The sequence below is a fragment of the Pacificispira sp. genome (assembly GCF_965228185.1).
Classification (GTDB): domain Bacteria; phylum Pseudomonadota; class Alphaproteobacteria; order UBA8366; family Aestuariispiraceae; genus Pacificispira.
Genome location: NZ_CBDDHE010000006.1, coordinates 420001 through 475484, shown reverse-complemented (window position 1 = coordinate 475484; position 55484 = coordinate 420001). Strand labels below are relative to the sequence as shown.

Sequence of the window (55484 nt, the reverse complement as noted above, 5' to 3'; positions counted from 1 at the left end):
CGGCGTCGACAGGCTGCGCCGGGCGATGGTGCGCAGCGGCAGGATCGGCAATTGCGATAGAAGATTGACCGACACGACATAGTCGGCCTCGTCAAATTCCCTCAACGGGTTGTCCGGCCGTACCCACAGGGATGTGCCGAGATACAGTTTCTCCGCCACGCCATGGACATCCATCAGCCGGTAGTCGGCGTTCTCCGGCAGATGCAATCCGCGCAGCCTCACGGCGTCGACCAGAATGACCCGTTTGCAACGCGCCGCGAGGTCCGGCAGCGGGACGTCCAGGCATTGGCCCGCCCCCAGGATTACGGCTGTCCCACAGTCTTTGGGCACATGATCGAGGATCGCCGCCTTGGTGTGGCGTTGATGGTCCGCCCAGGCACCGGCGCAGCGGCGTGCGCGGTGGCGAATTGCGATGGCTTCCGAAAGATACCCCAGCCGCCGCGCCCAAGGCGGGCAGGGCGTCGTCAGATATTCCAGGGCTTCAAGGATCATGGCCGCCCTATTGCGGCGGTCCGGGTGACAGGAATTCGATCGCGGCGATATACAGGAAGAAAATGGTCAGCATCACATACATGACGCGCTTCTGGAGCTCGATGAAGACCAGCCCCTCTTCGGTGTAGTATTCCGCCTTCTTCTTGAACAGGGAATCCTTGTGGCCGAATCTCGGGATGCCCGGCTTCAGATGCCGCCAGGCGAAGAATTGCAGGGCGATGCCGGCGAAGCAGCACAGGGCCAGAAGCCCCCAGGCCACGATATGCAGGATTTCGAGCAGCGACCCGTCCATGATCAGCGATTGGCCCCTGGGACCCAGAGAATATCGGCCTTGCCGCCGTCATTCACATGGCGTCCGAGTACGAAGAACAGATCGGACAGACGGTTCAGGTATTTGACCGATTCCGGATTGACCGGTTCCGCCTCCGCCAGGGCGACGACCAGGCGTTCCGCGCGGCGGGTCACCGTCCGTGCCAGGTGCAGATAGGCCGCGGCCGGCGTGCCGCCCGGCAGGATGAAGCTTTTCAACGGTTCCAGCGACGCATTGTAGCGATCGATCTCGTCTTCCAGGGTCTTTACCTGACTGGCTTCGACCCGCAGGGCGCTGGACCGTCGTTCGGTTCCTTCCGGAGTACACAGATCGGCGCCCAGATCGAACAGATCGTTCTGGATTCGGGACAGCAGCGCGTCGATCTCGCCCGTCGTGTGCTGACGCACCAGGCCGATCGCGGCATTGGCCTCGTCGACCGTGCCATAGGCCTCGACCCGCAGGTCGTGCTTGGCGCGCCGGGACCCGTCGCCCAGCGACGTCTGCCCCGCGTCACCGCCGCGGGTATAGATCTTCGACAGCGTGACCAAGGTCAGCCCCCGCTGCGCAACAGGCCGAGGGCGATCGCGAACAACACCAGGGCGGCCAGTTGCGCCAGGATGCGGTAGCGCATCAGGCGGTTGCCCCATTTGTTGTTGAACTCGCCGCCGCGCGCCATGGCGATGATCCCGGTGAACAGGATCCCCACCGTTGCCAGCATGGCGATGACCATCAGGATGATTGCAAATATCGTCATACCGAAACACTTAGCGTGACGCCGGGCCTTCGGAAAGGCCTAGTTCGGGCCGCGACACCCCGCCGCTGTACCGCCTACCACCACCGGATACGCGCGTCGGTCAGCTTTTCGATACCGTCCTCCGTGACGACCACGGTTTCCTCGAAATCGCCCAGATAGCCGTCTCGGGTCAGGGTCTTCTCGAAATTCAGAACCATGCCGGGCTGAATCTCCGTCTCGTCCCCAGGGGCGATCCAGGGCGAATCCCATCCCATGCCGATCCCGTGACCCAGGCCGGAGAAGACGCCGGTCAGCGGGAAGCCCAGTTCCTGCTGCTTCGCCTTGCCGGCGGCGGCCAGATCGGACGCCTTGGCGCCGGGCCGGATGGCCGCGATCCCCGCTTCGACCACATCGATCGCGGCTTCGAAGGCGGCGATCTGCGCATTGGTGGCATTGCCGATGGCGCGCGACCGGGAGACGTCGAAGACATAGCCGTCGACCACGCCGGATATGCCGAGCCGCAGCCAATGCCCTTCCGCCAGCGGGCGTGTCGAACCCCAGGTCGGGAAGTTCGACTTGATCAGAACCGGTTCGGGGCCGCCGGTGCCGGAGGCCATGAAGGAATTGTACAGGGCGCCGCCCGCCGCGTTCAGCACCGCCTGGCCGGCGGCGACGACTTCGCCATGGGTCGCGCCCGGTTTGGCCGCTTCCATCATGGCCTCGATGGTCCGCGAGCCGACCTGTGCGGCGCGGCGCAGCATGGCGATCTCGCCCGGGCTCTTGATCTTGCGCAGATCCGACAGGACCGTCTGGGCGTCCGGCCATTCCACATCCGGCAGTTCGGCGCACAGGGCCCGGAAGGTTGTGACCGGCAGGACGTCACCGCCGACGAGACCGACCTTACCCTTGTCCAATCCCGCCTGGCGCAGCGCCGCGACCGTCTCTTCCAGGACCAGATCGGTATACACCTGCTGGTCTTCCGGCATTTGGATGCGGCCGTCATCGGGAACGTCCCGGATCAGCATCGGCGCCCCGTCGGCGGGCAGCACCACGAAAGTATGGGCCCGCGCCGTCCATTGTCCCGGAAGGTCGGGAATGTAGGGGAACTGCGTATAATGGTTCGTCAGATAGAGGACATCGCCATAACGGTCCAAGGTACCGCCGCCCCGCGCGCAGATCAGCAACCCATCCAGCCCCGCCGCCTTGGCGGCTTCCGCCGCGCGGACCCTCCGCTCGGCGAATTCTTCCGGTCCCACCGTCATTCCAGATCCCCCCGGGGCTTGCGGATGTCGAAATTCGGTTGATACGCCCTATGCCGTTCGCTGAAGACGGTCGGCATTGCCGGTATCCATCTTCAGCCCGTCCGCCGACCAGGCGCCGGGCCAGACTTCCGGCTGGTTCTCGCGGAGCTTGCGGACCTTGCCGACGGGAATGTCGCGGGCATGCAGGCGCGGGCCCAGCGGATCGTCGGCGGGCGCTTCGCTGAACGGGCCGATTTCGGCGAACCGGCCATCGTATCCCAGATCCGCCTCGCAAGGCAGATAGACGGCGGCGCCGGACACGTTGGGGCGCGGCGTTTTCAGCGGCGTCGCCCCGATCACCCCGACCACCGCGACGGTCGTCATCAGTTCCACCGCCCGGGCCTTGGCGCAGCCGAAGACGCGGCTGTAGCCGGACTTCTTCTCGGTCATGGACGGGCACAGGATCAGATCGAGATCGGGCGCGGTCTGGGCCAGTTTGACCGACAGGGCGGGCAGTTCGATATCCAAGCAGGTCACGATGGCGCAGCGCAGGCCGTTCCAGTCGAAGACGCGCATGCCGCCACCCGGCCGGATACCCCAGGATTCCGGATCCTTTTCCGGCGGGGTCATGCACAGTTTGCGCTGGATCAGGGGCGCTGTCCCGCCGGCGGTGAACAAATGGGCGCCGTTGTTAAAGCCGCCATTTCCGTCCGGCACGGGCCAGGTGCCTGCCATGATGTCGATGCCGTGCTTGTCCGCGATCTTCTGAATGCCGTCGACGATGTCTTTCGCGGCCTCGGCCATACGGGCCGGTTCTTCGCGCACATCGATATCCGGCCCGGCATAGGTCAGCCAGATCTCGGAGACATATTCCGGCGCGACGATCAGGTCGCTGCCTGCCTGTTTCGATTCCTTGGCGACCGCATCCAGGCTGTCCAGCCAGTCTTCGGGGCCGGAAAGGTCCCGGCCCATATTCGTCGCCCAAAGCGTGATCGATACGGTCTCGGTCATGGTCATGATCCCCTGTTTGTGATCACAAATACCCTAGACCGGTATCGGGAAGCGGGCAAATATCAATCCGACGCGGCGTCCCGTGACAGGGATCTCAGCGCCGCCAACGCCGCCTCGGCATCCTGGATCGGGACAAATATGTGGTCGTGATAGAAGCCGGCGACGACATTCGCGGAGATGTCGTGCGCGGTCAGCTTCTCGGCGAAGGCGGCGGTCAGGCCAACCGCTTCCAGGCACGAATGCACGTTCAGGGTAATTCTTTTGAAGCGGCGATCGTCCGACAAACCGGCCCGATTTGCGGCAGACACGCTCAATATTACCGTATCGCCCTCATCCTCCCGGAACCGCATCAGCGGTGTCTCGGCAAACGAAAAGTCGGCAGGCACGGACGCGAACACATAAGCCTCCGCATCCAAGGTCGGTTCCATCGATACGATCAGTTTCTGAAGGTCTCTCTCGCCCGTCATTCCCAGAATTCCATTGTGTTTTGGAATTATGGCTACAATCCGGGGCAGACAGGGCCAAGCAAAAACTGACCGAACCGAAGTTTAGGGCCTAGTTGTCGCAGATCAGGACCTTCTGCCGCGCGCAGGCCGCCGTGCGGTGCGGAAATGCGGCTTGGTAATCCGGGTCATCGAGCAGACGCAGCAGTGCCGCCGCGTCGGGATAACGGCCGATCGCAACCAGATCCCAATCCTCGTCCTCCCCCAGAAATGCGCCCGTGCAGGGGGCGATCATCAGGAAGGTACCGCCGGCCTTCTGCATGGCCGGGATGCTGACCTCCGCATAGCGGTCGAAAGCCGCCTGGTCGCGGATCTTGAACAGGTTCAACAGTGTGATCGGTTGATCCGCCGGGCGATCAAGCAGGCGTTGCCACTGGGTCGAGGTGGGCGTCGCGCCGTCCGCCCCGTCGCCGTAAGCGGCGCTTAGGGCGATGGCCCGGTCTTGCACGGATGAGGTTGCATTCATGGCCTGGGCTCCATAGGATTTTTTGACACGCGTAAAATAATGAAAAATTGACAGATGTCAAAAAAATCAAAGTCGGACCGTACGAAAGAAGAAATTCTGGACGCCGCCTGGACACTGGTCTCGGACCGGGGGGATGCTGTGTCGATGGCGGATATCGCGGCGGCGGCGGGGCTGACCCGACAGGCCGTCTACACGCATTTCCCATCGCGCGGCGCGCTGTTGGTAGAACTGGTCCGGCATGCGGATAGCCGGTTCGAGATCTGGCAGGCTTTCCAGACCGCTATGGCGCGGCCCGATGCCGACGGCCGCTTCGACGGGTGCCTGGATGCTTGGTTCGACTTCGTGCCGCGCATTCATCCGGTCGCCACGGTCCTGATCCGGACGCGCATGCAGGACGCGGATGCTGCTGCGGCCTGGACGGACCGAATGGAGGCGTTGCGCGCCTTCCTCGCCAAAATGATGGAATCGGTGCGGGACGAGGGCCGGTTAGACCCGGCCTGGCAGGTCGCGGAGGCGTCGGACTACCTCTGGACAGTGATTTCGGTGCAGAGCTGGGACCTATTGGTCGGCGATTGCGGCTGGCCGCCGGAACGGGCGACGGCGACGTTGAAACAGGCTGCGCGCAAGCTCTTGCTGGCCGATCCGGCGGCCTGACAAACGAAACGCCCCGCCGATTGGGCGGGGCGTTCCGAAACCGATTAGGATCGTTGCGGTCAGCGCTCGATGCACATCGCGACGCCCATGCCGCCGCCGATGCACAGCGTGGCCAGACCTTTTTTCGCGTCCTGCTTGATCATTTCATGCAACAGCGTGACGAAGACACGGTTGCCGGACGCGCCGACCGGGTGGCCCAGAGCAATGGCACCGCCATTGACGTTCACCTTGGCCGGATCCCAGCCCATATCCTTGTTGACCGCCAGGGCCTGGGCCGCGAAGGCCTCATTGGCTTCGATCAGGTCCAGGTCGTCGACGGACCAGCCGGCTTTCTCCAGCGCCTTGCGGGACGCCGGGATCGGGCCGGTGCCCATGATCGCCGGATCGACGCCGGCGGTGGCCCAGGACACGATCCGCGCCAGCGGGGTGATGCCGCGCTTGGACGCCTCGTCCGCCGTCATCAGCACCACCGTCGACGCACCGTCGTTGATGCCCGATGCGTTACCCGCCGTGACCGTGCCTTCCTTGTCGAAGGCCGGGCGCAGCTTGGCCAGATTGTCGATCGTCGTCCCGTGCTTGGGATATTCGTCATCGGACACTGTCACTTCGCCCTTGCGGGTCTTGATCGTGACCGGCGCGATCTCGTCCTTGAACTTGCCGGCCTTCTGGGCGGCCTCGGCCTTGTTCTGGGAGGCGACGGCGAATTCGTCCTGCTCTTCGCGGGTCAACTGCCACTGGCGGGCGACATTCTCGGCCGTGTTGCCCATGTGATAGCCATTGAAAGCGCACCACAGGCCGTCCTTGATCATCGTGTCGACGAAGCTCAGGTCGCCCATCTTCTGACCGTTGCGCAGATGCGCGCAATGGGGCGCCTGGCTCATGCTTTCCTGGCCGCCCGCGACGACGATGCTGGCGTCGCCGGTCAGGATCGACTGCATGCCCAGCGCGACGGCGCGCAGGCCCGAACCGCAGAGCTGGTTCATCTGATAGGCGGTTTTTTCGTACGGGATACCGGCGTCGATCGCCGCCTGGCGGGCCGGGTTCTGGCCGGTGCCGGCGGTCAGGATCTGACCCAGGATCACCTCGTCGACTTCTTCCGGCGCGACGCCCGCGCGGTTCAACGCTTCCTTGATGGCCACCGTGCCCAGATAGGAGGCCGCAACGCCGCTGAGCGCGCCATTGAAGCTGCCGACGGGGGTGCGGGCCGCACCGGCGATAACGATATCGGTCATTTGGGGTTCCTCCTGTCAGACGTTGTTACGCCGCAAGCGCGCGGCCATCGAAGGCGTTGCCGCCTCCTTCGTCAACCATTGTTGCGCCGCACAATAAACCTGTGCATTGCGCTGGATCAACCATCCAGTCAGGCCAACCAAGCACTAGGCCTGTGCCGCCGCGTCCGGATCGTCCAGAAACTGTGCCAAGGGTGCCCAAACCCTATCCGGGGCGCTGCGGGCCGTGACCATGCCGATATGGCCGGCCTTCGGGGTCAGGACCGAACCGCGCGGCAAGGCGTCGGCCAGGGCGCGGGCGGAAGCGGGCGGCACGATCCGGTCACCTGCCGGGATGATCGACAATGCCGGCTTGGCCCAGTCTTGTGGCAGAACCGCCAGGCCGTCCACACGCCACAGGCCTTTTGCCGGGCTGTTCTGGCCGTACCAGCGGCCGATACATTCCCGTGCGACCGGGGCGGCAAGGGCGACCCCGTCATTCAGCCAATCCTCCAAGGCGACGAAAGCGGTCGCACTCTCGTCACCCGGTGCCATCGACGCGAAGGCCCCGAATTTGCGCAGCGCCAGGGTCGGGTCCAGGGCGGCGAACAGGGTCTGCAAGACATCGACCGGCAACTCGCCGAAGGCGGCTAGGCTCGGCTCCAATCCGGGCAGCAGCGCGGCCAGGCCCTTGGCCTGGTCCGGCCTGTCGGCGTGAAAGTCCCAGGGCGTCGCCATGAAGACCAAGGCGTCGATGCGGGAGTCGACCCCTTGGGCCGCGGCGAGGGTCAACAATCCCCCCATGCAATAGCCGATGGCGGCGACGGGCATGGCCTCCGCGTCCGAGGCCGTTACCATGGCGCGGCGCAGGCGGGCGATATAGTCGCCCAGGGTGAAGTCCCGTTCCATTTCCCCAGGCGCGTCCCAATCGACCAGAAATACGGAATGGCCCTGTGCCGCCAGCCATCGCGCCAGGCTGCGCTCCGGGCGCAGGTCTAGGATATAGGCGCGGTTGACCAGGGAGGGGACGAGCATCACCGGGATGCGGGTGTTCTTCCTACCCGTACGGAAGCGGCGATAGTCCAGCAGCCGCGTCGTTCCCTCGCGCCACAATACGTCCGGTTCTTCGACCGAACGCCGGTAGGGATGGACGCGATAGGCTTGAATGCCGTCCAGCATCCGGCGCAGCCGTTCCCGCGCTTCCGCCTCTACGGCGATCGCGAAATCAGGTGCCGGGGCCGCCGGCTCCCCGCTTTGCGGTCCCCCGTTTTGCTGCCGATCGTTTGCCGGCCGGCTTTTTCGTGCCACCGCCGCGCTTAGAGCCGCCGCCGTCTCCTCCAGCGCCGGATTCCAGGCGATTGAGCCGTTGTTCAAGGCGAGCGAGGCGGCGATCGAGCTCGCGTAGAAGCCGCTCGCCGCTGTCAGATGAACCGGCAGCGGCCGTGGACCCGTGCGATGGGTCGGTGGTGGAGGGCTCATCGGAGGTTCCATCCGTGTTAGGGCGTTGGGCGGGCTGCATCATGCCGGTCCAGACGTCGGCGGCCTGACGAAATGCCGCCATCGGGTCCTTCGCCGGATCGCCGCCGCCGGCCACGCCCGGGGTGAGCTGCTGCCAGACGGCCATGGAATCCTGGACGGATTTCGCCAGTGCCGGATCCGCCGCCATGGCGGAAAGCTGGTCCTGCCAAAGGTCGGCGAAACGCCGCGCAAGGTCGGCGAAATCCTCTGCCGCGTCCCCATCCTGCTTGTTGTTTTGGTTCCGTGTCATGACCCGGCGACTATAGACGCAAAGCGGCGGCGGCGAAAACCGACATGCGCCTATTGCACCGCAGCGCGGACGGGTGCAAACTTTCCGCATAAGTAAGTCCGGCGCGTTCCGATCTGGGAAGAAGCGCACGGTCAAGCGGGGTTTGGTGAGATGAACCAGGATAAGCCGACTAGCGGCAAGGCGTCTTCCGGCACGGAAGGCGATCCGATTACGATCAAGAAATACGCGAACCGGCGCCTCTACAACACGGCGACCAGCAGCTATGTGACCCTGGATCATCTGTCGCAGATGGTGCGCGAAGGCATCGAATTCGCGGTCTATGATGCGAAGTCCGGCGAAGACATCACGCGCGCCGTCCTGACCCAGATCATCGTGGAAGAGGAAAGCAAGAACGGCCAAAATCTGCTGCCGATCAGCTTCCTGCGCAGTTTGATCGGGTATTACGGCGACAACATGCATCGCATGATGTTGCCGCAGTATCTCGATTTCTCGATCCGGTCCTTCTCGCAGAACCAGGAGAAGATGCAGGATTACATGCAGGAGACCTTCGGTTCGGTCTTCCCGTTCGGCTCGTTCGAGGAAATCGGCAAGCAGAACATGGCGATGTTGGAACGCACCATGCAGATGTTCTCCCCCTTCGGCGGTGAGACCGAGGGCGCGGCCAAGCCCGAAGCCAAGGCCAAGACCGGCGGCGACAAGGTCGAGGCGCTGGAGAAGCAGGTCGAAGAAATGCAGAAGCAGCTTCGCGCCCTGAAAGAAGGCAAGGACTAGGCCCGTCCACGCCTTGACCGGGGCGGTCTAACCCAAAAAATCTAAACGGGGATGAAGCGGTCGGTGGCTGTGCCGCCGGTCAGGACTTTTTGCCCTTGGCGTGCAGCGAGACGACATTGGTGCCGCGTCCGCCGGCTGTGCCGGTTTTCTTCGGCTTCTTGCCGATGCGCCATTCCGGCTCAACCTCGGGCTTGCCGAAAAACCAACCCTGAAGATAATCCGCGCCTTCGCCGGTCAGAATGTCCGCTTCCTCGCCGGTTTCGATACATTCGGCGACGGTCTGCAGTCCGAAACCATCCGCCAACCCAAGCAGGGTGCGGATGAACATCTGGTTTTCCCGGTTCGTGGCGACGTCCGTGACGAAAGCCCCGTCGATCTTCACCACATCGACCGTCAGCGATTTCATGTGGCGGAAGGACGTGTAGCCGGACCCGAAATCGTCCAACGCGACCTTGCAGCCCAGATCCCGAACCGAACTGACGAAGCGCGAGGTGACGTCGAAATCCTCCAGCGCCGCTGTCTCGGTGATTTCTATGGTCAGGCGTTTGGCGATGTCGGGCCGGCCCTTGATCAGGCTGACCAGCGTCCGCAGCCAGGCCGGGTCGGTGACCGTCAGGCTGGAGACGTTGACGGCGAGGCGCACCTGATTGTGGTGCCGCAGATCGGATACCGCCAGTTCCAACGCCCGCAGGTCGAGCGGGCGGATCATGCCCAGCTTCTCGACGATCGGGATGAACTGCCCGGCCGAAACGATCTTGCCTTCCTCGTCGATCATGCGGATCAGCGTTTCGTAATAGGCGATCTCACGCGATTTGGCGTCGACGACGGGCTGATAGGCCAGCACGATCCGGCCCTCGTCGAGGGCCTTCATCACCTTTTCGCCCAGCGCGATATTGGTGCGCTGACGCAGCCGCTGCTCCTCGGTCACCTGATAGGCGATGAAGCAGTTGCGGCCTTGTGCCTTCGCCTCCGACAGGGCGCTTTCCGCACCGGTCATGGCGTCCAGGGCTGTGCGGATGAAGCCGGGGATCTGCGTGCCGCCGACGGACACGGTGATATGAACCGGGCCGCTGGGGGTCTCGATCGGGCTGGACCGGAAGGAATCGAGGATTTTTTCCGCCGTGATCTGCAGGCCCTGCTCGTCGCAATGGGACAGGACGCAGCCGAAACGGTCGCCGCCGATCCGGCCGATCACGTCGGTGACGCGCAGGCAGCGTTCGATACGCTGACCGACGCCGATGATGACGGCATCCGCCGTTTCATGGCCATAGCCGTCATTGATCATCGACAGCTTGTCGATCCCGATCGCCAGATAGCCGCCGGAAACCTTGTAGCGTTCGTTATAGGACAGCGCGTTCTGCAGCGCTTCGCGCAGCCGCACCTTGTTCAGATGGCCGGTCAGATCGTCGTAATTGGCGCGGTGTTCCAGCAGGCTTTCCTGCTGTTTGCGGCCGGTCACGACGCGCAGCGTGCCATACATGCAATCCGGTGCGCCTGACTTGTCGTAAAGCGCGCCGCCCCGGTCATGAACCCAGCAGAAAGCGCCGTCCTTGCGGCGGATGCGGTATTCGCAGTCATAGGCCTTGCCGGTTGCGAAATGACGGTTCAGCACCTGCAGGCGCCGCGCCAGATCTTCCGGATTGATGCGTTCACCGAAATTTTCGCCGGTCAGGATTTCGTCGAAGGAATCGGTCCCGAGCGCGGTTTTGGGATTTCCAAACCAGTCGATCCGGTCATCTTTGAGATTCCAACGGTAGCCGAGATCGCCCGACGCCCCCAGGGCCAGACCAGCCAGGGTATCGGACTCCCGCGATTTCGACCCCTCTTTCGACAACCGGTCACCCTCCTCAAGGACCATGCGGGTTTCCCGCGCACACGTTTAGAGGGCCGAAACCCTCTCACCCCCCAAAGTTTCCCATCCTCAAGAATGACCCGAGCGCACTGTGCCCGCATTCAGATTAAATTTCAAGGCGTTATTGAAATGCCTTAAATTCTGTCTGCACCGATCGGCGGTTCTGCGGAATGCTCTTTATGCGATATTCGGTGTGCGTCTCCGGTACAATCTTTGGTATGGATCATTCTGGTGGTGAGCGGATACTGGCCTGTTATGTTTAACAAATCCTTACCGGCGCCGGTCGCCGTCACTGTCGCATACCGCGCATTGCTGGCTGATCTTATTTCCCTGTTGCGGGCCGGACCATTCCGGCGCACACTTCATATGTATACAAACAATAATTGGCCACAGGGTTTGGGAGTATGGCGGTGACGGGACCTTATATAAGGCCGGCCGACCTCTCGGTCGCGCTGGAGATTCTGACGGCGGAGCCGGACCGCCGAATTGTCGCAGGTGGCACGGATCATTATCCCGCCCGCGTTCAGCCCATGCCGGAAGACCGTATCCTGGATGTCACCGGCATTGCCGGATTGCGTGGCATCTCTGTTAAAGACGGCGTGGTCCGTATCGGCGCGACCACGACGTGGTCGGACATCCGCAATGCGGCAAGTTTGCCCCCGGCCTTCGACGGATTAAAGGCAGCGGCGGCGGAGGTCGGCGGCCGGCAGATTCAGAACCGTGGGACCCTTGCCGGTAATCTGTGCAATGCCTCTCCGGCTGCCGACGGTATCCCGCCGCTGCTCAGCCTGGATGCGCAAGTCGTGCTGAACGGCCTGTCCGGCGCGCGCCGTCTGCCCTTGTCCGACTTCCTGACAGGGTATCGAAAGACCGCCCGCGCCGCCGGGGAACTGCTCACCGCGGTTGAGGTCCCGTTGCCGCAAGCGGCGAATCGTGGCGGCTTTCTGAAACTGGGCGCGCGGCATTACCTGGTGATCTCCATCGCCATGGTCGCGGCGGTATTGAAGCCGGACGCGTCAGGCCGGATCACACAAGCGGCGGTATCGGTCGGGGCCTGCGGTCCGGTCGCCTGCCGCCTATCGGAGCTGGAGGCGGCGCTTGTCGGCGCCGATCTTGCCGACGATCTGGGGGAAAGGGTGACCGACGCCCATCTCGCGGTCCTGTCGCCGATCGACGATCCCCGTGCCAGCGCGGCCTATAGGCGCGACGCGGCGAAAACCCTGGTCCGGCGGCTGCTGACCGAATTGAGCGCGGGCTTTAGCGCGAAGGAGGCTGCATGAGCGAACGTCTTGAAACGCCCCCGCTCTCCCTGACCGTCAATGGCGTTTCGCACCGAATTGACCAGTCCGGCAGCAAGCGGTTGAGCCGCCTGCTTCGGGACGATCTGGGTGTTCAATCGGTCAAGATCGGGTGCGACGCGGGGGATTGCGGCGCCTGCACGGTCCTGATGGATGGCGAGCAGGTCTGCGCCTGCCTGGTCCCTGCCGGACAGGCCGACGGTGCGGAGATCGTCACGGCCGAGGCGTCGAGCCTGCCGGTCCTGGAACGGCTGCGCGACGCGTTCGACCGGCATGGCGCCGCGCAATGCGGAATCTGTACGCCCGGTATGATCATGGCGTCCGCAGCCCTCCTGACGCGCGACCCGAACCCGCCCCGGCAGCAGGTGATGGATGCGCTGGGGGGCGTGCTCTGTCGCTGTACCGGTTATGCGAAGATCGTCGAAGCGGTTCTGGACACTGCCGGGAACGGCCCGGTGCCAGATCACCCCGACGCCGGATGCGCGGTCGGCAGCCGCCTTTCCCGCCTGGATACGACCAACAAACTGACCGGCCGCGAGGCCTATGGGGCCGACAATTGGCCGGAAGATTGTCTGAGTCTGCGGGTTGTGCGGTCGCCGCATGCCCATGCCAAATTCGTCCTGGGGGATTTCGCGGCGCTGCATGCGAAATGGCCGGGTCTCGTCCGTGTCCTGACCGCCAAGGATATTCCCGGCCGCAACGGCTATGGGATCTATCCGCATATCAAGGACCAGCCGGTCCTGGCCGACGGTCGGGTCCTGTACCGGGGGGATGCGGTCCTGGCACTGGTCGGCGACCGGGATACGATCGATCAATTGCCGGATGCCGACATTCCCATTTCCTGGGAAGTCCTGCCCGCCGTGACGACGATGGATCAGGCGACGGCGGATGACGCGCCGGTCCTGCATCCGGGGCAGGCGGAAAAGAACACCCTGATCCGCGGCCGGGTGGTGCGCGGCGATGCGGAAGACGGCATGTCCCAATCGGCCGCGACGGCAACAGGACGGTTCCGCACCGCCTTCGTCGAACACGCCTATATCGAGCCGGAGGCCGGCTACGCCGTGCGCACCGGCGACCGGATCGAGGTCTACGCCTCGACCCAGGCACCCTATATGGACAAGGAGGAAGTGCGGGACGTGCTGGGCATCACGGATGCCGATGTGCGCATCGTCCCGACGACATGCGGCGGCGGCTTCGGGGGCAAGCTGGATGTCGGGGTCCAGCCGATCCTGGCCGTCGCGGCCTGGATCATGGGACGCCCAGTTGGCACGGTCTATTCCCGTCCGGATTCCATGCGCGCCAGCACCAAACGTCATCCCGCCGATGTCGAAGCGAGCCTGGGCGCCGATAAGGATGGCCGGCTGACGTCGATGATCTTCCATGCGGATTTCGACACAGGCTCCTACGCGTCCTGGGGGCCGACGGTTGCGGGGCGGGTGCCTGTGCATGCGACCGGTCCGTACCGGGTGCCTCATGTCCGCGCGACCAGCCGTGCGCTGCACAGTAACAACCCGCCGTCCGGCGCGTTCCGGGGCTTCGGTGTGCCCCAGGCGGCCATTGCCAGCGAAACCCTGATGGACGACCTCGCGCTCAGCCTGGGCATCGATCCGCTGGAATTCCGGCTGATCAACGCGATCCGGCCCGGGGACATGACGGCGACCGGTCAGGTCATGGGCCCGTCGTCGGGGCTCGCGGAATGTCTTGAGGCGGTGCGCCCGCGCTGGCAGGAATGGCGCGCGGCGGCCGAGGCCGCGAATGCAGAAGCCAGCGGACCGATCCGGAAAGGGGTCGGTATCGGCTGCATGTGGTACGGCTGCGGCAACACCTCCATGTCCAATCCGTCGCGCATGCGCGTCACCGTCGACCGCGACGGGGTCTTCACCCTGTATAACGGGGCAGTCGATATCGGTCAGGGCAGCTACACGATCATGCCCCAGATCTGTGCTGACGCGCTGGGCGTCCCGGTGTCCCTGATCCGTCAGGTCACCGGCGATACCGATCTGACCTATGATGCGGGTAAGACTTCGGCGTCGCGCCAGACCCTGGTTTCCGGTCGTGCGGCCCAGGCCGCGGGCGCATCCTTGCGCGCTGAAATCCTGAAACGCGGGAATGCCGGTCCGGACGCGAGGATCGTGTCGGACGGGCCGGTCCTGCGTCTTGAGGATACCGACGGCGTCGTCCGGCATTTGGACCTGCGGGACCTGACAGAGGGCGCTTCCGGCGCGGTCCTGGAAGGGGAAGGCACCTACGATCCGCCGACCACGGCGCTGGATCAGGACGGGCAGGGGATTCCCTATGTCTCCTACGGCTTCGCGGCACAGATCGCCGAGGTCGCGGTCGATATCGAATTGGGCACGGTGAAGACCCGTCGCATGGTCGCGGCCCATGATGTCGGCCGCGCGGTGAACCCGATGCTGGTCGAAGGGCAGATCCATGGCGGCATCGCCCAGGGATTGGGCCTCGCCTTGATGGAAGAATACCTGCCGGGGCGCAGCGAGAATCTGCACGACTATCTGATCCCGACCTTCGGCGACATGCCGGAGATTGAGTGCATTCTGGTCGAGGCCGAGGACCCGGAAGGCCCGTTCGGGGCGAAGGGGATCGGAGAGCCCGCCCTGATCCCGACCGCGCCGGCCATTCTGGGCGGTATCCGGCACGCGACCGGTGCGCGGCTGACCCGGGTGCCGGCATTGCCGCACCGTGTCCTGGAAGCGATCCGGGGGGCCGGATCATGACGGAAACCCGCATCGCGCCCGCAGTCGAGGCGGCGCCGCCAGACCCGAAGGAAAAGGGCGCGGACATCGTCCGGTGCGATGCCTGCCCGGTCCTGTGCCGCATTCGGGAGGGCCGCAGCGGCGCCTGCGACCGCTATGCCAATGAAGGCGGAAAGCTTGTGCGCACCGATCCGCTGGTCCTGATGGGCCGGTCGATCGAAAACGAAACCGGCGAACTTGTACCCTTCCTGAAGGATGGCGAAGGCTGGTCGGGCAAGCTGACCGCCGACGCGCCGGTCTTCGTCTCCGGCATCGGGGCGACGACGACCTATCCCGATTACAAGCCCGCCCCTTTCATCGTCGGCAGCCGCTGGCAGGGTGTGGACACGGTCACCGTCGTGACGGAAGGCATTTTCAGCTATTGCTCCGTCAAGGTGAAGATCGACACCGACCGGCATCTCGGCCCGGAACAGGCCAGTGTGTTGTGCGATGGGGAGCCGGTCGGGCATGTGACCACGGCGGAATACGGATCGCAGATGCTGTCGCTGGGCGGCGTGCGCCATCTGACCGGCGGGTCCAAGAAGGAAGGCGTCGTCACCTGCGCAACAATGCTGTCGCTCTGTAATAAGGAAGCGGTCGAGCTGGAAATCGACGGCGGCGCAAAGGTCGTCGTCCAGGCGGGACAGGCGCCCATCGTCGACGGCGAGGCTGAGGAGCGGATGCGGGTCGGCTGCGGTTCCGCCACGATCGGCATCTTCGCCCAGCAATGGCACGGTCACGCGGATGAGGTGATTGTCGTCGACGACCATATCACCGGCGTCCTGAGCGAACATCAGGCCGGCGCCTATCTGGACATGAAACCGGCCGGCATCCGGGTGCGCGGGCGCAAGTCGACGCCGGGCCGATACTTCCAGGTCGCGGAGCCGGGCTCCGGTTGGGGCGGGACGGATATCACCGATCCCTTGTCGATCATTCAGAAGATCGATCCCAAGACCGCCTGGCCCGGCCTGCGTCTGCTGATGGTCAGCACGACCGGTGAAGACGCGATCTATTGCGAGTTGGACGGCGATCTGGTGCCGGTGCCGAAGGTCATGCCGGACCCGTTGCAGATCGTCGTCGACCGGATCGCCGAGAATTGCGAACCGGCCCTGTGCTCGGTCGCCTTCGTCGCCGGGGCGGGCGGCAGCCTGCGCGCCGGGGTGACGGAAAATCCGGTGCGCCTGACCCGGTCGGTGCGCGATGCGCTGACCCGCGTTACCATGGGCGGCGCCCCCTGCTACCTCTGGCCTGGCGGCGGGATCACGGTTATGGTCGACGTCATGAAGATGCCTGACAACAGTTTCGGCTCCGTCCCGACCCCGGCGCTGGTCGCGCCGCTGGAATTCACCATGCCGCGCCAGGATTTCGCGCGGCTGGGCGGTCATACCGGGTCGATCGTGCCGCTGGAGGATTTGACGGATGGCCGCGTCGCGCTGCGCGCGGAGGCCTGGCCCGCCGGCAATCCCTGGCCGATGGGAGGCGCTTGAGGTTATGACCGGTCCCGCCGTGGCACGGTTAGACGGCAACAGGCTGCATCTGCAACAGGGTCCGATCGATCTGATCGTCGAAGCCGTCGGCGCGGATGGGGCCGTAGAATCCGCCTATGCGGCGGCGCAATCCTGTTTCAACGGTCTGTTGGAAGAACTGGCGGCGGAATTGCCGGTTCTGCGACAGGCCAAGGGGCCGGCGCCTGCCGGCCCGGTCGCGCGGCGCATGCATGCGGCCGTGACGGCCCTGCCGGGCGATGTTTTCGTCACCCCGATGGCGGCAGTCGCCGGGGCGGTTGCCGACCACGTCCTGACCGCAATGACCGATGCTGCCGATCTGGCAAAGGCCTATGTTAATGACGGCGGCGACATCGCCTTTCACCTGACGCCGGGTCAGATCATGGAAATCGGCCTGATCTCGGACTTGGAGCGCGGAATTGCGGGGGGCAGGCTGAAGATCGACGCCGCCAGCCCGGTCCGCGGCGTGGCCACCAGCGGCCGCGCGGGCCGGTCCCATTCCTTGGGTATCGCCGATGCGGTCACGGTCCTGGCGGGCAATGCCGCCGCCGCCGATGCCGCCGCAACCCTGATCGCCAATGCCGTCGATATCGATCATCCGGCGATTGAGCGAAAGCCCGCCAGCGCATTGGATCCAGACAGCGATCTGGGCGACCGGCCGGTCACCGTCTCCGTCGGCCATATGCGCATGGACGCAATCGCCCGGGCGCTGGACGGCGGGGTCAGCCGCGCCGAATCCTACCGCCGCGAAGGCGTCATCGAAGATGCGATCCTGTTCCTGCGCGGCGAGAGCCGCATTGTCGGCGCGATGACGGCGCTGGCGCCGCCCGCCCTGAATTTCCCGGATTGATCCCCCACTGACCGAACCGTCCCAAATTGAGGCCTGAAGGAAACCGCCATGAGCTTCGACGTCGCCATCCGCAAACTGGTCACCCATCGCGAAGAAATCCGCCATGAATTCGGCCCCAAGCCGGACCGCCCCGTCGCCGTCGCCTGGTCCGCCGCGATCATCGCCAACCCCTATGCCGGTGGCTATGTCGAAGACGTGCAGGCCGGAATGGAGGCGCTGAAGCCGTTGGGCGACGAAATGGCGGCGGCCCTGCTGAAGGCGCTGGACTGTCCGGCGGACCGGGTTGAGGCCTATGGCAAGGGCTCGCTGGTCGGGATCGACGGGGAACTGGAACACGGCGCCCTGTGGCATGTGCCCGGCGGCTATGCCATGCGCCGCCTGCTGGGCAACGCCAAGGCCATCGTGCCGTCGTCCAAGAAGGTCGGCGTTGCGGGCACCAGCCTCGACGTGCCGATCCACCACATCAACGCCGCCTATGTCCGCAGCCACTTCTCCACCGTCACCGTCCAGGTCGCCGACGCCCCGCGCGCCCGCGAACTGATGTTCGCCCTCGCCATGACCGACGGCGGCCGCATCCACGCCCGCATGGGCGGCCTGACCCAGGACCAGATCTCGGTCGGCGACGGGCAGCGGTAGGGGCGCATTAAGCGGTCAAACGCGCTGTCGTTAGATGGTGCCGAACCATAGAAGGCCCCTGCATTCGCAGGAGAGCACTGGGGGGCTATTCCTCGCGGCCCGTGGCGCGGCAGAGGAGAATGTAGAGCTTGCCGACATCGGAGGTGAGGAAGGTGGAGTGCAGCAGGTGCTCCGGGTCGGTGATTTCGCTTTCCTCCAGCAGCCGGTCGAACTGGTCGATATAGCGCAGCACGTATTTCCGCGCGTCCGGATCGTGGCGGATCTTGTCCATCACCGTCTTGACGATGGAGGCCTGGCGGGTGCGCAGCAGGGTGCGGGTGAAGACGGTGCGGTCGCCCTTCACATAGCGGCGCCAATCGGCCTCAGGTACCTCGCCCTGCAGCACGCGGGTCAGGTCGATGGTGATGGAGTTCAATTCCTCGACGATATAGCGCGCGGTCTTCAGGAACAGGTCGCGGCGCTGTTCCTCTTCCTGCAGCTTGAGCTGTTCCGACTGTTCCTCGGCCTGTTTCGACGCCTCGGTCAGGCGCTCGATCTGGCCCTGGAATTTCTCGGCCGCGCGGGACGAACGGACTTCCGATTCGTCGACCGCCTTCATCATCTGCTGGGTGCGCTGGGACAGCGTGTCGACCAGGTCCTTGAGCTGCCCCTTCGACGCGCCGGCGGCGCGTTCAAGGGATGAGACCTGCTCGCTCAACGTCCGGCCGACCAGGGCCAATTGCTGGTTCGCCAGATCGCCCGCCGCGGCGATATCCCCGGATTGGGTGCGCAGCATCTCGATCAGCGCACGGACCCGTTCGGCGGTCAGTTCGGTGCGTTCCTCCACGCCTTCGGCCTGCTGTGCGAAGGCGTCGGAAATCAGTTGCAGCGACCGGGACGCCGCCTCCGCCGCGCCGGTCAGGGCGTCGGCCTGCCGTTTCAGCGCCTCGCGGTTGTCGGCGATCTGCATGCCGGCCTGGACGGAGGCCGTGGTGACCTGTTCGGCCTGATTGTGGAAGGTCTGGCCGACCTGCTCCAGGAGGGTCAGTGCCGTCTGGGTTGCCTGGCGCATCTCGCCGGTCTCGCTGCGGAACAAGCCGCCGGCCTCGGTCAGGCGGCGCGACACCTCGTCGGTGATCGCGGCCATGTCCTCGACTCGGGCCTGCAGCATCCGGTCCAGCTCGCCACCCTTTTCGACCGCGATACGGGACGCTTCCATCAGCGTTTCCGACTGGTTTTCGGCATGGCCGTCCAGGGCCTGGCGCTGTTCGGCCATCTGCATCGCCAGGGCGCGCAGGGCCTCCGCGTCCGCCGCCAGTCTTTCGCGGATGGTCAGCGCATCGCCGGTGGCCTTGTCGGTGACCCGCTCCAATTCCGCGGTTTCGTGCTGCAGCCCGTGGCGGATTTCGCGGATCTGTCCGGTGGCGCGGTCCGCCGCTTCGCGCAGGGCGCTGGAATTCTTGGTCAGCACCTCGCCCAATTGCTGGGCATGGCTCGCCGACCAATCAGCGGCCTCGCGCAGGGACTGGCTCTGCTTCTTCAGCATTTCGACCATGCCGCGGGTCTGGGCGATGGCGGGGTCGAATGTATCGTCCAGCGTCTCCATGCCCTCTGCCATCGCGTCCTTGATGGCGGACAGGCGCTGGGCCAGCAGGCTTTCGATCTCTTTCGCCTGTTTGGCCGTGCTTTCCGACGCCGCGGTCAACTCGCCCGCCTGCTGGCGCAGCGAGGCGCGGATCGATTCCGACCGCGCGGCGGCCAGGTCGCTCGCCTTGGCGATTTCGCCGGCCTGTTCGCGCAGCGCTACGCCCATGGCCCGCAACTGTTCCGTCGCCTGTTCGGAGGTCGCGGCCAGTCCTTTGCGCTGCCGGTCGCTTTCGGCGTTCACCTGGTTCGCCTGCTCGGCCAGCGCGGCGATCAGGGCGGAGAACTCTTCCATCTGGCGGGCGACGGAGCTGCGCACCGTGTCCGAATGGGTCGCCAATCCGTCCGTTGTTTTCGACAGGTCCAGCGATTGCTGGCGCAGCGACAGGGTGATTTCCTCGATCTGCTGCTCGGTGCGTTGCAGGGCCTGGTCCAGATCAGCTTTCGCGGTATCGACGCTTTGATCCAGCCGCCCGCCGAACCGCGCCGCCGTCTCGTCCGCCGTGTCCGCTATGCCGTCGACCCGGTCCGTCGCGCGGTTCAGGCTGTCGGTCATACCCTCGTCCAGCCGCGCCATGGATTGCGCCACGGATTCTTCCAGCAGACCGGCCTGGCGCGTCAGGATCTCGCTCAACTGCGTGATCCGGCTTTCGCTGCGATCGGCGAAGCCCGTCATTTCCAGGGTCTGGCGTTCGAAAGCGTCTTGCAGCCGCGCCGCGACCCGCTCTACCTCTTCCTTCAGGGACCGGGCGATGGCGGACGCGTTCTCGCGGGCATGGTCGGACGCGTCGGTCAGCGCCCGGATACTGCCGTCCAGAGTGTCCCGCGCGCCGCTGCTGTGCTTTTCCGCCTCCGACGTCGCCTGGGTCAGGCGGTCGGTATAGCTGTCGAACATATCGCCGATGGACCGGATTTCCTGGGCCGCCCGCTCGGACGCCGCGACCGTGTCCGACGCCTGGATTTTCAGCGACGCGGTCACGGAATCGGTCGTTTCCAGGACGTTGGTCGCGGCCTTCATCAGGGTTTCCGATTGGGTTTCGACCGTGGCCTCGATTTCGCGGCGGTGCCGCTCCATCCGGTCGGCGACGCCTTCCAGACGGTCGGCCTGGGCGGACAGGCCCTTGCGCATGTCGCTGGCCTTGTCCTCGGCCCGATGCGCGGCGGAATCGAGGAGGTCCGTCGTCTCCCGGAGCGAATCCGCCAGATCCCCCAGATTGGCGATCGCCACATCGCCTGCCTGTGTCAGTCGGTCCGCCTGATCGCGCAGCATATCGGCGACGCGTCGGACGCGCAGATCGTTTTCCTCCACCGGGACGGTCAGCAGATCCATCTGCCGCCGCAGCAATTCGGTATGGATACGGACATCTTCCGAGCGGCGGATGTAAAGGGCGAAGACCCAGAACAGAATCAGCGGAAAGACCAGTCCCGTCACGATTGCGCCGATTTCATGCGGCAAAAGCACGTCGATCAGTTGCAGACCGCCAAGATCCTGCAGATAGCTGCCCGCCGCGCCGATCCAGGCAACGGTCACGATGGCCGCGAAAAGACCGACGATACGCGACCGGCGCCGGGCCTTGTCGGCCAGGCGCTTAACGTCTTCCGGCACCGCCATATCGCCCTGGCGTCGACCGCCGGGAAAACGGGCGACTTTGGCGCGGCCGGGGGCATTGACGTTCGCTGGGGCGCGATCCTTATCGTCGCTCATGCGCAATCCTTACAAAACGGCGAATAAGTCCTCAGAATCGGCGATTCTTCGCAGATTGCCATAAAAAAGGACTTTAGCGGGAATCGGCGGGTCGGGCCATGCGCACCGATGCGGTATCGTTCCGGCACCCAATATCCGCGATTGTTCGCGGGGCCGCCGCACACTAATCTGCGGCCTCGCAACCACGACCCAGCCGTCCAGCCGCCCGCGCCGTCCCGGCCGCCGGAAAGCCAGAGGAGCGCCCGCCGCCATGCGCACGCATAAAGACTTCCCCTCGCTTCACATCGTCGATCATCCGCTGGTTCAGCATAAGCTGACTTTTCTGCGGAAGAAGGACACGCCGACGAACATGTTCCGGACCCTGTTGAAAGAAATCGCCCTTCTGATGGGGTATGAGATCACCCGGAATGTGCCACTGACGCATATCGAGATCGATACACCGCTGCAGCCCATGCGCGCACCGGTCCTGGCCGGCCGCAAACCGGCGATCGTCCCGGTCCTGCGCGCCGGATTGGGCATGGTCGACGGCCTGTTGGAACTGATGCCGTCGGCGCGGATCGGGCATATCGGCGTCTATCGTGATCCGAAGACGAAGATGCCGGAAGAGTATTACGTGAACCTGCCCGAACCTGGGGGGCGGTTGTTCATTCTGTGCGATCCGATGCTGGCGACGGGGAATTCCGCCGCCCATGCGGTCAAGGTTCTGGTCGACCGTGGGGTCGAGGAACAGAACATCCGTTTCCTGTCCCTGGTGGCCGCGCCGGAGGGGATGCGGGTCTTCTCGGACGCGCATCCTGGTGTCGCGGTCTATACCGCATCGCTGGACGAGAAGCTGAACGAAAAGGCCTATATCGTCCCCGGCCTGGGCGACGCCGGCGACCGTCTGTTCGGGACACGGTAACCGGGCCGGTTCCCGGAAGTCCTTGCGATCAAATGCGTCTCACCGTTTCGTGAAAGCGTGAGACGGCAATGTGACCCCCGTTCCGCGCCGGGGCCGATACACTCATCGGCGTCGGTCTAAGGGGGCCGGCATGTCAAAGAACATCATTTGGAGATGACTTACATGTCGATTCAGAAAAAATCCGTCGGCGCCACGCTCGCGACCGCCGCTGCTGCTCTCTTCATCTCCGGTGCGGCGGTGTCCGTCGCTCCGACGGCCTCGCATGCCAGTGAGGTGAAGTGCGCCGGTATCAACGATTGCAAGGGCCATGGCGCCTGCGCGTCCGCTTCGAACTCCTGCAAGGGACTGAACGAGTGCAAGGGCCACGGCTGGGTCCCGGCCGCGTCGGCCGAAGAATGCACCTCGAAGGGCGGCAACGTCCTGGAAGGCTGACGCCGCGCGACATGATCAATGTCGATCGGGGGGCCGGTTTCCTGGCCCCCCGATACGCGTCATGTTTAACTGCACTTTATGACCGATATGATCGAAGGTTTGTCCGGTTTCGGCCTTGGCCTGCGCCCGCCGCATTTCCCCGCCCTGCTGGACGGGATCGAGGGGCAATGGCCCGGGATCGACTGGTTCGAGGTCATTTCGGAAAATTACATCGATGTCGGCGGCATGCCGATGCGCAACCTGATGCGGGTGCGCGAACGCTATCCGATGGCGATGCACGGCGTGTCCCTGTCGATCGGATCGACCGATCCATTGGACAGGGATTATCTGCGCGGCCTCAAGGCGCTGGCCGACCGGTTGGAGCCGGCGGTCGTCTCCGACCATCTGTGTTGGACCGGCGCGCATGGCATCAATCTGCACGATCTGTTGCCGCTGCCCCTGACGGAGGAGAGCCTGGCCCATGTGGCCGACCGGGTCGGACAGGTGCAGGACGCGCTTGGCCGCCGGATCGCGCTGGAAAATGCGTCGACCTATGTGACCTATGAATCCGACTCCCTGACGGAATGGGAGTTCCTGGCGGCCCTGACGGCGCGGGCGGATTGCGATCTGCTGCTGGACGTCAACAACATCTATGTTTCCGCCTTCAATCACGGTTTCGACGCGCAGGACTATCTCGCCGGCATTCCGGCCGACCGGGTGCGTCAGATCCATCTCGCGGGGCATGAGAATAATGGCGATCACATCGTCGATACCCATGACGCGCCGGTGGTGGATCCGGTCTGGGATCTCTACAGCGACACGATCCGGCGCCTGGGTCCGGTACCGACCATGATCGAACGCGACGCCAAAATTCCGCCGCTGGAAGAACTGATTACGGAACTGCAGCGCGCGCGCCGCCTGTCCGACAATGCGGTACGCGGGGCGGCGGCATGACCGCCGGGCTGGCGGATCTTCAATCCATGATGCAGGACCGCCTGCTCGGCGGGTCCGATGCGATCGCCGGGCATCTGGCGCAGGGCGGTCCCTTCCTGAAAGTTTACGGCAATGGATATGGGGCGCGCCTGCACGAGGTGATGGCGGATGTCTTTCCAGGCGTGCATGCCCTGATCGGCGATGACGGTTTCGCCCGGGCGGTGGAGGACTATACGGCGGCTCATCCGTCACGCTTTCGGTCGATCCGGTGGCTTGGCCGGGATTTCCCGGCATGGCTGACCGATGCGCCGGCCTGGCGCGGACAGCCGGTCGTTACGGAAATGGCGACCTATGAATGGGCCCTGAGTCTTGCCTTCGACGCGCCGGACCGGGATTCTGTGCCCATCGAGGCACTGGCGTCGGTCGCGCCGGAGGCCTGGCCCGGACTGACCTTCGATCTTCATCCGGCCTTGCATACGGTAAGGCTGTCCCATGACGTGGCGCCATTCCGGCGCGCCGCGGCGGAGGATCAGGAGCCGGATGCGGCTCCGCCCAAGCTTGAGGCGCCGGGGTTATGGGCGGTCTGGCGCGATTCCGAGATGCTGATCGTGCGCTATCGCCCCCTGGCCGGCGACGAGGCGCAGGGCTTGGAGGCTGTGCGAGGCGGCGGCGATTTCTCCGCCTTGTGCGAAATTGCCGCCGAAACTGTGCCGCCGGAGGAGGTCGCCGCCCGGGCCGCCGGCTTCTTGAAGGATTGGGTCGACGCCGGTTGGATCACCGGGCTGGGCGGCATTCCGGAGGCGGCCCTTCCAAATGATCGATAGCGTCGATGGTCATGCGATCTTGATTTAACATTGTCGCGCCCCAGCCTCATGCTGCGGGATGTTCCGGAACCGAGAGCAGGAGGATCACAGGATGTTGGCGAGACGCGATCTGATCAAATCCATGGGCGCCGGACTGGGCGCGTTGCCTTTGGCCACGGTGCTGGCCAATCCCGATTTCGCCCGTGCAGCCGCCGACAGCCTGCAGATTGTGGAAGGAACCCTGGCGGACGGACGGAAAGTCGGCGCGGCGCTGGCCATGCCGGCGACGACGCCCGCCCCGGCGGTGATGCTGATCCACGAATGGTGGGGCCTGAACGATCAGATCAAGGCGGTGGCCGCCGATTTTGCGCAGCAGGGCTATATCGCCCTGGCCATCGATCTAATGGGCGGAGAGGTGGCGACGACGCCGGACGGGGCCAAGGCGCTGACCGGCAAGGTCGCGGACGACCCGCAGACCGCGGTCGAAACCTGCACCTTGTGGACGGACTTCCTGAAAACCCATGATGCGGGAACGGGGCGCGTCGGAACCTGCGGCTGGTGCTTCGGCGGCGGGTGGTCCCTGAACGCGTCCCTGGCCAGCCCTGTGGACGCGACGGTCGTCTATTATGGCCGGGTCAACAAGGAGGCGGCGGAACTGGCACCGCTGTCGGGGCCGGTGCTGGGTCATTTCGCGACCCAGGACAAGTTCATCAATAAGCCGATGGTCGACGGTTTCGTGGCCGCCATGGCCGATGCGGGGAAGAGCCTGACCGTCTATTGGTACGAGGCGGATCACGCCTTCGCCAACCCGACCGGATCGCGATATGATCAGGAAGACGCTGCCTTGGCCTGGGAACGCACAACGGGCTTCCTGGCGCAAAATCTGCAGCTTTAGGGACAAAACGCCCTTTCTGATACGCCCGGATTGGCAAACCGGGCGGGAGTCGGTCTATGATCCGGGCTGCCGTCTTGGTTGGGGACCGATCCGATGTTGAAGAAGCTGCATATCGTTTTCGCCCTGCTATGCGCCGTGGCGATGTCGCAGTTTCCAGAATTTCATCAGCAATATACCCAGCGCATCGGCGGGGCGCTGGACGAGTTGACCCTGCAGGTCGCCGCGCTGGACGAACGCGCGCGCAATGCGGGGATGGACCGGTACGATTATGTCCGCCATTTCCAGAACAATTCGGACAGTATCGTAAAGGGCGAGGGCGATGCCATGTTGGCGACGCTGTCCCGCCAGCAACGATTGGCCAAAGCCTATGATCGGCTGACGGAAGCGCCCTGGTACATGATCGTCGTCGAAACCGCCTTCCATCTGGAACCCGATGTCGCCGCCAATACGGCGGAGGTTTTCGTGCCGGCGGTACCGATCTCCTTCTCGGGTGCGGTTCATACTTTCGCGGGCTTTCTGATCGGATACCTCCTGCCGGCGATGCTGGGCAGTCTGGTGCCGCGGCGCAGATCGCGCGCAGCATAGGTTCGCGCCGGTTCAAGGCCCAACCCGTGCCCTGAGGGCGAAATATTGTTGCGCATAATTCGCGAGACGCCGCCGACGATGGGGCGTATCACCGCCTGACCCGCGCCCATATCTCGGAGTCCGATCATGTCCGCGAACGATCGCAATGCCATTTTCGTGCTGCTCGCCGGCTTTATGCTGCTGGCGGTCAGTTTCGGCGCGCGTATATCCTTCGGCGTCTTCCTGCCCGCCATGCCTGAAGCCACCGGCTTCGACATCAGTTCGATCTCCCTCGTCCTGGCGGTGCAGAACCTCGTCTGGGGCGCGGCGCAGCCCTTTGCGGGGCGGCTGTCGGATCGTTACGGCGCGGCCCCGGTCGCTTTCGGTGGCGCGGTTCTCTATGCCGGTGGCCTGATGGTCACGGCCTATTCCGACACCTATCTTTTGTTCGGAGCGTCGGCCGGGATCGCATTGGGCATGGCGCAGGCGGCGATCGGTTTTCCGGTCATTCTGGCCGCCATCGGACGCACGACCAGCGATAAGCGGCGTGGCCTGTTCCTGGGTATCGCCACCGCGGGCGGCAGCTTCGGCCAATTGGTTTTCTCGCCGCTCAGCGACGTTTTCCTGCAAAGCTTCGGCCTGGTCGACGCCTTCCTGGTGATGGGGGCGATCTGCCTCGCTGCCGCGACCCTGACAATCTTTGTGCGCCGGGAAACACGGCCGACCGAGGAACAACGCCTTGCAGCTGCCGCTGCGCCCGGTCAATCGCTGCGTGAAGTTCTGGGCCGCGCGATGTCGGACCGCAGCTTCCTGCTGCTGATCGCGGGCTTCTTCGTCTGCGGCTTCCACCTGGCCTTCATCGCGGTGCACCTGCCGAACTTCGCCGTCCTGTGCGGCTTGCCGAAAAGTTCCGGCACTTATGGCCTGGCGGTGATCGGTGCCTTCAACATCATCGGTACCATTGTCGCCGGGCAGATCGGCGGATCGTTCCGGCCGAAATACCCTTTATCGCTGATCTACTTCCTGCGCGGCGTGGCGGCCCTGGCCCTGCTGTTCATCCCGGTGACGGAGTTCGTGCTGATCGCGTTCAGCGCCGTAATCGGCCTGTTGTGGCTGTCCACCGTGCCGCTGACCAGCCTGACGGTCGCCAAGCTGCACGGCCCGGCCAATGTCGGCATGCTGTTCGGCATCGTCTTCTTCAGCCACCAAGTCGGCAGCTTCATCGGCCTGGTCATGGCGGGCGAATTCATCGAACGGTTCGGCAATTACGACCTGATGTGGATCGCCAGCGCGGCGCTGGGTCTGTTCGCCGCTCTGGTCCATCTGCCGATCGAAGATAACCGCAAACTCCAGCCGGCGTGATCGGATGTGACCGGGTTGAGGCTTGGCAAATCGGACGGACGGGTTACATAGGGTCCGGTAACCCGCGCCGCCCGAGAGAGTTTCAGCCACATGTCACGATTGGAATCCTTCATCCGCCGGATGGACGCGCAGCGTCGTCTTCTGAACGACGCTATGGCCGATGTGGCGGACAAGGACGGGATCGTCCTGGAACTGGGGCTGGGGAACGGCCGGACCTACGATCATCTGCGCGAGAACATGCCGGGCCGGGACATCTATGTCTTCGAACGTGAAGTCCGTGCCCATCCCGGCTGCATCCCGCCCGACGACCGCCTCTATCTCGGCCATGTGATCGAACAGTTGGAGAAAGCCGCGGCGGAATTGGGCCCGCGTGCGATTCTGGTCCATAGCGATGTCGGCAATGGCGACGAACCCGCCAGTATCGATTTCGGCCGTACCATCCTGGCCCCGGCCCTCCGCCCGCTTCTGGCCCCCGGTGCCCGCATCCTCAGCGACCAACCGGTCCCTGTCGAGGGCGCTTTGGAGTTGGAAAAGCCCGCTGATATGGATCCTGAGCGGTATTACATCTACCGCTATTTGGGCTAACGATCCGACCGCCGCAGGCCCTCACCCGGCCCTTTCGGGCCACCCTCTCCCTGGAGGGAGAGGGTTAGAAACATGACTTGCACCCCCTCTCCCTGGAGGGAGAGGGGCGGGGTGAGGGGGATTGCGACCGTGCCGTTAGGCGACGGCCGCAGAGCGTCTCTCAGGCGAAGAGGAAAACCTACACCCCGCCCATCAGGATGTATTTCATCTCGCAGAACTCATCGAGGCCGTATTTGGAGCCTTCACGGCCCAGGCCCGATTCCTTGACGCCGCCGAACGGGGCGACTTCGGTCGACAGGATACCGGTGTTCAGCGCGACCATGCCGTATTCCAGTTGCTCCGCGACGCGCCAGACGCGGCCGATATCGCGGGCGTAGAAATAGGAGGCCAGGCCGAATTCCGTGTCGTTCGCCATGGCGACGACCTCGTCCTCGTCCTTGAAGCGGAACAGCGGGGCCAGGGGGCCGAAGGTTTCGTCCTTCGACACCATCATGTCCTGGGTCACGCCGGCCAGGACCGTCGGCTCATAGAAGGACATGCCCAGCGCATGGCGGTTGCCGCCGGTCAGGACGCTGGCCCCCTTGGATTTGGCGTCGGCCAGATGTTCCTCGACCTTCTCCACGGCGGCCATGTCGATCAGCGGGCCGATGACGACACCGTTGTCGACGCCGTTGCCGATCTTCAGCGCCTTGACCTTGGCGGCCAGTTTCTCGGCGAATTCGTCATAGACCGCGTCCTGGACATAGATCCGGTTGGCGCAGACACAGGTCTGGCCGGCATTGCGGAACTTGCAGACGATGGCCCCTTCGACCGCCGCGTCGATATCGGCGTCGTCGAAGACGATGAAGGGAGCATTGCCGCCCAGTTCCATCGAAACCTTCTTCACCGTGTCGGCACATTGCTTGATCAGGATCTTGCCGATCTCGGTCGAGCCGGTGAAGGACACCTTGCGGACGATCGGGTTGCCGGTCATTTCGCCGCCGATGGCACCGGCGGAACCGGTGACGACGGACAAAACGCCCTTCGGCACACCCGCGCGCTCCGCCAGTTCGGCCAACGCCAGCGCGGACAGCGGCGTCTGCGAGGCGGGCTTGGCGACGGCGGGGCAGCCGGCGGCCAGCGCCGGCCCGGCCTTGCGCGTGATCATCGCAATCGGAAAGTTCCACGGCGTGATGAAGGCGGTGACGCCGATCGGCTGCTTGATGACGACGATGCGCTTGTCGTCCTGATGCTGCGGGATGACGTCGCCATACATCCGCTTGGCCTCTTCGGCGAACCATTCCAGGAAGGACGCGCCATAGGCGACTTCGCCCTTGGCTTCCGGCAGCGGCTTGCCCTGTTCCGAGGTCATGATCAGCGCCAGGTCGTCGGCATTCTCATGCATCAGTTCGAACCAGCGACGCAGGATCGCGGCCCGGTCCTTGGCCAGTTTCGACCGCCAGGCCGGCCAGGCGGCATTGGCGGCTTCGATGGCGCGGCGGGTTTCGGCGGCACCCATCTTCGGCACGGTGGCGATGACTTCGCCGGTCGCCGGGTTGGTGACGTCGATGGTTTCGCCGCTGTCGGCATCGACCCATTGGCCGTCGATATAACCCTGCTGCTTCAGCAGGCTCGGGTCCTTGAGGCTGAGCCCCTTGGTCTTGATCTCGTTCATGGCGTCCACCCTTTTCTTGCGTGGCGGCGCACCTTTGGTCGCGCCGCGGGGAATCTCTGGACGGAATCGGTACTCCGCCAAAGAGGGCATGGCAAGGGATGGGGCCGAGGAAGGGGCGGAGAAACATCTGTGACGCAAGGCCAGAACGCGGCGTTGGTCGCCGCGTTCCGCACCCCGCCGGACGGGACGCCGGGTCTATTCGGCCGCCGCGTAGGCCGCGAAGCGCAGGGCGTAATCCGCCTCTTCGGTATAGATCGACCCGCAATGCGACAGGAAGCTGGAATACAGCACGAACCGGTCCGCGTCGAAGCCCAGATCGCGCGGTAGCCGCCGTTCCGCGACGAAGCGTTCCGCGCCTTCGATGCTGGTCGTCTTCAACCGGCCCAGCGTGATATGCGGGTGGAACTTCCGGCTTTCCGGCCGCAATCCGCAGCGCACGGCGGCGGATTCGACTTTCCGCTGCAGATGCAGCAGGCCGTCATTTTTGCGGATATTGGCGATCAGGGCACTGGGTTTGCGTTTGTTGCCGAACCAGCCGAGCCCATCCAGCGTGACGTCGAAGCCAGGGGCATCGATGCGCATCAGCGTATGGGCGAGGTCTTCGGCCATGCCGAAATCGACCTCGCCAATGAAACGCAGCGTCAGATGGAAGTTTTCGGGATCGGTCCAGCGGGCACCGGGCAGTCCGTTCTGCAGTCCGGTCAGCACGTGCCGGACATCCGCTGGCACGGGCAGGGCGACGAAAAGCCGTATCATGGCGCGCCTCCACTATATATGGGGTCAAAATTGACACCCAGACCACTAATACCCGATTGGCGTCTCCTTGTGAATGGTTTCTATGTCGGCCAGGACCGCGTCGGACAGGGTCATGTCGCCGGTATCGATCGCGGCGTTGAGCTGATCCAGCGTCGTGGCTCCGATGATGTTCGACGTTGTGAACTGCCGCGTATTGACGAAAGTATTCGCCATCTGCGCTGGATCGAGCCCGTGGCGGCGGGCGGTTTCGACATATTTGCGAATGGTCGCAACGGCCCTATCGCTTTGATAACGCGGAAAATACTGCCCGAATAGAGAGAGGCGCGCACCGTCCGGGCGGGCGCCGTCGAGATACTTTCCGGACAGGGTGCCCATGGCCAACGGCGAATAGGCCAGGAGGCCGGCGCCGGTGCGGCAGGATACCTCCGCCAATCCATACTCATACTCGCGCTTCAGCAGATTGTAGGGGTTCTGCACGGACACAACGCGCGGCAGGCCCGCCGTTTCGGCCAGGCGCAGAAACTCCATGACGCCCCAGGCCGATTCGTTGGACAGGCCGACATATCGAACCTTTCCGGCTTTCACCAATTCCTCCAGCGCGCGCAGGGACTCTTCAATCGGAAAACCGTCCCGTTCGGGATTGTGGTTATAGTTCACGACGTCGAAGGCTGTGGTTTCCCGTTCCGGCCAATGCAGCTGGTAGACGTCGATATAATCGGTTTGAAGCCGTTTCAGACTGGCGTCGCAGGCCTCCAGGATCGATTGACGGTCCAGGCGCGTCTCGCCGTCATACAGATGCGGACGCATATAGGGCAGGCGCGTGGCGCGGCCCGCGACCTTGGACGCCAGAATGACCTCGGACCGCCGGCCCGTCTTGGCGAACCAGGTGCCGATGATTTCCTCCGTCCGGCCGTAGGTCTCCGCCCGAGGCGGAATGGCGTAGAGCTCCGCCGTGTCCCAGAAATTCACGCCGCGCTCCAGGGCCAGATCCATCTGGGCATGGCCTTCCGCCTCGGAATTCTGCTCGCCCCAGGTCATGGTGCCCAGGCAGATGACGCTGACGTCGATATCGGTATGACCCAACTTGTTGTAACGCATCGATCGGTTCCCCTCCGGTCAAAATAAAACGGCCCCGGACACGGCGGGGCCACTTTCTAGATATGGGACACTGCTGCCATGTGAAAAGGCGCCATTTGAAAATCGCCCGCAGATAACCCGACTAGGTTGAGTTGCCGGGGTAGACCCTTATCATTGGGTGATTGTCTGAAGGGGATGCGTTATGCGGAATCTGATTCTTGTGTTGCTTGTTGTGGGCGTCGCCAGCTGTCGCAGCGGCGGATACTCCGGCAGCGGCCCGATCCAGTTCAGCGACGGGGTTTTGCGGAACTACGACAATTACATTTCCCGTGAAACGCCGATGAGTTTCGCTGTTACCGAGGATGGCAAAAACTCGTTCTATTATTATTGCCCTTGGAACTATCAAGGACATTGCGAGGCACTGGCGGATACTCAGATCATCTATCAATGCGAGAAGCGGCATAAATCCAAATGTTTGGTTTTTGCGCGCGGGAAGCAGATCGTTTGGGATAATCCGGGAGACTGGCGTGGCGGCGTCCCGGATGGCCAGTACAAGGTGGATCACAACAAGCGACAATCGAGCGATAACTCAGTGCAACCGGTTCCGGCTGGACGCGGAACGGCTTATGCCGGGAGTTTCTTCGGGGAAGGCGCAACGCCTCGAAGCGAAGGGAATGTGCCTGGACCGAAGATTTGCGAAAGAGGGGAAGTCTACCCGGTCACCGCGCGCTACTACAACCGGGTCGTCACTTTGGTGTTCGACTTCACAAGGGCCGGCGGGACAGTCGAGACCATGTCGGGCAAGGTCAGCGGATCGAAATTCAGTTTCGAGGCGGATCTGTTTAGTACGGGATCAGGGTTCGTGGTCAACGGCACCGTTGGCGGCAGGACCATCGACGGACGGGTCGACAGCCATTCCTGCGCATCGCGCTTTCAGTTGTCTGCCACGTCCTGAACAAATTTTGGCCTCGTCAGAGGAACAGCGTCAGCACCCCGGTATACGAGTAAAGACGGTCGCGGCTGAATTCGCCGTTTGCGAAGAATCCGGTCAGGGGGAAGCGGCCCAGAGTCTCCTCGATCAACTGCGTTTCGCGGGCCGGGTCGCTGAACTGATTGGGGCCGCGCGCGGCGCAGGATACATAGAGCCCGCCGCGGATCGGCCTTTCGCCCAGACGGCGTTTGATGTCGGACAGCATGCGGCGCATGTCCTCGGCCGCGCTTGCCGGATCGCGGCGGCAGAACATGACCCCGTCGCCCGGCCGGACCGATGCGGCGATGGCGATGGCGCCGTGGCGCGGATCGATCGCCATCAGGTTCCGGACCGTGTAGTCGCCGCTATCCGACCCGGCCACCGGCAGGGCGGCGAAGATGTAGCCGGCGCATCGATTCAGGTCGCGGGCCAGGATTTCGCCGATATCCTCCTTGAAGACGTCGAGTGCCTTCCGGCCGTTCAATTCGAAGATCACATTCTCTTCACCCGCCGTCACGGTATGGACCGGTCCGATGGGACTGCACCCCTGGCTGAGGGCGGTTTGAATCGGCAATTGAGTCAGTGACAACAGGACGCCGCTCAATCCCTGTCCGTCGGCGCCGTCCGCGACCTGCGACCCGGGACCCTGCGCGGCGCTCAAACCGCCGATCAGGAAACCGTCCGTCTCTTCAACGATGTCGTCGATGATACTGCCCAACAGTCCGTTGCCGGTATCCCCATGGGCCAGGATCATCGGGGGGCCGGCTTGCGACAGCCAATCCGAATGCGTTTCGCTGACCCGGTCGGATTCGCCTCGCGCGCCGGAGAAGATCCGGAATGCGGTCTCGGGGAATGGGCACAGCAGGACCGAAATCGCCGGACTGCCGTAACATTCCTCCAATGCGCCGTCGCGGGCGGTGCCGATCGTACCGAATCCAACGGTCCCGGCCCAATGCTGCACACCGGTCGATTGCCGCAGTAGAACTTCGATATCGGGCAGTTCCGAGGCAAAATCCGGCGTCAGATAAATCAGGCCAAGCCGGTGTTCCGGGCTGGCCTTCTGAAGGACCGGCAGCAGACGACCGATTGCCTGTTGCCAGGTTTCGCCCGTCGCCTGTGCGGCGATGAAGTCTGCCGGGGCGCCGCTCATCGCGGCCCGACCGGCGTCACGATCCGGACCCGGCGGCCAGCGCGTCGATCACACTGGGCGCGATGCGCCGCGCGATGATCTCGACCCCGGCGGCGTTCGGATGCATGCCGTCACCCTGGTTGAGATGCGGTTCCGCCGCCACGCCGTCCAAGAAGAAGGGGTAGAAGGCGGTGCCGTATTTTTCTGCCAACCGGGGATAAAGGGCATTGAACGCCTCGCCATAGTCGCGGCCCATATTCGGCGGGGCCAGCATGCCGGTCAGCAGTACCGGCACCCCGGCAGCTTGGGATTTCTCGATGATCTGGGCCAGGTTCCGTTCGGTGTCTTCCGGCGGCAATCCGCGCAAACCGTCATTCGCACCCAGTTCCAGCAGCATCAGATCCGGCTTTTCCGCGAACAGCCAGTCGACGCGGCTCAACCCGGCCTTGGATGTGTCGCCGGATACGCCGCCATTGATGACGCGGACATCATGGCCCAATGCCTTCAGTTCAGCCTCCAGAACGGCCGGAAAACTGTCTTCCTTCGGCAGGCCGTAGCCGGCGACCAGACTGTCGCCCAGGGCCAGGACCGTCGCCCTTTCGGCGGCCGATGAAGGGGTGGCGGCAAGCACAAAGACCGCGCAGATCGTGGTTGCGGCATTGATCATGGACGCCAGGGCGCCATATAGCCGAAGACGGTTCAAGGAAAGGCGGGTCATGTCATCCCAATTACAGAGCGGCGTGAGCGGCGGCGCGAAAACCGAAATGATCGCGCTGCGCGATGTGCATCTTACACTTGGGTCCTTGGCGGGCGACGTCAACATTCTGCATGGCGTCGATTTGTCCGTGATGCGGGGAGAGACCGTCAGCATCGTCGGGCCGTCCGGATCCGGAAAGACGTCGATGCTGATGATCGTCGCGGGATTGGAACAGGCGACATCTGGGCAAGTGGTCGTCGGCGGTCAGGATTTCGGCGCCCTCGACGAGGACGGTCTGGCGCGGTTTCGGCGCGACAATCTGGGCATTGTCTTTCAAAGCTTCCATCTGGTGCCGACGATGACCGCGGTCGAGAACGTGGCCATCCCCCTGGAACTGGCCGGCCGCCGCGACGCGGCGGAGCGGGCCGCGGCGGTGCTGGATCAGGTCGGTCTGGGGCAGCGTCTGCGGCATTACCCGGGGCAGCTTTCGGGCGGGGAGCAGCAGCGTGTCGCCCTGGCCCGAGCCTTCGCCGCTGAACCGAAACTGATCCTGGCGGATGAGCCGACAGGCAATCTGGACGCCGATACGGGCGCGCAGATCGTAGATCTGATGTTCTCGCTGGCCCGGGATCATGACACGACATTGATGCTGATCACGCATGATTCCACGCTCGCTGCCGCCTGCGATCGGCGGGTGGAGATGCGCGACGGCCGCCTGACCGGCGGCGCGGCGCTGAAAGCGGCGGAGTAACCCGGGTGCTGGCAACCGCTTCTCGTTTTGCTTTTCGTGAACTGCGCGGCGGCCTGAAAGGCTTTCGTGTCTTTCTGGCCTGTCTGGCGCTGGGTGTCGCCGCCATTGCCGGCGTCGGGTCCCTGGCCTCGGCGATCGAGGCTGGGTTGAAGGCCGATGGAAGGGTGCTGCTGGGCGGCGATGTCGACATCCGGCTGGTCCATGTGGCGGCCGATTCCGAAAAGGTCGATTGGCTTCGCGACAATTCGGCTGCGCTGTCGCATATCGTGGAGATGCGCGCCATGGCCATCCGCGCCGACGGGGCGGAACGGCGTCTGGTTGAAATGAAAGCCGTCGACCAGGCGTATCCGTTGAACGGTGCGCTGGTTCTGCGGGACGGCGTCGAGATGTCGGCCCTGGAACAACGCGACGGCGTCTGGGGCTTGATCGCCGCGCCGCAATTGGCGGAGCGTCTGCACCTGACAATCGGCGACCGGGTGAAGATCGGCGAAGCGCAGTTCGAATATCGCGGCGATTTCCTGGAGGAGCCGGATAAGGGAACCCAGGCATTCAACCTGGGCCCGCGCGTTTTCATTTCCATCGATGCCTTGCCGGAAACCGACCTGGAGCAGCCGGGCAGCCTCATCCGTTACCATTACCGCGTTCTGTTGCCCCCGCAGACGGCTGTCGCGGACTGGGTCGAGGCGCTGAACACGCAGTTTCCGGATGCCGGGTGGCGGGTGCGCGCCCTGGACGATGCCGCGCCCAACATTCAACGGTTCGTCGACCGGGTCGGCCTGTTCATGACCTTGGTCGGGCTGACCGCGCTTCTGGTCGGCGGTGTCGGGGTCGGCAACGCGGTGCGCGCCTTCCTGAACCAGCGTACCGGCACCATCGCGACGCTGAAATGCCTGGGCGCCCCGTCGTCGACGATCTTCGCGACCTACCTGATGCAGGTCGGCGTGCTCGCCGTGGTCGGGATCGTTCTGGGGCTGCTTCTGGGCGGGGTCGGCCCCTCCTTCGTCGTGCCGATGCTGGCCGATAAGCTGCCGGTGGAGGCGCGTGTCGGCTTCTACCCCATGCCGCTGCTTCTGGCGGCCGGGTTCGGCCTGCTGACCACCCTGGTTTTCGCGTTATGGCCCTTGGCGCGGGCCAGTTCGGTACCGGCGGCGACCTTGTTCCGCGATCTGCTGAACCCCGTCACCGCGCGGCCGGGCCCGAAAATGGCCCTGTTCCTGGCGGCCTCAGCCATCGGATTGGTGGGGCTGGCTGTCCTGTCCGCCGATCAGCCTGTCGTGGCGCTCGCATTCACGGGCGGCGCCGTGGCGACGCTGCTGGCCTTTCGTGGCGCGGCCTGGGCGGCGATGGTCGTGGCCCGGAAACTGCCGCGTCCCAGGGATACGCGTATCGCCCTCGCCCTGGCCAACCTGCACCGGCCGGGCGCCCCCACCGGCGGCATCGTCGTTTCCTTGGGGCTCGGTCTGACGGTGCTGATCGCCGTCGCGATGATCGAAGGCAATCTCTCGCGTCAGGTCTCCGAGACCTTCCGTGGCGAGGCGCCGGGCTATTTCTTCATCGACATCCAGCCGGATCAGATCGACGGGTTCCGCGAGACCCTGGACGGGTTCGACGGTCTTCAGCGTTATGACACCGTGCCGATGCTGCGCGGGCGGATCGTGGCCCTGGACGGCGTTCCGGTGGAAGAGATCACCCCCCATCCCGATGTCGCCTGGATGCTGCGCGGCGACCGGGGGATTACCTGGTCCGCCACACCGCCGGAGCGCGGCAGCGAGATCGTCGAAGGCGAGTGGTGGTCGGCGGATTATGCCGACACCGCCCGCACGCTGGTCAGTTTCGATGCCGAAGCCGCCGGCCATTTCGGGCTGGAGATCGGGGATTCGGTTACGGTCAACGTTCTGGGCCGCGAGATCGAAGCGGAAATCGCAAACCTGCGGACCATCGATTGGACCTCGCTGGGGATCAACTTTGTCATGGTCTTCTCGCCGGGCCTTCTGGAAAGCGCGCCGCAAATGTATCTGGCAACGGCCTATCTGGACCCCGACCGGGAAGTGACGCTGGAGCGCGCGGTGACGGATCTTTACCCGAACGTGTCCGCCATCCGAGTGAAGGAAGTGCTGGAAGGGGTCGACAAGATCCTGCGCGATCTGGGGACGGCGGTGACGGCCATCGCGGCGATCGCCATCGTTGCGGGCGTGCTGGTGCTGGCCGGGGCGGTGGCGGCCGGACACAGCCGCCGGATCTATGAGTCCGTCGTCTTGAAGGTCCTGGGCGCAACCCGCCGTGACATCTTGGTCGCCTATCTGCTGGAATTCGGCCTGCTGGGTCTGCTGACCGCCCTCATCGCCGGTGTGGTCGGCGGTGTCGCCGCCTATGTCGTGATCGAGGAAGTGATGCAGGCGGACTGGATTTTCGTCCCGGAAGCCGCCGCACTGACGGTCGTGGTGGCGCTGGCGGCGACGATCTCTCTGGGGTTCGCGGGGACGTGGTCGGCCCTGGGCAAGAAGGCCGCGCCGTTGCTGCGGAACGAATAACGGCGCGGGCGTGTCGGAAACCGGGAGTGCCCAGCCGAGTCCAGTTGAAATTTAGCGCGATCCCACCCATATTGACGGCGGAAAACCATCCCATGCGGCAAGGCAAATGCTGTGGGGAGAATCTTAAACGAGGGTAGAAAAGGGGCAACGAGCAATGGCTCTCAATCCGAACCGTTACGCGACCCGTGCCGGTACCGCCGACCGCGAAGAAATCGACGCCGGCCTGCGGTCCTATATGCTGCGCGTATACAACTACATGGCGCTGGGTGTCGCGTTTACCGGCCTGATCGTCCTGTTCATGGCCAGCAACCCGGCAATCATGGTGCAGCTCGCCGTCGGTCCGATGAAATGGGTGCTGTTCGCGGCGGTCATGGGAATGGGCTTCTTCTCGTCGAAGATCGTGACGATGAAGTCGACCTTTGCGGCGCATGCCTTCTATTGGGTCTATTGCGCGCTCTGGGGCGTGATGATCTCGCCGATGGTCGCCTTCTTCCTGCAGACGACCGAAGGCACGATGGACGTGGCCCGCGCCTTCTTCATCACCGCCGGCATGTTCGCGGGCGCCAGCCTGTTCGGCTACACGACGAAGAAGGACCTCAGTGGCGTCGGCCGGTTCCTGATGATGGCCGTCATCGGCCTTCTGATCGCGATGGTCGTGAACATCTTCATCGCGTCCTCCATGTTCTCGCTGATCCTGTCGGCGGCTGTCGTGCTGGTCTTTGCCGGCCTGACCGCCTACGAAACCCAGCAGATCAAGAACTGGTACATGGACACGCTGGGTGACACGCAGGTCGGCCGTCTGGCCCTGTTCGGCGCGCTGCTGCTCTACGGCAGCTTCGTGACGATGTTCATCCACATCCTGAACCTGCTGTCGATCCTGCGCAGCGAATAAGCTGACAGGTCAGACTGAAAAACAGAAACCGCCCGGCAGCGCTCTGCCGGGCGGTCTTCTATTGCGCGTACTGCCCCGGCTCAGGCGCGGGGATCGTCGCTGTGCTGCGTCCCGGCGCCTGGGGTGACGAACAGGGCGCGGGTCGGCACGGTGGTGCGGGCCGTATGCCAGGCATCGCGCGGCACCACGACGAATTGGCCCGGCGTGTCCAGCCGTGTCACCGTCTCCCGGCCGTCTGCGTAGCAGATAAAATCCGCAGCCCCTTCCAGCAGATAGATGAACTCATCCCCGGCCGGGTGAACTTCCCAAACGCCCCAATCAGCGGAGAAGGCATGTTCCGAGATGAGGACATGCCCCTCGAAGCCGCCGTAATCCGAATCGAGCTCCTGATAGAAGTTCGGTGTCGAAGCGGCTTTCAGGTCGACGGCGTGATCCGGGGTCAGAATGGCCGGTACGTCCCGCAGCGTGGGGGCTGAGGCATTGCCGGTCATATGCAGCGCCCCCCGTCCACTTCCATGCAGACGCCGGTGACCAAGGACGCGTCGTCGGAACACAGATAGACCGCCGCCCCGGCAATGTCTGCGGCGGTGGACAGGCGTCCCATCGGGATCGACGCCTTGAACATGGCCCGCTTTTCCGGCGTGTCTTCCCCCATGAAGCGTTTAAGTAGCGGGGTCTCGCCGGCGACCGGGTTGATCGCGTTGACCCGGATCTGCTCTGCCGCCAGTTCGATGGCCATGGACCGGGTGACGCCGATCGCGGCGGATTTCGAACTGTTGTACCAGACCAGTCCCGGACGCGGGCGTATCCCGGCCGTCGACGCGATGTTCAGGAATTGTCCGCCGCCCTGGGCGCGGAACACCGGAACCGCGGCATGGGCGGACAGGAACAGCGACTTCACGTTGATCGCATAGACCTTCTCGAACTCAGCCTCGTCGACTTCCAGCATCGGTCGGTTCAGATGGGTGTAACCGGCATTGTTCACGACGATGTCCAAGCGCCCGAACGTATCCGTCGCAGTCTTGACCACGGATTGCCAGTCCGCCGCGCTGGTCACGTCGGTATGGGCATAGACCGCATCGCCGCCGATCTCCTGGGCGACTTTCCGCCCGTTCTCGTCATTGATATCCGCCAGGACGACCTTCGCCCCTTCGGCGGCGAACCGATGGGCGATGCCTTCGCCGAAACCCGACGCCGCGCCGGTCACGATCGCGATTTTATCCTTAAGCCGCATGGGGCCGATCCTCCTGTTCGATATCGATTATTTTACTTCGGGGGCGGTTTTTGCATTTTGCGAAACCGCGTGATGGGTCATAATTGTGTCGGGGACGGGGCTCTGCGGCAAGGTGGATGCCGCACGGTCAAACGGGTGACTATATGCTTCCTGGCCGGCAGGTCCTGCTGATCGAGGACAACGCCAAACTGGCGGAACTTTATACCGCGCAGCTCAATGCTCAGAGCGCCGTCGTACATCATTGCGTTCAGGGCGGGGAAGGCCTGGAAGCGGCGCAGACGCTGAAGCCGGCGGTCATTCTGCTGGATGTTCAGCTTCCCGATATCGACGGGTTCGAAGTGCTGAAGCGCCTGAAGGAGATGGGCGTCTCCGCGCCCGTCGTGGTCATTACCGCCCATGGTTCGGTCAACCGCGCGGTCGAGGCGATGCGCCTCGGGGCCTATGATTTCCTGGTCAAACCCTTCGATGCCCAGCGCCTGATCGTGACCGTGGCGAATGCGGTCGAACGGCACGATCTGGCCGGAATCGTCGATGCGGTAACGCGTCCGATCTCCGGCGGGTTTCATCGCTTCATCGGCGGCTCGGCCCCGATGCAGGCGGTCTATCGCACCATCGCCGCCGCGGCGGCCTCCAAGGCCAGCGTCTTCGTCACTGGGGAATCCGGCACGGGTAAGGAATTATGCGCCCACGCCATCCATGCCGAAAGCCCGCGCCGGGGCGGGTCCTTCGTCGCCCTGAACTGCGGGGCCATTCCGCGCGAATTGATGGAATCCGAGATTTTCGGTCATCGCAAAGGCGCTTTTACCGGGGCGACCGCCGACCGCAAGGGCGCGGCGGAACAGGCCGATGGCGGGACGCTGTTCCTGGACGAAATCGGCGAGATGGACATGGATCTGCAGACCAAGCTGCTGCGGTTCATTCAAACCGGGCGCTACACACGGATCGGCGAGAATACCGAGCGCGAGGTCGACGTCCGATTCGTCTGCGCCACCAACCGCGAGCCGGGCGAGGCGATCCGCGACGGCAATCTGCGCGAGGATTTGTATTATCGCCTGAACGTCATTCCGGTGCGAATGCCGGCCTTGCGAGACCGCCCGGAGGATATCGAACCGATTGCGGCCGGCATGGTGAAACGCTTCGCGGAAGAGGAGGGGAAGCGTTTCCGTGGACTGGATAAGGATGCTTTGGATCAGTTACGGCGGCACGATTGGCCAGGCAATGTTCGGGAGTTGGAAAACACGATGCGTAACATCGTCGTCCTGAACGATGGCGATCGCGTGACCGGCGACATGGTGACGACCGCGCTGACGTCGGGCGGCCGGCGCATTCTGTCGGGCGGCGCCGGACCGGCGGCGCCCCTGGCCACGGAGATCCGCCCCCTGGCGCAGGTGGAGCGGGAAACGATCGAAGCGGCGGTCGCACTGTGCGGCGGCAACGTCCCGAAAGCGGCCGGTGCGCTGGGCGTCGCTCCGTCGACGCTGTACCGGAAGATTCAGTCGTGGCGGAACGCCGGAAACGGAGTGTCGGCGGATTAGGACCGGTCGGCGGTCGGGGCATCGTCCGCCTGGCTGATCCCGACGCCCAGGCTGTCCAGGCCCTGATTGAACAGGCTGCGCAGTTCCGCGCCGCGCCGGGTCGGGCGGAAGCAGACGAACAGGTCATGCGTGGTCAGCAGGCGATTGTTGATCTGCAGATTCTGGCGCAGAGCCGTCAGGGTCGGGTCGCGACGGCTGAGATAATCGTAAACATGCGGGTCGATGATGGCGGCGCGGATGCGCTTTGCGGCAACCATGCGGATGTTGATGGCGTCGTCGACCGATTCGATGACCGCGATCCGGTCATCGCTGACCATGGAATCGAACTGGGCCTCGTTCACATAGCCCCGCACCACGCCGAACAGATGGGGCGTCAGATCGGCGGGTTTGGACCAGGCGACCGGTGCGTCGCGGCGTTCCAGGATACCGACCGGGCTGCGGCCGATGGAGCGGCTGAACAGACAACGATTGCCCGCGGCTTCGGCGTCGATGGCGTCGGAATGGTATTCGGGCAGATAGCCGTCGAAACCGTCGCCGGTCGTGCCGGCTTGGACCGTCCTGGCCCAGGGCAGATAGACGACTTCCAGTTTCATGCCGACATGGGCCAGGGCGCGCCGGGCGGTGTCGATGCTGCGCCCGCCCAGAACGGCGGATTCGCTGCTATAGGGCGGCCATTCGAGGCTTGCCAGCCGCACCACGCCGCTTTCGGCCCGGGCGGGCAGGACCGATGCGATCAACAGCACGAACGCGATGGCAAGTCTGGGCATCGTCTTCCCCGACGGCTAGGGAGGGCCCCGATTCGCCACTGCGCCCAGGGCACCATTCTGACAGTGTGCCTTGGGCGCGTGACGGTTTGGTGACCAGCCGGTGAAAATCGCCGCAAAGTTCAGCCCGGGGCCATCGTCCGGGACAGCGCTCCACCCCGGCGGCGCAGGAAGTCGGTCAACAGGGCCGGATAGTCGGGCGACACGGCCGCGACGACGGAAGGCCTTTCCGACAAGGCCTTCCGCCAGGCCCGGGCCTTTGGCAATCCGGACGGCATGGCGGCAGCCGGAATGCGGTCCAGGACGTCGAAATAGCGGAAGATCGGGCCGTAGACCGTATCGACCAGGGAGAACTCGGCGCCCGCGAACCATGGTGCCGCATCCAACGCTTCTTCCAGGCGTTCCAGCATTTGGTCCAGCCGGGCTTTTTCGACGGTCAGCGCTGCATCGTCCGGCGCCGAGTAAACCGCGCCGATCCGGTTCAGGATCTGGGACCCGTATTCGATCCAGGACCGGTGCCGCGCACGGTCCAGCGGGTCGGACGGATGCAGGGGATGCGGCTGCGTCTCTTCGATGTATTCCAGGATAACGGCGGATTCGAAGATCGCGCTTTCGCGCCCGCCCTGTGCCACTTTCAACACCGGTACCTTGCCCAGCGGGGACAGGTCGGTGAACCAGCCCGGCTTATCCGCCAGATCGATATAAATCCGCTCGAACGGTATCGATTTCTCGGTCAGGGCGATAGCCGCGCGCTGAACATAGGGACACAGCGTGTGGCTGACGAGGGTGAGGGCGGCGCTCATCGGGCCGCCCCCGCGTCGAGGGCGGGCAGGGGATGCGAGCGGACCAGGACGAAACGGCCCTCGCCGATCAGGAAACAGGCGATCGCCATGACCGTCAGATAGGCCGGATATTCCCAACCGCCATTCGCGGCGGTGAACAGCCAGCCATTCGGCCAATGGGTCCAGGTTGCGCCGATCAGGATCGGTGTCAGCGCGAGCGCGACCCAGCGTGCCTGAACGCCCAGGATCAGCATCGATCCGCCCAGAATTTCGGTACAGACGACGATATAGGCCAGAACGCCCGGCAGGCCGAGAGACTCGAAGAACTGCGCCGTTCCCGGCATGCCATAGATCGCCAGTTTGAGCAGCGCCGAATGCGCCAGGAAAACGACGCCCAACGCGATCCGCAACAGGGCCGCGCCGATGTCTTGAACGGTTCTTTCATCCAGCATGGTGGATCTCCTTGGTAAATGCAGTTGCATCTATATGTGGATAGGTGAGGGATTGTCAATCTTGATGTAACTGCATCTATATGCCAGAATATGGAATGACCGAGACGACAGACCGACCGTCGGAAGCGACGATTCACGCCTGGGCCCGCCTTGTCCGGGTGTCCCAGGATCTTATTGGACGGGTCGAGGCCGATCTGAAGGCTGCGGGCCATCCGCCGCTGGCTTGGTATGACGTGCTGCTGGAACTGCGCCGGGCGGGGCCGGACCGTCTGCGCCCCTATCAGCTTCAGGAGCGGCTGCTGCTGGCGCAGTACAATATGTCCCGCCTGCTGGACCGCATGGCCAAGGCAGGGTTGATCCAGCGGGTACCCTGTGAGGAGGACGGGCGGGGCCACATCCTGGCGATCACCGACGAAGGGCAGGCCGTAAGGCGTGCCATGTGGCCGGTCTATGCGCGCGCGATCGCCCGTCACTTCGGCGACCGGCTGACGGCGGGGGAGGCGGAAGCGCTGATCGCACTTCTGGCGAAGCTGAAGGAATAGCCCAGGACGTTACGGGCGCTTGCGAAACCGCATGACGAAGAAACCGTCCATCCCGCCCTGATCCCGCAGCATGGCCGGATGGGTGCGCAGGCACCCGTCGGGGGTCACGGCGTCGCCGAGTTCTGTCGGCAGATCCGACCGATCGATCGGCAGAGGCTCAAGTCCCTCCAACGCCCGCACGTCATTGAAAAAGCCGGGCCCCTCCGCCGATTGCAGGGAACAGGTCGCGGCGACCAGAATACCGCCGGGTTTCAGCATCTCAATTGCGGCACTGGCCAGTCTGCGTTGCAGCGCCGCCAGTTTCTGGACATCCGCCGAACCGCGGCGATGGGCGATTTCGGGATGGCGGCGCAAGGTGCCGGTGGCGCTGCAAGGCGCATCCAGCAAGACGGCATCCGCCGGTTCGTCCGGGCGCCATTGCGTGGCGTCGGCCGCGACGATGTCGACCGTGCGGCCCAGCCGCTCCATATTCTCCCGCAGGCGCGCCAGGCGGGGTTTGGACCGGTCGACGGCGGTAACCGTGGCCCCGGCGGCGGCAAGTTGCGCCGTCTTGCCGCCGGGCGCGGCGCAGAGATCGATAACCCGTCGTCCTGCCACGTCGCCCAGCACTGTTACCGGCAATGTGGCGGCAACGTCCTGGACCCACCAGGTGCCCGCGTCATAGCCCGGTAAGGCGGCGACATCGCCCGGTCGGACCAAACGCACCGTATCCCGGCCGATGCGCGTGCCGCCCAATTCGGCCGCCAAATCGTCGGCCCGGTCCGGGCAGGTCAGATCCGTCGGCGGCTCGGCCAGATGCGCGTCGGCAATGGCCTGGGCCAATCCCTCCCCGAACTGGCCGACCCAGTCGTCGCGCAACCAGGCGGGCGTGTTGGCGTGCGCGGCGTCTTGCCGGCTCAGCAGGGCCGCCTTTTCCCGCACCGCGCGGCGCAGAACGGCGTTCACCAGCCCGGCCAGTTTTGCCATGCCCTCGCCCCGCGCCAGCTCGACGGAGGCGTCGACGGCGGCATGGGCCGGCGTTTCCAGAAACAGAAGCTGGGCCAGCCCGATCCGCAGGACATGGCGAATGCGGCGGGTACGGCCTTGCGGCGGCTTTTCCAGCAGCAGGTCGGTCAGCGCGTCCAGCTGGCCCAGACGCCGCAGGACGGTCAGCGCGATCAGGCGGGCAAAGGCCCGGTCCCGCGGCTCCAACCCGGCCGTGGCATCGGCGCATTCGTCCAGGCCGCGATCGTGCTCCAGAACCGCCTCGACCATAGTCAGGGCGGCGCGGCGGGCGGCGAGACCATCGCTCATTGTGCGTCCTCCGCGGCGTCCTCGATCGCGTGCATGTCGTCGTCGCTCAGGCCGAAATGATGGCCGATCTCATGGATCAGGACATGTCGGACCAGATGCTCGAAATCCTCTTCCTCCTCGCACCAGTAATCCAGCAAGGGGCGGCGGTAGAGATAGATCATATCGATTCCGGGCGCCGGGTCGGCGACGGATTTACGGCTCATATCGACGCCGTGATAGAGGCCCATCAGGTCGAACGGGGATTCAAGCTCCAGCGCGTCCAAGGTCTCCTGGTCCGGGAAATCCTGCACGCGGAACAGAATGTCGCCCAGATGGCGCCGGAACGTGTCGGGCAGTTCCGCCAACTGACGGTTGGCGATCGCTTCTATATCGTCCAGGCTGGGGGGCAGGGTGAATTGGGTCATGGGCCTGATATAGCCATAGTCGGGCCATAGAGCGAGAGAGGATCGAACCATGGCGACAAAACTGACGGCGGCGGAAAAGGCGTCGGCCCTGGCGGAACTGGCCGATTGGACACCGGTCGACGGCCGCGATGCGATCCAGCAGGGCTTCAAGTTCAAGACCTTCAACCAGGCCTTCGGCTTCATGACCCATGTCGCGATGCAGGCGGAAAAGCTGGATCATCATCCGGAATGGTCGAATGTCTACAATCGGGTGGATATCGTCCTGACCACCCATGACTGCGACGGGCTTTCCGAACTGGACGTCAAGCTGGCCAAGTTCATCGACAAGGCCGCGGCCCGTTTCGACGCCTGACGGGGCCGTCACATCCGCGCGCGCAGGAAGGCGGCCCCGTCCGACAGGGCGTCCATCGCGGCATCGACGCTGTGGCTCATGTGCAGATAGCCGTGCAATACGCCTTCCGCACGCCGGTAATCCACCTGCCCGCCCGCTTCCAGGACGGCATCGGCCAGGGCGCGGCTGTCATCGGCCAGCGGGTCCATCGCAACTTCCAGCACGAAGAGCGGCGGCAGATCCGTCAGATCGTTGGCCAGGATGTCGAAACGCGGATCCAACATTTTCGCCTGATCTTCGAACAGGCATTCGCGGAAGAAGGCGAGGTCGGCCGCGCTCAACCCGTCCTCTGCACCGCCCCAAAGCCGGCGCGACGCCGAATCGCGCAGGCCATAGGAGCCATAATATAGCAGGGCCGCGCCGACCGCGCCGATCCGGCCCTGGTCCTTGAGATGCATCAGCACAGTCATGGACATGTTGGCCCCGGCGGAATCCCCCGCCAGGGCGATCCGGTTCGGATCCAACCCATATTCCGCGCCATGCTGCAGAATCCAATCGGCGGCGGCGCAACATTCGTCCTGCGGTTGGGGAAACTTCGCTTCCGGTGCCAGGTGATAATCGACCCCCAGAACGCAGCAGCCGCTTTTCTGCGCCAGGATGCGCATGATGCGGTCATGGGTATCCAGATTGCCGACGATCCATCCGCCACCATGCAGATAGATCAGCACCGGGGCCGGTTCCGCGCCGCGCTGGACCGGGCGGTGCAGCCGCGCAGGGATATCGCGGTAGGGACCCGGAAGCAGCAGATCCTGGCTTTCGTCCATGATTGGCGCGTCGGTGTTCCAATAGGCGCGGTTCGCATTGTATTGCAGTCGCACCGCTGTCAGATCTTTCGGATCGGCGTTTTCCAGCCCGTGCCGAGCGACGGTTTCCGCCGCAATCCGTGCCTCGACCTCAAGGGCCGCCGCCATCTGCGGGTCCAGCCTCGGCCTGATGTCCATTTTACCCATGATGGGCTCCGCTCAGAAATTTGGGGTCAGGACGGGTCGGTTTCGCCCATCTTGCAGATCAGGGCCCAGGCGTCTTCCGGGATCGGCATGACCGACAGGCGCGACTGTTTGATCAGGGGCAGGTCGGCCAGCGCCGGCTCCGCCTTGATGTCGGCCAGGGTGACCGGTTTGGTGAAGGGGCGAATCGCCTTGATAGTGACCATGCCGAACCGGCCTTTCGCGTCGGTCGGGTCGGGATGATATTCCTCGATGACCTCGACGATGCCGACGATCTGTTTCTCGTTGACCGAATGGTAGAAGAAGCCCCGGTCGCCGATCTTCATCGCCTTCATATTGTTGGATGCCTGGTAGTTCCGGACACCGTCCCAGCCTTCGCCGACATCGCCCTTGGCGACCTGATCGTCCCAGCCCCAAGTTCCGGGTTCGGATTTGAACAGCCAGAGGTTCGGCATTCTAGGCTCCCTGAATTGATTAAGCGGTCGGCGCAGCGTAACGACGCGCCGCCAGGATGGAAAGTACGCTGCCAAGCGCCGCGTAAGCTGCGCAGAAGACCGCGATTTCGGCGACGGACCAGTGCCAGTCGAACATCCAACCCAGGATCGGCGGCGCGGCGGCGCTGGAAAACACCATCAGCGCGGTCATCAGCGCCTTGATCTCGCCCAGATACCGGGTGCCGTAGCTTTCCGCCCACAGCGCGACCTGGATGACGGATGTCATCCCCGCCGTCATGCCGGACAGGGCCATGAAAGCCGGCGCGGTCCAGTCGCCTTCTCCATAGGCCAGTATCAGGCAGCCGACGATGGTCGGCGGCAGGAACAGCGGCAGGGCGGCGGCCGACCCCTTGCGGTCGACCAGCGCACCGATCAACAGACCGGACGGGATACTGGCCAGGGCATAGAAGACGATGCTTTCGGCCCAGACGACCGTGCCCCAGCCCTTGGTTTCGGCAATTCGGACACCGTGCAGCAGCAGGCCGGTGACGATAAAGCTGGGCGCCAGCAGGCCCGGCAGGAAGATGTAAAAGCGCAGATCGCGCAGCACTTCGCGTCGCCGCCAATGCCGCGACGGCAGCCGTGACTTGCTCTCCAGGGGCGCGGTCGGGGCGCTGGGGATGGGCTTCACGGGCACATCGACTGCCTCGCTCTCGTCCAGGTCCCTCTGATAGGCCTCATAGCGCGCGCCGTGCCCCCGCAACAGCAGCATCGCGATGGGCAGCATGACGACAAGATAGATCGCGGACAGGCCATACCATGTGTCGCGCCATCCGAAGGCCGCGATGGCGGCGACGCCGACGACGGGAAAGATCGCTTCCCCGACCGGGAAACCGTAGGACCCGAAGGCGACCGCCTTGCCCCTGCCTATGCGGCTGTACCGGCCCAGACTGTGACCCATCGTATGGCTCATCAATCCCTGGCCGGTCTGGCGCAGCAGGAAGATCGCGAAGAACAGCGTGACCGGCCCGGCGACCGATCCCATCGCGAAGCAGGCGACGGCGCAGGCGGGAAGCAGGCACAAGGTCCAGCGCCGCAGGTCGATCCGGTCGATGATCCCGCCGGTATAGACGATCAGCGCTGCCGACAGCAGGGTGCCCAGCCCGTAGATCGTGCCGAACTCTCCATCCGTCAGGCCGAAATCGCGCCGAATCTCGCCGCCGGACAGAGAAATGAAATAGGTCTGTCCGAAACTGGAGGCAAAGGCGACGAACAGGCCGTAGAAGGCCAGGCGGGGATCGGCCCGCAGAAAATCCAGGGCACCGCGCATGGGATCAGGATCCGCCCACGCAGTCGACGCAGGTTTGAATGGCCGGGTCCAGTTCCAGCCGCTTGACTGGAATGTCCTCATCACAGACGGCGCAGAGGCCGTAATCGCCATTGTCGATCCGCGTCAGGGCCGCGCGGATTCGCGATTCCTCCGCCTTCCGGCGCTGTTCGGTCGCTAAGGCCATGGCCTGCCCCTGCAGGGCGTCCATCCGCGACAGCCGTCCGACGGATTGCTGGTCCAGGGTTACGGGCGCGCGGGAATCCTTGGTCGACACGTCCAGTGCGGCCAATTCCGCCAATCGGTCTTCCAGCAGTTTACGGAACCGGTCCAGGTCGAGGGGGCTATCGTCACGCATCGCCTGTCACGCCTATCACGCGCCGGGCGGCCTGTCTTGTCCCTTCGCGTCACGGGTGTCGGGATTGTCGGTCGCATTCTCCGTGTCGTCCGGCAGGTCGTCCCAGGTTTCGGGTTGCGCTTCCGCGTCCGGTTCCGAAGGTTCTGGGGCGGGAGGGGGCGCGTCCCCATCGATCAGATCCGCATCTTGCTGGGTCTCGGGCCATTCGACTTCCGGATTCAGGGCGGTCGTCGCGACGACTGTCATCCGCGCGTCGACGGCGACGAAATTGCCCTGATCTTCCGCCGCAATGGCGGGGCGCCGTGTCATGCGGTACAGGCCGAAGACGACGAAGATGATGTTGACCGCGATCAGGGCCCAGAAATAGCCGGGCGTCCCCAGCAGATCCATGGCCAGACCGGCGATGCTGGGACCGACCATCGCACCCAGACCGTTCGCCATGATCAATGTCGAACTGGCAGCGACCATCTGTTTCGACGTCAGGTGATCGTTGGTATGGGCGATGCACAGGGAATAGAGCGGCAGCGCCATGCCGCCGAACACCAGCCCCACCAGCAACAGGACATTCGCGTCGTTCCACAGGTTGCCGCCGATATCATAGAAGCGCTGATAGGATTGGAGCTGGTTCAGCGCGGCGGGATCCTGGAAAAACAGCCCGAACACCCCGACCCCGACGCAGGCCGCGACGACGCAGACGATGACGGTGCGGCGGTCGAAAATGTCCGACAACTTGCCGATCGGCCAGGTGAACAGAAAGCCGCCGACGAAGATTGCCGTCATGAACAGCGACGCGAATTCGGTCCCGTACATCTTGAAACCGTAGGCCGGGCCCATGCCGATCAGGATGCCGGCCGTCATGCCGACCAGAACCATGCCGATCGTGCCCAGCGGCGACACTTTGTAGAGTCGCAGGGGGCCTAGCGATTCCGGCGCTTCGAAGTCCGGCGCCCGCGCGGCGGAGACCAGGACCGGGACCGCCGCCATGGAAATCAGGACGGAGACCACGGTGAACAATTCAAAATTGGCGGGGTCGTAGAGGTTCAGCAGCAACTGCCCGCCCGCGACGCCCAGGGAACTGACGACCAGATAGATCGCCAGCATCTGCCCCCGCGTGTCGTTGGTCGCCCGCTCGTTCAGCCAGCTTTCGACGACGATATACAGGCCCGCGTAAGCAACCCCTGTCAGGACCCGCATCGCGGTCCAGACATAGGGATCGATGAACAGCGGATAGATCAGAATCGTCAGGGAGGCGAGGGCGGTCAGCGCGCCGAACACCCGAACATGACCGACCCGCGCCATCATCTTCGGCACGATGATGGAGCCGATAAAGAAGCCCAGAAAGTATCCGGCCATAACCAGACCGGTCAGGCTGTTGCCGAAATTCTCGACCTGGGTGCGCACGCCGACCAATGAGCCGCCGAGGCCGTTGCCGATCATGATCAGCGTCAGGCCCAAGAACAGGGCCCAGCTCAATTTCAGGGCGGTCATCATGGCGCGGCCCTTTCTTTAGCAAGTGTCGATCCGAAACGCGGCGGCCATATGCGCGTTCATGCACGCGGACGCCAGCAAAATATTCGTGTCGGCCGATCACAATTCTCGCATCACCGGACCGACGGAATGCCGGCAGCGAATCCGGCGCACGGCGCAGGCCATTGAAACCGTTCCGCCTGACGGCCACCTGGGACGAGGGCTTTTCGATTTCCGCGCCCCGTCCTATCGTGCCACCGGCCGCGTCTCGTCCGACAGGAGCATCCATGCATATTTCCAGTAACTTCGACTCCGGTAACATCGAAATCGTCTCGGCGGAAGACCCGCAGGACATACGCCTGCGGATTCGTCCGGATGTCGGGGAAGACGCCTTCTTCCAATGGTTCCATTTCCGGGTCAGCGGCGTTGCCGGGGAATCCCTGGTGATCCGTATCGAGAATGCGGGCGAAGCCTCTTACCCGGCAGGGTGGGACGGCTACCGTGCCTGCGTGTCCGGCGACCGGGACAGTTGGGTCCGCACCGACACGGACTATCAGGACGGCGTGCTGACGATCCGGCACCTGGCGGAAGTGGATTCGCTCTATTTCGCCTATTTCGCACCCTATTCGCGCGAACGCCACCGCGATCTGATCGCCGCCTGCCAGACCCAGCCGAACTGCCGGCATGCGGTGCTGGGCGAAACGCTGGATGGTGAGGAGTTGGACCTTCTGGTCATCGGCGACGGCGATCCCGCCAAGAAAAGCGTCTGGGCGATTGCCCGCCAGCATCCGGGCGAGAGCATGGCCGAATGGTGCATGGAGGGTTTCCTGACCCGTCTGTTGGACCGCAGCGATCCGGTCGGCCGCGAGATCCTGGCCCGCGCCAATGTCTACGCCATACCCAATATGAACCCGGACGGCAGCCGCCGCGGTCATCTGCGGACCAATGCGGCGGGCATCAACTTGAACCGCGAATGGGACAAGGCATCGATGGAGAAGAGCCCCGAGGTTCTTCTGGCGCTCAAGGCCATGGACAATGCCGGCCTGCATTTCTGCCTCGACATGCACGGCGACGAAGGTCTGCCCTATAATTTCATCGCGGGTGCCGACGCGGTGCCGTCGGCGACGCAGAAGATGATCGATCTGCGCGTCGCTTACGAGGCGGCGCTGCAACGCGCCAATCCGGATTTCCAAACCAAGCACGGCTATCCGAAGGCCGCGCCGGGCAAGGCCAATCTATCCATGTGCTCCGCGCAATTGGCGGAACGGTTCGGCGCCCTGTCCATGACGTTGGAAATGCCGTTCAAGGACAATGCCGATGCGCCCGATCCCGTGAACGGCTGGTCGATCGCCAGGAGCCGACTGATGGGCGCGGCCCAGCTCGACGCAATTTATGCCGTGATCGACGATCTTTGAGGACTGAACGATCGTGACGCTGGACCAAGGTTTGATTCTGGGTCTTTTGGGGGCCCTGCTGGGTCTGTTTATCTGGGGCAAGTATCGCTATGACTTGGTCGCGTTGACCGGCCTGCTGGCGGCGGTGCTGTTGGGGGTGGTGGAGCCGGGGCAGGCGTTCGACGGATTCGGCAATCCGGCGGTGATCACCGTTGCCCTGGTCCTCATTCTCAGCAAGGCCCTGTCGGCGTCGGGGGCGATCGACCCGATCGCGCGGATCGTCCAGCGCGGGGCCGGCACGACGCCGGGCCATATCGGCGCGTTGGGCGGAACCGCGGCGCTGCTCAGCGGCTTCATGAACAATGTCGGCGCGCTGGCCATGCTGATGCCGGTTGCCCTGCAATCGGCGCGCAAGGCGGAACGGCCCGCGCATCTGCTGCTGATGCCCCTGGCCTTCGCGTCCATCCTGGGCGGCATGCTGACGCTGATCGGCACGCCCCCCAATATCCTCATCTCCGCGATCCGGGACCGGACCCTGGGCGACAGCTATGCCATGTTCGATTTCGCGCCGGTCGGCGGTCTCGCCATGCTGGCGGGGCTGATCTATCTGGTCGCGGTCGGCTGGCGGTTGATCCCCGCCGGGCCGAAAGGCACCGGCGAAGGCAATTTCGGCGTCGACGTCTATACGGCCGAGGTCAAGCTGTCCAAGACGTGCAAGGCCTATGGCAAGACCATCACCGAGCTGGAGAAGATGAGCGAGGATATGGACGTCGTGATCGCAAAGCTGATCCGGCGCAGCCGCAATTATCCCGCCCCGCCCCGGCACGAACCCTTGCGCGCGTCGGACATACTGATCGTCGAAGGCGCGGCGGAGGAAATCGACCGCTTCGTCGCCGAACTCGAACTGTCGCTCAGCGGCGGCGGCCCCAGCCTCAAGGAAATCCTCAATTCCGGCGACGCCGCCGCCGTCGAACTGGTGGTGCAGGCGGGATCGCTGCTAGAAGGGCGGACCGTGGCCCAGATGCGCTTCGGCCCGCATTACCGCGTCGCCCTGCTCGGCGTCGCGCGCAACGGTCGGGCACACCGGGGACGCCTGAAGGACTTTCAGTTCCGCGCGGGCGACATCCTGTTGCTGCAAGGAGCGGCCGACGAACTGAACGCGGCGGTTGCCCGGTTCGGCTGTCTGCCGCTGCGCGAGCGGGATCTGAGCCTCGGCCGGCGCGGCCGGGGACAGATCGTCTTGGCGTCCTTTGCTGGGGCCGTTGTCGCGGCGGCCTTGGGCGTCGTGCCGCTGCCCATCGCTTTCGGCGTTGCGACGGTGGCGATCGTCATTTTCGGGGTCGTGACCCTGCGCGAGGTCTATGACAGCGTCGACTGGCCGGTGATTGTGCTGCTGGGCGCGCTGATCCCTGTCGGCGGGGCCATGGAATCGACCGGCGCGACGGGGCTGATCGCAAACGGTATCCTGTGGAGCACGGAAGGCCTGCCGGTCTGGCTGATTATCGGGCTGATCCTGGTCGCGACCATGACGCTCAGCGACGTTCTCAACAATGCCGCGACAACCGTCGTCATGGCGCCGATCGGGCTCGCCATCGCGGATGGGCTGGGCCATGCGCCGGACCCCTATCTGATGGCGGTCGCGGTCGGTGCGTCCTGCGCCTTCCTGACGCCGATCGGCCACCAGAACAACGCCCTGGTCATGGGGCCGGGCGGTTATGCTTTCGGCGACTATTGGCGCGTCGGCCTGCCGCTTGAGGCGATCATCGTCGTGGTGTCGGTGCCGGCCATTTTGCTGTTCTGGCCGGTCTGACGGCGGCGGGGATCATTCTCGCTCGCGTACCAGTCGGAAGCCATTGGTCGCCCACCGGTCGCCGATCGGGTTTGCGCCCCGGTTCGACGGGCGCAGATGCTGCGGCGCGGCTGCCCAATTGCCGCCGCGCATGATGCGATAGCGGCAATCCCCATCCAGGCGCGGCGCGCCCGACGGGGCCGCGCCCTCATGGCTGGGGGTATAGCAATCGGCCGTCCATTCCAGGGCATTGCCCAGCATGCCGGTCAGGCCGAAAGCGTTCGCCGGATAGGCCCCGGACGGGGCGGTGGCGGGGTGCGGGTCGCGGCAGGCCGTGTTGCGGTATTCGAAACTGCTCTCCATCGCCGCCCCGTTCGCGACGCCGCAGAGCGTCCCGGGGGCGGCGATCCCGTCCGTGCCCGCCTTGGCGGCATATTCCCATTCGGCTTCCGACGGCAGGCGATAGCGCGCCCCGGTCTTCCGGCTCAGCCAGATGGCATAGGCCTGGGCGTCCTCCGCGTTGATACAGACGGCGGGGTGATCCGGCCCTTGCTCGAAGCCCGGATTGCGCCAGTCGAATCCGGGTTGCGGCTTCCAGGTCAGGCCATCGTAGACATAACAGGCATCGCCCGCCGGATAGCCGCTTTCCGCGATGAAGGTTTCGAATTCCGCACGGCTGATTTCCGCGACCGTCATGCCGAAGGCATGGGCCAGGGCAATGGATTGCTGCGGCCCTTCCTGGGGTGCCCGCCCCGGTTCCTCGTCGGGCGAGCCGATAAGGAAGCGGCCGGCGGGGATCGACACGACTTCGGGACAAAGGGGGCAGTCCCGGAACGGCTGGTCGGCCGCGTAGACGGGTGCGGTGCCTAGCGCCGCCGTCAGCAGAATTGCACGCCAGAATGTCCGCAAATGCCGTTCCACGGTTTCCGTCCAACAGAAAGCCAGAGGCTATCCGCCCAACCTGTTCCGGGCAATGCGGGCGGCGATCACCTTCCCGGGAAGTGGCGCTGCCAAAGATCGGCGATGGGGGGATGGGTGCGGACGGCTTCCTGCACGGCATCGACCCGGGGGCTGTCCAGCGGATCGCGGTACCAGACACGCAGCATGGCCAGATAAATGTCCGCCATGCTCATCTCCGAACCCAGCATGAAGGCCCGCGTGCCCAGAAGGCCCTCCACCGTACGGAACCCGCGCTGCATATGTGCGCGGCCCGCTTCCTTGACGCCGTCGATCCCGTTCGCGTCGGTCGTATACCGGTCGGGATAGTAGAGGCGCAGATCGCCCTCGTAGATGTTGATGGTCATGAAGACCATCCAGCGCAGGAATTCCGCGCGGCCGGAACTGGCAAGCGGCGGGGCGAGACCCGCCTCCGGGAAGCTGTCCGCCAGATGGATGGCCATCGCGGCGGATTCGGTCATGACCGTCCCGTCTGGCAGGATCAGGGCCGGCACCTGGCACCAGGGGTTCACCGCCCGGAAGGCGTCGCTGAACTGTTCGCCCTTCTTGGTGTCGATCTCGATCGTCTTGTAGTCGGCCTTGGCCAGAATCAGGCCGGCCTCGACCGCATAACCGCCGGATCCGGCGTGACCGTAAAGTGTGTAGGACATGGGGGACCTTCCCATCGTGGCGCCGCCGAGGCGGCCAGGAGACGGCCGGAAGGATAGTCCGGCGCGCCTCGGTTCGGAAGGGGGGTTAGTCGACGATCTGGGCGACCTGGGTGCGCGGTTCGATCGCGGCGTATTGCTGTTCGATTTCGGCGCGGACCCGCTCGAACCGGGCCAGCTCCGCCCCGGCCAGCGTCTTGCCGGTCGGCAGTTTGACGCCCAGCGGGTTGGTCTGGCGGCCGTTCACATGGACCTCGTAATGCAGATGCGGTCCGGTCGACCGGCCGGACGTGCCGACATAGCCGATGATCTGGCGCTGATCGACCCGGGCGCCGGGTTTGACGCGGCTGTCGATCCGGCTCAGATGCGCATAGGCCGTCGAATAGGTGCCGTTATGGCGGATGCGGATATAGCGGCCGTATCCGCCGTTCCAGCCGGCGGCTTCCACCACCCCGTCGCCCGCCGCATAGATCGGCG

57 protein-coding genes (2 of these 57 only partly in view) are annotated in these 55484 nt (G+C 64.5%); 24 read left to right on the top strand and 33 right to left on the bottom strand.

Features of this window, described 5'->3' with window-relative positions; genetic code table 11:
- The 8 genes from ACO06O_RS12935 to ACO06O_RS12900 form a co-directional block, all read right to left on the bottom strand.
- Positions 1–492, bottom strand: the 5' portion of a protein-coding gene (locus tag ACO06O_RS12935) for a hypothetical protein (protein WP_421880362.1). Its footprint begins 261 nt before the window's first position; 492 of the gene's 753 nt are visible here — the first part of the coding sequence; the start codon lies at positions 490–492; its stop codon lies off the left edge, out of view.
- 7 nt (positions 493–499) lie between these two features.
- Positions 500–784, bottom strand: coding sequence for a hypothetical protein (locus ACO06O_RS12930; RefSeq protein WP_420419779.1), 285 nt, complete (start codon positions 782–784; stop codon positions 500–502).
- A gap of 2 nt (positions 785–786) precedes the next feature.
- Positions 787–1350 (bottom strand): cob(I)yrinic acid a,c-diamide adenosyltransferase, encoded by a 564-nt coding sequence (locus ACO06O_RS12925; protein WP_420419780.1) that lies wholly within the window; start codon positions 1348–1350, stop codon positions 787–789.
- Between the two features lie 2 nt (positions 1351–1352).
- Positions 1353–1556, bottom strand: a complete 204-nt coding sequence (locus ACO06O_RS12920; protein WP_420419781.1) for a twin transmembrane helix small protein — start codon at positions 1554–1556, stop codon at positions 1353–1355.
- A 74-nt stretch (positions 1557–1630) separates the two neighbouring features.
- Complete coding sequence (locus tag ACO06O_RS12915; RefSeq protein WP_421880360.1) at positions 1631–2797, bottom strand: M24 family metallopeptidase; 1167 nt, start codon at positions 2795–2797, stop codon at positions 1631–1633.
- Between the two features lie 48 nt (positions 2798–2845).
- Positions 2846–3787 (bottom strand): nitrilase-related carbon-nitrogen hydrolase, encoded by a 942-nt coding sequence (locus tag ACO06O_RS12910; RefSeq protein ID WP_421880358.1) that lies wholly within the window; start codon positions 3785–3787, stop codon positions 2846–2848.
- Between the two features lie 62 nt (positions 3788–3849).
- Entirely contained in the window at positions 3850–4254 is a 405-nt protein-coding gene (locus tag ACO06O_RS12905) for an ACT domain-containing protein (protein ID WP_421880356.1), read from the bottom strand.
- A gap of 88 nt (positions 4255–4342) precedes the next feature.
- Positions 4343–4756, bottom strand: a complete 414-nt coding sequence (locus ACO06O_RS12900) for a DUF1330 domain-containing protein (RefSeq protein WP_421880354.1) — start codon at positions 4754–4756, stop codon at positions 4343–4345.
- Positions 4757–4810: 54 nt separating this feature from the next.
- Between ACO06O_RS12900 and ACO06O_RS12895 the strand changes: the two genes are divergently transcribed.
- Positions 4811–5410: a TetR/AcrR family transcriptional regulator gene (locus tag ACO06O_RS12895; protein ID WP_421880352.1), complete on the top strand. Its 600-nt coding sequence runs from the start codon at positions 4811–4813 to the stop codon at positions 5408–5410.
- Positions 5411–5469: 59 nt separating this feature from the next.
- Here the strand turns inward: ACO06O_RS12895 and ACO06O_RS12890 are convergent, their stop codons facing one another.
- The 3 genes from ACO06O_RS12890 to ACO06O_RS12880 all read right to left on the bottom strand — a co-directional run bounded on the left by ACO06O_RS12890 (position 5470) and on the right by ACO06O_RS12880 (position 8386).
- Positions 5470–6642 carry an acetyl-CoA C-acetyltransferase gene (locus ACO06O_RS12890; protein WP_421880350.1) on the bottom strand — a complete coding sequence of 391 codons (1173 nt, stop codon included), beginning with the start codon at positions 6640–6642 and terminating at the stop codon, positions 5470–5472.
- A 144-nt stretch (positions 6643–6786) separates the two neighbouring features.
- Positions 6787–7797, bottom strand: a complete 1011-nt coding sequence (locus ACO06O_RS12885; protein ID WP_421880348.1) for an alpha/beta fold hydrolase — start codon at positions 7795–7797, stop codon at positions 6787–6789.
- 46 nt (positions 7798–7843) lie between these two features.
- Positions 7844–8386, bottom strand: coding sequence for a hypothetical protein (locus tag ACO06O_RS12880; protein ID WP_421880346.1), 543 nt, complete (start codon positions 8384–8386; stop codon positions 7844–7846).
- A 150-nt stretch (positions 8387–8536) separates the two neighbouring features.
- Between ACO06O_RS12880 and phaR the strand changes: the two genes are divergently transcribed.
- Positions 8537–9157, top strand: coding sequence for a polyhydroxyalkanoate synthesis repressor PhaR (gene phaR / locus ACO06O_RS12875; protein WP_421880344.1), 621 nt, complete (start codon positions 8537–8539; stop codon positions 9155–9157).
- Between the two features lie 79 nt (positions 9158–9236).
- Here phaR and ACO06O_RS12870 read toward each other — a convergent pair whose 3' ends face one another.
- On the bottom strand, positions 9237–11015 hold the full coding sequence (locus tag ACO06O_RS12870; RefSeq protein ID WP_421880342.1) for a putative bifunctional diguanylate cyclase/phosphodiesterase: 1779 nt from the start codon (positions 11013–11015) through the stop codon (positions 9237–9239).
- Positions 11016–11419: 404 nt separating this feature from the next.
- Here ACO06O_RS12870 and ACO06O_RS12865 point away from each other — a divergent pair, with 404 nt between their 5' ends.
- Genes ACO06O_RS12865 through ACO06O_RS12845 form a run of 5 tightly spaced genes read left to right on the top strand, consistent with a single transcriptional unit; the run spans position 11420 to position 18051 of the window.
- Positions 11420–12289 (top strand): FAD binding domain-containing protein, encoded by an 870-nt coding sequence (locus ACO06O_RS12865; RefSeq protein WP_421880340.1) that lies wholly within the window; start codon positions 11420–11422, stop codon positions 12287–12289.
- Positions 12286–15042, top strand: a complete 2757-nt coding sequence (locus ACO06O_RS12860; protein ID WP_421880338.1) for a molybdopterin-dependent oxidoreductase — start codon at positions 12286–12288, stop codon at positions 15040–15042. Before ACO06O_RS12865 ends, ACO06O_RS12860 begins: the two co-directional genes overlap by 4 nt.
- Complete coding sequence (locus ACO06O_RS12855; RefSeq protein WP_421880336.1) at positions 15039–16547, top strand: 6-hydroxynicotinate reductase; 1509 nt, start codon at positions 15039–15041, stop codon at positions 16545–16547. Before ACO06O_RS12860 ends, ACO06O_RS12855 begins: the two co-directional genes overlap by 4 nt.
- A gap of 4 nt (positions 16548–16551) precedes the next feature.
- On the top strand, positions 16552–17415 hold the full coding sequence (locus tag ACO06O_RS12850; protein WP_421880334.1) for a UPF0280 family protein: 864 nt from the start codon (positions 16552–16554) through the stop codon (positions 17413–17415).
- 48 nt (positions 17416–17463) lie between these two features.
- Positions 17464–18051 (top strand): amino acid synthesis family protein, encoded by a 588-nt coding sequence (locus tag ACO06O_RS12845; RefSeq protein ID WP_420419796.1) that lies wholly within the window; start codon positions 17464–17466, stop codon positions 18049–18051.
- Between the two features lie 85 nt (positions 18052–18136).
- On the opposite strand, the gene ACO06O_RS12840 is transcribed toward ACO06O_RS12845, so the two are convergent.
- Positions 18137–21379 (bottom strand): hypothetical protein, encoded by a 3243-nt coding sequence (locus tag ACO06O_RS12840; protein WP_421880332.1) that lies wholly within the window; start codon positions 21377–21379, stop codon positions 18137–18139.
- A 250-nt stretch (positions 21380–21629) separates the two neighbouring features.
- Between ACO06O_RS12840 and upp the strand changes: the two genes are divergently transcribed.
- The 8 genes from upp to ACO06O_RS12800 all read left to right on the top strand — a co-directional run bounded on the left by upp (position 21630) and on the right by ACO06O_RS12800 (position 27833).
- Positions 21630–22280 carry a uracil phosphoribosyltransferase gene (gene upp / locus ACO06O_RS12835; protein ID WP_421880330.1) on the top strand — a complete coding sequence of 217 codons (651 nt, stop codon included), beginning with the start codon at positions 21630–21632 and terminating at the stop codon, positions 22278–22280.
- A gap of 162 nt (positions 22281–22442) precedes the next feature.
- On the top strand, positions 22443–22712 hold the full coding sequence (locus ACO06O_RS12830) for a hypothetical protein (protein ID WP_421880328.1): 270 nt from the start codon (positions 22443–22445) through the stop codon (positions 22710–22712).
- A gap of 78 nt (positions 22713–22790) precedes the next feature.
- Positions 22791–23645 (top strand): DUF692 domain-containing protein, encoded by an 855-nt coding sequence (locus tag ACO06O_RS12825; RefSeq protein WP_421880326.1) that lies wholly within the window; start codon positions 22791–22793, stop codon positions 23643–23645.
- Positions 23642–24448 (top strand): DNA-binding domain-containing protein, encoded by an 807-nt coding sequence (locus tag ACO06O_RS12820; RefSeq protein ID WP_421880324.1) that lies wholly within the window; start codon positions 23642–23644, stop codon positions 24446–24448. Before ACO06O_RS12825 ends, ACO06O_RS12820 begins: the two co-directional genes overlap by 4 nt.
- A gap of 91 nt (positions 24449–24539) precedes the next feature.
- Positions 24540–25322, top strand: a complete 783-nt coding sequence (locus ACO06O_RS12815; protein ID WP_421880322.1) for a dienelactone hydrolase family protein — start codon at positions 24540–24542, stop codon at positions 25320–25322.
- Between the two features lie 93 nt (positions 25323–25415).
- Positions 25416–25907 carry a DUF2937 family protein gene (locus tag ACO06O_RS12810; RefSeq protein WP_421880320.1) on the top strand — a complete coding sequence of 164 codons (492 nt, stop codon included), beginning with the start codon at positions 25416–25418 and terminating at the stop codon, positions 25905–25907.
- Between the two features lie 126 nt (positions 25908–26033).
- Positions 26034–27248, top strand: a complete 1215-nt coding sequence (locus ACO06O_RS12805; protein ID WP_421880318.1) for an MFS transporter — start codon at positions 26034–26036, stop codon at positions 27246–27248.
- 90 nt (positions 27249–27338) lie between these two features.
- Entirely contained in the window at positions 27339–27833 is a 495-nt protein-coding gene (locus ACO06O_RS12800) for a class I SAM-dependent methyltransferase (protein WP_420419805.1), read from the top strand.
- A gap of 178 nt (positions 27834–28011) precedes the next feature.
- Here ACO06O_RS12800 and gabD read toward each other — a convergent pair whose 3' ends face one another.
- The 3 genes from gabD to ACO06O_RS12785 all read right to left on the bottom strand — a co-directional run bounded on the left by gabD (position 28012) and on the right by ACO06O_RS12785 (position 31341).
- Positions 28012–29487, bottom strand: coding sequence for an NADP-dependent succinate-semialdehyde dehydrogenase (gene gabD, locus ACO06O_RS12795; RefSeq protein WP_421880316.1), 1476 nt, complete (start codon positions 29485–29487; stop codon positions 28012–28014).
- 195 nt (positions 29488–29682) lie between these two features.
- The gene (thpR, locus tag ACO06O_RS12790; protein WP_420419807.1) at positions 29683–30243 is read right to left on the bottom strand and encodes an RNA 2',3'-cyclic phosphodiesterase; all 561 of its coding nucleotides are present in this window, start codon (positions 30241–30243) and stop codon (positions 29683–29685) included.
- A 45-nt stretch (positions 30244–30288) separates the two neighbouring features.
- Positions 30289–31341: an NADP(H)-dependent aldo-keto reductase gene (locus ACO06O_RS12785; protein ID WP_421880314.1), complete on the bottom strand. Its 1053-nt coding sequence runs from the start codon at positions 31339–31341 to the stop codon at positions 30289–30291.
- A 181-nt stretch (positions 31342–31522) separates the two neighbouring features.
- Between ACO06O_RS12785 and ACO06O_RS12780 the strand changes: the two genes are divergently transcribed.
- On the top strand, positions 31523–32275 hold the full coding sequence (locus tag ACO06O_RS12780) for a hypothetical protein (protein WP_421880312.1): 753 nt from the start codon (positions 31523–31525) through the stop codon (positions 32273–32275).
- Positions 32276–32291: 16 nt separating this feature from the next.
- On the opposite strand, the gene ACO06O_RS12775 is transcribed toward ACO06O_RS12780, so the two are convergent.
- Entirely contained in the window at positions 32292–33440 is a 1149-nt protein-coding gene (locus ACO06O_RS12775) for an FIST signal transduction protein (RefSeq protein WP_421880310.1), read from the bottom strand.
- 16 nt (positions 33441–33456) lie between these two features.
- Entirely contained in the window at positions 33457–34137 is a 681-nt protein-coding gene (locus ACO06O_RS12770; protein ID WP_421880308.1) for an arylesterase, read from the bottom strand.
- Between ACO06O_RS12770 and ACO06O_RS12765 the strand changes: the two genes are divergently transcribed.
- The 3 genes from ACO06O_RS12765 to ACO06O_RS12755 all read left to right on the top strand — a co-directional run bounded on the left by ACO06O_RS12765 (position 34136) and on the right by ACO06O_RS12755 (position 38290).
- Complete coding sequence (locus ACO06O_RS12765; RefSeq protein ID WP_421880306.1) at positions 34136–34867, top strand: ABC transporter ATP-binding protein; 732 nt, start codon at positions 34136–34138, stop codon at positions 34865–34867. The two genes, ACO06O_RS12770 and ACO06O_RS12765, sit on opposite strands and share 2 nt — an antisense overlap.
- 5 nt (positions 34868–34872) lie before the next feature.
- Positions 34873–37398, top strand: coding sequence for an ABC transporter permease (locus ACO06O_RS12760; RefSeq protein ID WP_421880304.1), 2526 nt, complete (start codon positions 34873–34875; stop codon positions 37396–37398).
- Between the two features lie 154 nt (positions 37399–37552).
- Positions 37553–38290 carry a Bax inhibitor-1/YccA family protein gene (locus ACO06O_RS12755; protein WP_421880302.1) on the top strand — a complete coding sequence of 246 codons (738 nt, stop codon included), beginning with the start codon at positions 37553–37555 and terminating at the stop codon, positions 38288–38290.
- Positions 38291–38370: 80 nt separating this feature from the next.
- Here ACO06O_RS12755 and ACO06O_RS12750 read toward each other — a convergent pair whose 3' ends face one another.
- Positions 38371–38781 carry a cupin domain-containing protein gene (locus ACO06O_RS12750; RefSeq protein ID WP_421880300.1) on the bottom strand — a complete coding sequence of 137 codons (411 nt, stop codon included), beginning with the start codon at positions 38779–38781 and terminating at the stop codon, positions 38371–38373.
- Positions 38778–39524, bottom strand: coding sequence for a glucose 1-dehydrogenase (locus ACO06O_RS12745; protein WP_421880298.1), 747 nt, complete (start codon positions 39522–39524; stop codon positions 38778–38780). Before ACO06O_RS12745 ends, ACO06O_RS12750 begins: the two co-directional genes overlap by 4 nt.
- Before the next feature lie 143 nt (positions 39525–39667).
- Here ACO06O_RS12745 and ACO06O_RS12740 point away from each other — a divergent pair, with 143 nt between their 5' ends.
- The gene (locus ACO06O_RS12740; RefSeq protein ID WP_421880296.1) at positions 39668–41059 is read left to right on the top strand and encodes a sigma-54-dependent transcriptional regulator; all 1392 of its coding nucleotides are present in this window, start codon (positions 39668–39670) and stop codon (positions 41057–41059) included.
- Here the strand turns inward: ACO06O_RS12740 and ACO06O_RS12735 are convergent.
- The 3 genes from ACO06O_RS12735 to ACO06O_RS12725 all read right to left on the bottom strand — a co-directional run bounded on the left by ACO06O_RS12735 (position 41056) and on the right by ACO06O_RS12725 (position 43057).
- Positions 41056–41826, bottom strand: coding sequence for a substrate-binding periplasmic protein (locus ACO06O_RS12735; RefSeq protein ID WP_421880294.1), 771 nt, complete (start codon positions 41824–41826; stop codon positions 41056–41058). The genes ACO06O_RS12740 and ACO06O_RS12735 overlap by 4 nt on opposite strands.
- Before the next feature lie 119 nt (positions 41827–41945).
- Positions 41946–42626, bottom strand: coding sequence for a glutathione S-transferase family protein (locus tag ACO06O_RS12730; RefSeq protein WP_421880292.1), 681 nt, complete (start codon positions 42624–42626; stop codon positions 41946–41948).
- The gene (locus ACO06O_RS12725; protein WP_421880290.1) at positions 42623–43057 is read right to left on the bottom strand and encodes a DoxX family protein; all 435 of its coding nucleotides are present in this window, start codon (positions 43055–43057) and stop codon (positions 42623–42625) included. Before ACO06O_RS12725 ends, ACO06O_RS12730 begins: the two co-directional genes overlap by 4 nt.
- A gap of 95 nt (positions 43058–43152) precedes the next feature.
- Between ACO06O_RS12725 and ACO06O_RS12720 the strand changes: the two genes are divergently transcribed.
- The gene (locus ACO06O_RS12720) at positions 43153–43599 is read left to right on the top strand and encodes a MarR family winged helix-turn-helix transcriptional regulator (protein ID WP_421880288.1); all 447 of its coding nucleotides are present in this window, start codon (positions 43153–43155) and stop codon (positions 43597–43599) included.
- Between the two features lie 9 nt (positions 43600–43608).
- On the opposite strand, the gene ACO06O_RS12715 is transcribed toward ACO06O_RS12720, so the two are convergent.
- Together ACO06O_RS12715 and ACO06O_RS12710 are read right to left on the bottom strand one after the other, a co-directional pair.
- Entirely contained in the window at positions 43609–44892 is a 1284-nt protein-coding gene (locus tag ACO06O_RS12715; RefSeq protein ID WP_421880286.1) for a transcription antitermination factor NusB, read from the bottom strand.
- Positions 44889–45296 carry a metallopeptidase family protein gene (locus ACO06O_RS12710; protein WP_421880284.1) on the bottom strand — a complete coding sequence of 136 codons (408 nt, stop codon included), beginning with the start codon at positions 45294–45296 and terminating at the stop codon, positions 44889–44891. The genes ACO06O_RS12715 and ACO06O_RS12710 overlap by 4 nt, the downstream gene beginning before the upstream one ends.
- 49 nt (positions 45297–45345) lie before the next feature.
- On the opposite strand from ACO06O_RS12710, the gene ACO06O_RS12705 reads away from it, so the two are divergent.
- Positions 45346–45648 carry a 4a-hydroxytetrahydrobiopterin dehydratase gene (locus ACO06O_RS12705; protein ID WP_421880282.1) on the top strand — a complete coding sequence of 101 codons (303 nt, stop codon included), beginning with the start codon at positions 45346–45348 and terminating at the stop codon, positions 45646–45648.
- Between the two features lie 8 nt (positions 45649–45656).
- On the opposite strand, the gene ACO06O_RS12700 is transcribed toward ACO06O_RS12705, so the two are convergent.
- From ACO06O_RS12700 to ACO06O_RS12680, 5 genes are read right to left on the bottom strand one after another with little or no spacing between them, the layout of a single operon-like run.
- A complete protein-coding gene (locus ACO06O_RS12700) occupies positions 45657–46637 on the bottom strand; it encodes an alpha/beta hydrolase fold domain-containing protein (protein WP_421880281.1) in 981 nt (326 codons plus the stop codon).
- Positions 46638–46663: 26 nt separating this feature from the next.
- On the bottom strand, positions 46664–47089 hold the full coding sequence (locus ACO06O_RS12695) for an EVE domain-containing protein (protein ID WP_421880280.1): 426 nt from the start codon (positions 47087–47089) through the stop codon (positions 46664–46666).
- A 19-nt stretch (positions 47090–47108) separates the two neighbouring features.
- Positions 47109–48398, bottom strand: coding sequence for an MFS transporter (locus tag ACO06O_RS12690; protein WP_421880278.1), 1290 nt, complete (start codon positions 48396–48398; stop codon positions 47109–47111).
- A 4-nt stretch (positions 48399–48402) separates the two neighbouring features.
- Positions 48403–48753 carry a TraR/DksA family transcriptional regulator gene (locus ACO06O_RS12685; protein ID WP_421880276.1) on the bottom strand — a complete coding sequence of 117 codons (351 nt, stop codon included), beginning with the start codon at positions 48751–48753 and terminating at the stop codon, positions 48403–48405.
- 15 nt (positions 48754–48768) lie between these two features.
- The gene (locus ACO06O_RS12680) at positions 48769–50244 is read right to left on the bottom strand and encodes an MFS transporter (protein WP_421880274.1); all 1476 of its coding nucleotides are present in this window, start codon (positions 50242–50244) and stop codon (positions 48769–48771) included.
- A 263-nt stretch (positions 50245–50507) separates the two neighbouring features.
- Between ACO06O_RS12680 and ACO06O_RS12675 the strand changes: the two genes are divergently transcribed.
- Both ACO06O_RS12675 and ACO06O_RS12670 read left to right on the top strand, forming a co-directional pair.
- Positions 50508–51635 carry a M14 family metallopeptidase gene (locus ACO06O_RS12675; RefSeq protein WP_421880272.1) on the top strand — a complete coding sequence of 376 codons (1128 nt, stop codon included), beginning with the start codon at positions 50508–50510 and terminating at the stop codon, positions 51633–51635.
- 13 nt (positions 51636–51648) lie between these two features.
- Positions 51649–53424, top strand: a complete 1776-nt coding sequence (locus ACO06O_RS12670) for an SLC13 family permease (protein ID WP_421880270.1) — start codon at positions 51649–51651, stop codon at positions 53422–53424.
- Between the two features lie 12 nt (positions 53425–53436).
- On the opposite strand, the gene ACO06O_RS12665 is transcribed toward ACO06O_RS12670, so the two are convergent.
- The 3 genes from ACO06O_RS12665 to ACO06O_RS12655 all read right to left on the bottom strand — a co-directional run.
- Positions 53437–54324: a formylglycine-generating enzyme family protein gene (locus ACO06O_RS12665; RefSeq protein WP_421880268.1), complete on the bottom strand. Its 888-nt coding sequence runs from the start codon at positions 54322–54324 to the stop codon at positions 53437–53439.
- 65 nt (positions 54325–54389) lie between these two features.
- Complete coding sequence (locus ACO06O_RS12660; protein ID WP_421880266.1) at positions 54390–55010, bottom strand: glutathione S-transferase family protein; 621 nt, start codon at positions 55008–55010, stop codon at positions 54390–54392.
- 85 nt (positions 55011–55095) lie between these two features.
- Positions 55096–55484: the 3' portion of a peptidoglycan DD-metalloendopeptidase family protein gene (locus tag ACO06O_RS12655; protein WP_421880264.1), read on the bottom strand. It continues 970 nt past the right edge of the window; the window shows 389 of its 1359 coding nt (coding positions 971–1359); its start codon lies off the right edge, out of view; its stop codon occupies positions 55096–55098.

Bases quoted from the DNA above. Each gene is read 5' to 3' on its own strand.
- ACO06O_RS12880 (WP_421880346.1), bottom strand. From the start codon at position 8,386: ATGACACGGAACCAAAACAACAAGCAGGATGGGGACGCGGCAGAGGAT.
- ACO06O_RS12900 (WP_421880354.1), bottom strand. From the start codon at position 4,756: ATGAATGCAACCTCATCCGTGCAAGACCGGGCCATCGCCCTAAGCGCC.
- thpR (WP_420419807.1), bottom strand. From the start codon at position 30,243: ATGATACGGCTTTTCGTCGCCCTGCCCGTGCCAGCGGATGTCCGGCAC.
- ACO06O_RS12890 (WP_421880350.1), bottom strand. From the start codon at position 6,642: ATGACCGATATCGTTATCGCCGGTGCGGCCCGCACCCCCGTCGGCAGC.
- ACO06O_RS12700 (WP_421880281.1), bottom strand. From the start codon at position 46,637: ATGGGTAAAATGGACATCAGGCCGAGGCTGGACCCGCAGATGGCGGCG.
- ACO06O_RS12685 (WP_421880276.1), bottom strand. From the start codon at position 48,753: ATGCGTGACGATAGCCCCCTCGACCTGGACCGGTTCCGTAAACTGCTG.
- ACO06O_RS12785 (WP_421880314.1), bottom strand. From the start codon at position 31,341: ATGCGTTACAACAAGTTGGGTCATACCGATATCGACGTCAGCGTCATC.
- upp (WP_421880330.1), top strand. From the start codon at position 21,630: ATGCGCACGCATAAAGACTTCCCCTCGCTTCACATCGTCGATCATCCG.
- ACO06O_RS12710 (WP_421880284.1), bottom strand. From the start codon at position 45,296: ATGACCCAATTCACCCTGCCCCCCAGCCTGGACGATATAGAAGCGATC.
- ACO06O_RS12800 (WP_420419805.1), top strand. From the start codon at position 27,339: ATGTCACGATTGGAATCCTTCATCCGCCGGATGGACGCGCAGCGTCGT.
- ACO06O_RS12715 (WP_421880286.1), bottom strand. From the start codon at position 44,892: ATGAGCGATGGTCTCGCCGCCCGCCGCGCCGCCCTGACTATGGTCGAG.
- ACO06O_RS12825 (WP_421880326.1), top strand. From the start codon at position 22,791: ATGACCGATATGATCGAAGGTTTGTCCGGTTTCGGCCTTGGCCTGCGC.
- ACO06O_RS12850 (WP_421880334.1), top strand. From the start codon at position 16,552: ATGACCGGTCCCGCCGTGGCACGGTTAGACGGCAACAGGCTGCATCTG.
- ACO06O_RS12915 (WP_421880360.1), bottom strand. From the start codon at position 2,797: ATGACGGTGGGACCGGAAGAATTCGCCGAGCGGAGGGTCCGCGCGGCG.
- ACO06O_RS12730 (WP_421880292.1), bottom strand. From the start codon at position 42,626: ATGAGCGCCGCCCTCACCCTCGTCAGCCACACGCTGTGTCCCTATGTT.
- ACO06O_RS12740 (WP_421880296.1), top strand. From the start codon at position 39,668: ATGCTTCCTGGCCGGCAGGTCCTGCTGATCGAGGACAACGCCAAACTG.
- ACO06O_RS12830 (WP_421880328.1), top strand. From the start codon at position 22,443: ATGTCGATTCAGAAAAAATCCGTCGGCGCCACGCTCGCGACCGCCGCT.
- ACO06O_RS12775 (WP_421880310.1), bottom strand. From the start codon at position 33,440: ATGAGCGGCGCCCCGGCAGACTTCATCGCCGCACAGGCGACGGGCGAA.
- ACO06O_RS12855 (WP_421880336.1), top strand. From the start codon at position 15,039: ATGACGGAAACCCGCATCGCGCCCGCAGTCGAGGCGGCGCCGCCAGAC.
- ACO06O_RS12690 (WP_421880278.1), bottom strand. From the start codon at position 48,398: ATGCGCGGTGCCCTGGATTTTCTGCGGGCCGATCCCCGCCTGGCCTTC.
- ACO06O_RS12695 (WP_421880280.1), bottom strand. From the start codon at position 47,089: ATGCCGAACCTCTGGCTGTTCAAATCCGAACCCGGAACTTGGGGCTGG.
- ACO06O_RS12765 (WP_421880306.1), top strand. From the start codon at position 34,136: ATGTCATCCCAATTACAGAGCGGCGTGAGCGGCGGCGCGAAAACCGAA.
- phaR (WP_421880344.1), top strand. From the start codon at position 8,537: ATGAACCAGGATAAGCCGACTAGCGGCAAGGCGTCTTCCGGCACGGAA.
- ACO06O_RS12755 (WP_421880302.1), top strand. From the start codon at position 37,553: ATGGCTCTCAATCCGAACCGTTACGCGACCCGTGCCGGTACCGCCGAC.
- ACO06O_RS12930 (WP_420419779.1), bottom strand. From the start codon at position 784: ATGGACGGGTCGCTGCTCGAAATCCTGCATATCGTGGCCTGGGGGCTT.
- ACO06O_RS12920 (WP_420419781.1), bottom strand. From the start codon at position 1,556: ATGACGATATTTGCAATCATCCTGATGGTCATCGCCATGCTGGCAACG.
- ACO06O_RS12660 (WP_421880266.1), bottom strand. From the start codon at position 55,010: ATGTCCTACACACTTTACGGTCACGCCGGATCCGGCGGTTATGCGGTC.
- ACO06O_RS12885 (WP_421880348.1), bottom strand. From the start codon at position 7,797: ATGCTGGACGGCATTCAAGCCTATCGCGTCCATCCCTACCGGCGTTCG.
- ACO06O_RS12895 (WP_421880352.1), top strand. From the start codon at position 4,811: ATGTCAAAAAAATCAAAGTCGGACCGTACGAAAGAAGAAATTCTGGAC.
- ACO06O_RS12675 (WP_421880272.1), top strand. From the start codon at position 50,508: ATGCATATTTCCAGTAACTTCGACTCCGGTAACATCGAAATCGTCTCG.
- ACO06O_RS12680 (WP_421880274.1), bottom strand. From the start codon at position 50,244: ATGATGACCGCCCTGAAATTGAGCTGGGCCCTGTTCTTGGGCCTGACG.
- ACO06O_RS12780 (WP_421880312.1), top strand. From the start codon at position 31,523: ATGCGGAATCTGATTCTTGTGTTGCTTGTTGTGGGCGTCGCCAGCTGT.
- ACO06O_RS12870 (WP_421880342.1), bottom strand. From the start codon at position 11,015: ATGGTCCTTGAGGAGGGTGACCGGTTGTCGAAAGAGGGGTCGAAATCG.
- ACO06O_RS12750 (WP_421880300.1), bottom strand. From the start codon at position 38,781: ATGACCGGCAATGCCTCAGCCCCCACGCTGCGGGACGTACCGGCCATT.
- ACO06O_RS12810 (WP_421880320.1), top strand. From the start codon at position 25,416: ATGTTGAAGAAGCTGCATATCGTTTTCGCCCTGCTATGCGCCGTGGCG.
- ACO06O_RS12905 (WP_421880356.1), bottom strand. From the start codon at position 4,254: ATGACGGGCGAGAGAGACCTTCAGAAACTGATCGTATCGATGGAACCG.
- ACO06O_RS12770 (WP_421880308.1), bottom strand. From the start codon at position 34,137: ATGACCCGCCTTTCCTTGAACCGTCTTCGGCTATATGGCGCCCTGGCG.
- ACO06O_RS12845 (WP_420419796.1), top strand. From the start codon at position 17,464: ATGAGCTTCGACGTCGCCATCCGCAAACTGGTCACCCATCGCGAAGAA.
- ACO06O_RS12745 (WP_421880298.1), bottom strand. From the start codon at position 39,524: ATGCGGCTTAAGGATAAAATCGCGATCGTGACCGGCGCGGCGTCGGGT.
- ACO06O_RS12910 (WP_421880358.1), bottom strand. From the start codon at position 3,787: ATGACCGAGACCGTATCGATCACGCTTTGGGCGACGAATATGGGCCGG.
- ACO06O_RS12815 (WP_421880322.1), top strand. From the start codon at position 24,540: ATGTTGGCGAGACGCGATCTGATCAAATCCATGGGCGCCGGACTGGGC.
- ACO06O_RS12860 (WP_421880338.1), top strand. From the start codon at position 12,286: ATGAGCGAACGTCTTGAAACGCCCCCGCTCTCCCTGACCGTCAATGGC.
- ACO06O_RS12725 (WP_421880290.1), bottom strand. From the start codon at position 43,057: ATGCTGGATGAAAGAACCGTTCAAGACATCGGCGCGGCCCTGTTGCGG.
- ACO06O_RS12705 (WP_421880282.1), top strand. From the start codon at position 45,346: ATGGCGACAAAACTGACGGCGGCGGAAAAGGCGTCGGCCCTGGCGGAA.
- ACO06O_RS12805 (WP_421880318.1), top strand. From the start codon at position 26,034: ATGTCCGCGAACGATCGCAATGCCATTTTCGTGCTGCTCGCCGGCTTT.
- ACO06O_RS12735 (WP_421880294.1), bottom strand. From the start codon at position 41,826: ATGCCCAGACTTGCCATCGCGTTCGTGCTGTTGATCGCATCGGTCCTG.
- gabD (WP_421880316.1), bottom strand. From the start codon at position 29,487: ATGAACGAGATCAAGACCAAGGGGCTCAGCCTCAAGGACCCGAGCCTG.
- ACO06O_RS12720 (WP_421880288.1), top strand. From the start codon at position 43,153: ATGACCGAGACGACAGACCGACCGTCGGAAGCGACGATTCACGCCTGG.
- ACO06O_RS12820 (WP_421880324.1), top strand. From the start codon at position 23,642: ATGACCGCCGGGCTGGCGGATCTTCAATCCATGATGCAGGACCGCCTG.
- ACO06O_RS12840 (WP_421880332.1), bottom strand. From the start codon at position 21,379: ATGAGCGACGATAAGGATCGCGCCCCAGCGAACGTCAATGCCCCCGGC.